This window comes from Micromonospora sp. SD19 (assembly GCF_054462275.1).
Genome location: NZ_JBTLMN010000011.1, coordinates 110184 through 166346, shown reverse-complemented (window position 1 = coordinate 166346; position 56163 = coordinate 110184). Strand labels below are relative to the sequence as shown.

Annotated in this window: 51 protein-coding genes and 1 riboswitch (2 of these 52 running past the window's edge); of the genes, 23 read left to right on the top strand and 28 right to left on the bottom strand. The window is 72.7% G+C overall.

Going from position 1 to position 56163, the window contains the following annotated elements; all coding sequences use genetic code 11:
• Positions 1-326, bottom strand: the 5' portion of a protein-coding gene (locus ACX27O_RS28485) for a GNAT family N-acetyltransferase (protein WP_458940383.1). It extends 142 nt beyond the left edge of the window; only the first 326 of its 468 coding nucleotides appear in the window; it begins with the start codon at positions 324-326; the stop codon falls past the left edge of the window.
• Positions 327-498: 172 nt separating this feature from the next.
• Here ACX27O_RS28485 and ACX27O_RS28480 point away from each other — a divergent pair, with 172 nt between their 5' ends.
• Positions 499-1518: an aldo/keto reductase gene (locus ACX27O_RS28480; RefSeq protein WP_030330352.1), complete on the top strand. Its 1020-nt coding sequence runs from the start codon at positions 499-501 to the stop codon at positions 1516-1518.
• Between the two features lie 231 nt (positions 1519-1749).
• Here ACX27O_RS28480 and ACX27O_RS28475 read toward each other — a convergent pair whose 3' ends face one another.
• Both ACX27O_RS28475 and ACX27O_RS28470 read right to left on the bottom strand, forming a co-directional pair.
• Positions 1750-3189, bottom strand: a complete 1440-nt coding sequence (locus ACX27O_RS28475) for an MFS transporter (protein ID WP_210858023.1) — start codon at positions 3187-3189, stop codon at positions 1750-1752.
• 46 nt (positions 3190-3235) lie between these two features.
• Positions 3236-4660, bottom strand: coding sequence for an aldehyde dehydrogenase (locus ACX27O_RS28470; RefSeq protein ID WP_210858022.1), 1425 nt, complete (start codon positions 4658-4660; stop codon positions 3236-3238).
• A 223-nt stretch (positions 4661-4883) separates the two neighbouring features.
• Here ACX27O_RS28470 and ACX27O_RS28465 point away from each other — a divergent pair, with 223 nt between their 5' ends.
• Entirely contained in the window at positions 4884-5432 is a 549-nt protein-coding gene (locus ACX27O_RS28465; RefSeq protein WP_030330349.1) for a TetR/AcrR family transcriptional regulator, read from the top strand.
• 145 nt (positions 5433-5577) lie between these two features.
• Here ACX27O_RS28465 and ACX27O_RS28460 read toward each other — a convergent pair whose 3' ends face one another.
• Positions 5578-6009 carry a carboxymuconolactone decarboxylase family protein gene (locus ACX27O_RS28460; protein ID WP_051708279.1) on the bottom strand — a complete coding sequence of 144 codons (432 nt, stop codon included), beginning with the start codon at positions 6007-6009 and terminating at the stop codon, positions 5578-5580.
• A gap of 536 nt (positions 6010-6545) precedes the next feature.
• Here ACX27O_RS28460 and ACX27O_RS28455 point away from each other — a divergent pair.
• The 3 genes from ACX27O_RS28455 to ACX27O_RS28445 all read left to right on the top strand — a co-directional run bounded on the left by ACX27O_RS28455 (position 6546) and on the right by ACX27O_RS28445 (position 8848).
• Positions 6546-6815: a hypothetical protein gene (locus ACX27O_RS28455; RefSeq protein WP_030330347.1), complete on the top strand. Its 270-nt coding sequence runs from the start codon at positions 6546-6548 to the stop codon at positions 6813-6815.
• Positions 6815-7852, top strand: coding sequence for a hypothetical protein (locus ACX27O_RS28450; RefSeq protein ID WP_458940382.1), 1038 nt, complete (start codon positions 6815-6817; stop codon positions 7850-7852). Before ACX27O_RS28455 ends, ACX27O_RS28450 begins: the two co-directional genes overlap by 1 nt.
• A gap of 66 nt (positions 7853-7918) precedes the next feature.
• Entirely contained in the window at positions 7919-8848 is a 930-nt protein-coding gene (locus tag ACX27O_RS28445; RefSeq protein ID WP_458940381.1) for an LLM class F420-dependent oxidoreductase, read from the top strand.
• A 32-nt stretch (positions 8849-8880) separates the two neighbouring features.
• Here ACX27O_RS28445 and ACX27O_RS28440 read toward each other — a convergent pair whose 3' ends face one another.
• Positions 8881-9303 carry a hypothetical protein gene (locus ACX27O_RS28440; protein WP_210858020.1) on the bottom strand — a complete coding sequence of 141 codons (423 nt, stop codon included), beginning with the start codon at positions 9301-9303 and terminating at the stop codon, positions 8881-8883.
• Between the two features lie 119 nt (positions 9304-9422).
• On the opposite strand from ACX27O_RS28440, the gene ACX27O_RS28435 reads away from it, so the two are divergent.
• On the top strand, positions 9423-10175 hold the full coding sequence (locus ACX27O_RS28435; protein WP_458940380.1) for a hypothetical protein: 753 nt from the start codon (positions 9423-9425) through the stop codon (positions 10173-10175).
• Positions 10172-11443 (top strand): FAD-binding protein, encoded by a 1272-nt coding sequence (locus ACX27O_RS28430; protein WP_458940379.1) that lies wholly within the window; start codon positions 10172-10174, stop codon positions 11441-11443. Before ACX27O_RS28435 ends, ACX27O_RS28430 begins: the two co-directional genes overlap by 4 nt.
• 62 nt (positions 11444-11505) lie before the next feature.
• On the opposite strand, the gene ACX27O_RS28425 is transcribed toward ACX27O_RS28430, so the two are convergent.
• Both ACX27O_RS28425 and ACX27O_RS28420 read right to left on the bottom strand, forming a co-directional pair.
• Positions 11506-12636, bottom strand: coding sequence for a site-2 protease family protein (locus ACX27O_RS28425; protein WP_458940378.1), 1131 nt, complete (start codon positions 12634-12636; stop codon positions 11506-11508).
• Between the two features lie 55 nt (positions 12637-12691).
• Positions 12692-13546 carry an alpha/beta hydrolase gene (locus ACX27O_RS28420; protein WP_030330340.1) on the bottom strand — a complete coding sequence of 285 codons (855 nt, stop codon included), beginning with the start codon at positions 13544-13546 and terminating at the stop codon, positions 12692-12694.
• A 283-nt stretch (positions 13547-13829) separates the two neighbouring features.
• On the opposite strand from ACX27O_RS28420, the gene ACX27O_RS28415 reads away from it, so the two are divergent.
• The 4 genes from ACX27O_RS28415 to ACX27O_RS28400 are packed head-to-tail and all read left to right on the top strand — an operon-like array spanning position 13830 to position 17317.
• On the top strand, positions 13830-14729 hold the full coding sequence (locus tag ACX27O_RS28415) for an ABC transporter ATP-binding protein (protein ID WP_210865422.1): 900 nt from the start codon (positions 13830-13832) through the stop codon (positions 14727-14729).
• 1 nt (position 14730) lies between these two features.
• The gene (locus ACX27O_RS28410; protein ID WP_030330338.1) at positions 14731-15531 is read left to right on the top strand and encodes an ABC transporter permease; all 801 of its coding nucleotides are present in this window, start codon (positions 14731-14733) and stop codon (positions 15529-15531) included.
• 26 nt (positions 15532-15557) lie between these two features.
• Positions 15558-16688, top strand: a complete 1131-nt coding sequence (locus ACX27O_RS28405; RefSeq protein ID WP_210865423.1) for a sensor histidine kinase — start codon at positions 15558-15560, stop codon at positions 16686-16688.
• Positions 16685-17317 carry a response regulator transcription factor gene (locus ACX27O_RS28400; protein WP_210860621.1) on the top strand — a complete coding sequence of 211 codons (633 nt, stop codon included), beginning with the start codon at positions 16685-16687 and terminating at the stop codon, positions 17315-17317. The genes ACX27O_RS28405 and ACX27O_RS28400 overlap by 4 nt, the downstream gene beginning before the upstream one ends.
• A 16-nt stretch (positions 17318-17333) precedes the next feature.
• Here ACX27O_RS28400 and ACX27O_RS28395 read toward each other — a convergent pair whose 3' ends face one another.
• Positions 17334-18245, bottom strand: coding sequence for a L,D-transpeptidase (locus ACX27O_RS28395; RefSeq protein ID WP_458940377.1), 912 nt, complete (start codon positions 18243-18245; stop codon positions 17334-17336).
• Between the two features lie 75 nt (positions 18246-18320).
• Entirely contained in the window at positions 18321-19766 is a 1446-nt protein-coding gene (locus ACX27O_RS28390) for an alpha-amylase (RefSeq protein WP_210865424.1), read from the bottom strand.
• A gap of 279 nt (positions 19767-20045) precedes the next feature.
• Here ACX27O_RS28390 and ACX27O_RS28385 point away from each other — a divergent pair, with 279 nt between their 5' ends.
• The 5 genes from ACX27O_RS28385 to ACX27O_RS28365 all read left to right on the top strand — a co-directional run bounded on the left by ACX27O_RS28385 (position 20046) and on the right by ACX27O_RS28365 (position 27939).
• Entirely contained in the window at positions 20046-21686 is a 1641-nt protein-coding gene (locus ACX27O_RS28385; protein ID WP_358129465.1) for a hypothetical protein, read from the top strand.
• Positions 21686-23149 (top strand): NADH-ubiquinone oxidoreductase-F iron-sulfur binding region domain-containing protein, encoded by a 1464-nt coding sequence (locus ACX27O_RS28380; protein WP_357845275.1) that lies wholly within the window; start codon positions 21686-21688, stop codon positions 23147-23149. The genes ACX27O_RS28385 and ACX27O_RS28380 overlap by 1 nt, the downstream gene beginning before the upstream one ends.
• 52 nt (positions 23150-23201) lie before the next feature.
• Entirely contained in the window at positions 23202-23882 is a 681-nt protein-coding gene (locus ACX27O_RS28375; RefSeq protein ID WP_458940376.1) for a TlpA family protein disulfide reductase, read from the top strand.
• Entirely contained in the window at positions 23879-24721 is an 843-nt protein-coding gene (locus ACX27O_RS28370; protein ID WP_458940375.1) for a cytochrome c biogenesis CcdA family protein, read from the top strand. Before ACX27O_RS28375 ends, ACX27O_RS28370 begins: the two co-directional genes overlap by 4 nt.
• A gap of 77 nt (positions 24722-24798) precedes the next feature.
• Complete coding sequence (locus tag ACX27O_RS28365) at positions 24799-27939, top strand: discoidin domain-containing protein (RefSeq protein WP_458940374.1); 3141 nt, start codon at positions 24799-24801, stop codon at positions 27937-27939.
• A gap of 91 nt (positions 27940-28030) precedes the next feature.
• Here ACX27O_RS28365 and serS read toward each other — a convergent pair whose 3' ends face one another.
• The 5 genes from serS to ACX27O_RS28340 all read right to left on the bottom strand — a co-directional run bounded on the left by serS (position 28031) and on the right by ACX27O_RS28340 (position 33317).
• Positions 28031-29317, bottom strand: coding sequence for a serine--tRNA ligase (gene serS / locus ACX27O_RS28360; RefSeq protein WP_210865463.1), 1287 nt, complete (start codon positions 29315-29317; stop codon positions 28031-28033).
• 85 nt (positions 29318-29402) lie between these two features.
• A complete protein-coding gene (locus ACX27O_RS28355; protein WP_210865426.1) occupies positions 29403-30485 on the bottom strand; it encodes a DNA polymerase III subunit beta family protein in 1083 nt (360 codons plus the stop codon).
• A 25-nt stretch (positions 30486-30510) separates the two neighbouring features.
• Positions 30511-31692, bottom strand: a complete 1182-nt coding sequence (locus ACX27O_RS28350; protein WP_210865427.1) for a saccharopine dehydrogenase family protein — start codon at positions 31690-31692, stop codon at positions 30511-30513.
• 39 nt (positions 31693-31731) lie between these two features.
• Positions 31732-32880, bottom strand: a complete 1149-nt coding sequence (locus tag ACX27O_RS28345; protein WP_210865428.1) for an alcohol dehydrogenase catalytic domain-containing protein — start codon at positions 32878-32880, stop codon at positions 31732-31734.
• On the bottom strand, positions 32877-33317 hold the full coding sequence (locus ACX27O_RS28340; protein WP_458940373.1) for a hypothetical protein: 441 nt from the start codon (positions 33315-33317) through the stop codon (positions 32877-32879). The genes ACX27O_RS28345 and ACX27O_RS28340 overlap by 4 nt, the downstream gene beginning before the upstream one ends.
• 144 nt (positions 33318-33461) lie before the next feature.
• Here ACX27O_RS28340 and ACX27O_RS28335 point away from each other — a divergent pair, with 144 nt between their 5' ends.
• Complete coding sequence (locus ACX27O_RS28335; protein ID WP_458940372.1) at positions 33462-36320, top strand: LuxR C-terminal-related transcriptional regulator; 2859 nt, start codon at positions 33462-33464, stop codon at positions 36318-36320.
• An 11-nt stretch (positions 36321-36331) separates the two neighbouring features.
• Here the strand turns inward: ACX27O_RS28335 and ACX27O_RS28330 are convergent, their stop codons facing one another.
• The 3 genes from ACX27O_RS28330 to ACX27O_RS28320 form a co-directional block, all read right to left on the bottom strand.
• The gene (locus ACX27O_RS28330; protein WP_030330312.1) at positions 36332-36880 is read right to left on the bottom strand and encodes a DsbA family protein; all 549 of its coding nucleotides are present in this window, start codon (positions 36878-36880) and stop codon (positions 36332-36334) included.
• Positions 36877-37377 (bottom strand): redoxin domain-containing protein, encoded by a 501-nt coding sequence (locus ACX27O_RS28325; RefSeq protein ID WP_210861600.1) that lies wholly within the window; start codon positions 37375-37377, stop codon positions 36877-36879. The genes ACX27O_RS28330 and ACX27O_RS28325 overlap by 4 nt, the downstream gene beginning before the upstream one ends.
• 79 nt (positions 37378-37456) lie before the next feature.
• Positions 37457-38143, bottom strand: coding sequence for a BON domain-containing protein (locus tag ACX27O_RS28320; protein ID WP_030330308.1), 687 nt, complete (start codon positions 38141-38143; stop codon positions 37457-37459).
• Between the two features lie 354 nt (positions 38144-38497).
• Here ACX27O_RS28320 and ACX27O_RS28315 point away from each other — a divergent pair, with 354 nt between their 5' ends.
• Positions 38498-41203 (top strand): cellulose binding domain-containing protein, encoded by a 2706-nt coding sequence (locus tag ACX27O_RS28315; RefSeq protein WP_458940371.1) that lies wholly within the window; start codon positions 38498-38500, stop codon positions 41201-41203.
• A gap of 153 nt (positions 41204-41356) precedes the next feature.
• Here the strand turns inward: ACX27O_RS28315 and ACX27O_RS28310 are convergent, their stop codons facing one another.
• Together ACX27O_RS28310 and ACX27O_RS28305 are read right to left on the bottom strand one after the other, a co-directional pair.
• On the bottom strand, positions 41357-41755 hold the full coding sequence (locus tag ACX27O_RS28310; RefSeq protein ID WP_030330304.1) for a hypothetical protein: 399 nt from the start codon (positions 41753-41755) through the stop codon (positions 41357-41359).
• Between the two features lie 170 nt (positions 41756-41925).
• Positions 41926-42066 carry a hypothetical protein gene (locus ACX27O_RS28305; RefSeq protein ID WP_156057395.1) on the bottom strand — a complete coding sequence of 47 codons (141 nt, stop codon included), beginning with the start codon at positions 42064-42066 and terminating at the stop codon, positions 41926-41928.
• 387 nt (positions 42067-42453) lie between these two features.
• Here ACX27O_RS28305 and ACX27O_RS28300 point away from each other — a divergent pair, with 387 nt between their 5' ends.
• Complete coding sequence (locus ACX27O_RS28300; protein ID WP_030330302.1) at positions 42454-42816, top strand: STAS domain-containing protein; 363 nt, start codon at positions 42454-42456, stop codon at positions 42814-42816.
• Positions 42817-42823: 7 nt separating this feature from the next.
• On the opposite strand, the gene surE is transcribed toward ACX27O_RS28300, so the two are convergent.
• Entirely contained in the window at positions 42824-43651 is an 828-nt protein-coding gene (gene surE, locus ACX27O_RS28295) for a 5'/3'-nucleotidase SurE (RefSeq protein ID WP_030330301.1), read from the bottom strand.
• Positions 43648-44625 carry a 1-phosphofructokinase family hexose kinase gene (locus ACX27O_RS28290; protein WP_209444515.1) on the bottom strand — a complete coding sequence of 326 codons (978 nt, stop codon included), beginning with the start codon at positions 44623-44625 and terminating at the stop codon, positions 43648-43650. The genes surE and ACX27O_RS28290 overlap by 4 nt, the downstream gene beginning before the upstream one ends.
• Positions 44626-44813: 188 nt before the next feature.
• On the opposite strand from ACX27O_RS28290, the gene ACX27O_RS28285 reads away from it, so the two are divergent.
• Entirely contained in the window at positions 44814-45284 is a 471-nt protein-coding gene (locus ACX27O_RS28285) for an SRPBCC family protein (protein ID WP_210860913.1), read from the top strand.
• A 165-nt stretch (positions 45285-45449) separates the two neighbouring features.
• Here ACX27O_RS28285 and ACX27O_RS28280 read toward each other — a convergent pair whose 3' ends face one another.
• The 5 genes from ACX27O_RS28280 to ACX27O_RS28260 form a co-directional block, all read right to left on the bottom strand.
• Positions 45450-45959 carry a hypothetical protein gene (locus ACX27O_RS28280; protein WP_036411067.1) on the bottom strand — a complete coding sequence of 170 codons (510 nt, stop codon included), beginning with the start codon at positions 45957-45959 and terminating at the stop codon, positions 45450-45452.
• Between the two features lie 141 nt (positions 45960-46100).
• A complete protein-coding gene (locus ACX27O_RS28275; RefSeq protein ID WP_030330294.1) occupies positions 46101-47165 on the bottom strand; it encodes a coiled-coil domain-containing protein in 1065 nt (354 codons plus the stop codon).
• Positions 47166-47170: 5 nt separating this feature from the next.
• A riboswitch (cyclic di-AMP (ydaO/yuaA leader) is annotated at positions 47171-47302 on the bottom strand.
• A 141-nt stretch (positions 47303-47443) separates the two neighbouring features.
• A complete protein-coding gene (locus ACX27O_RS28270) occupies positions 47444-48361 on the bottom strand; it encodes a cation diffusion facilitator family transporter (protein ID WP_210860912.1) in 918 nt (305 codons plus the stop codon).
• A gap of 106 nt (positions 48362-48467) precedes the next feature.
• Complete coding sequence (locus tag ACX27O_RS28265) at positions 48468-50585, bottom strand: HelD family protein (RefSeq protein WP_030330291.1); 2118 nt, start codon at positions 50583-50585, stop codon at positions 48468-48470.
• A gap of 108 nt (positions 50586-50693) precedes the next feature.
• On the bottom strand, positions 50694-51641 hold the full coding sequence (locus ACX27O_RS28260) for an alpha/beta fold hydrolase (protein WP_458940369.1): 948 nt from the start codon (positions 51639-51641) through the stop codon (positions 50694-50696).
• A gap of 169 nt (positions 51642-51810) precedes the next feature.
• On the opposite strand from ACX27O_RS28260, the gene ACX27O_RS28255 reads away from it, so the two are divergent.
• A complete protein-coding gene (locus tag ACX27O_RS28255; protein WP_458940368.1) occupies positions 51811-52434 on the top strand; it encodes a carbonic anhydrase in 624 nt (207 codons plus the stop codon).
• A 128-nt stretch (positions 52435-52562) separates the two neighbouring features.
• Here ACX27O_RS28255 and ACX27O_RS28250 read toward each other — a convergent pair whose 3' ends face one another.
• A complete protein-coding gene (locus tag ACX27O_RS28250; protein WP_030330285.1) occupies positions 52563-52892 on the bottom strand; it encodes a hypothetical protein in 330 nt (109 codons plus the stop codon).
• A 309-nt stretch (positions 52893-53201) separates the two neighbouring features.
• Between ACX27O_RS28250 and ACX27O_RS28245 the strand changes: the two genes are divergently transcribed.
• Positions 53202-53693 carry a DUF3145 domain-containing protein gene (locus ACX27O_RS28245; protein ID WP_030330284.1) on the top strand — a complete coding sequence of 164 codons (492 nt, stop codon included), beginning with the start codon at positions 53202-53204 and terminating at the stop codon, positions 53691-53693.
• A gap of 96 nt (positions 53694-53789) precedes the next feature.
• Positions 53790-55523 (top strand): glycoside hydrolase family 3 protein, encoded by a 1734-nt coding sequence (locus tag ACX27O_RS28240; protein ID WP_458940366.1) that lies wholly within the window; start codon positions 53790-53792, stop codon positions 55521-55523.
• Between the two features lie 26 nt (positions 55524-55549).
• Here ACX27O_RS28240 and ACX27O_RS28235 read toward each other — a convergent pair whose 3' ends face one another.
• Positions 55550-56163, bottom strand: the 3' portion of a protein-coding gene (locus tag ACX27O_RS28235) for a lipoprotein (RefSeq protein WP_458940365.1). Its footprint extends 49 nt past the window's final position; 614 of the gene's 663 nt are visible here — the last part of the coding sequence; the start codon falls outside the window, past its right edge; it ends in the stop codon at positions 55550-55552.

Sequence of the window (56163 nt, the reverse complement as noted above, 5' to 3'; positions counted from 1 at the left end):
GGGGTGCCGTCGCGATCGCAGCGCTCCAGCAACTCGCGCAGCACGGCCGTGCCGATGCCACCGCCCTGTAACCGTGGGGCCAGGTAGAAGTGCTCCAGCCAGTGGGCGTCCCCGTCCGGTCGCAGCGCCACGCAGCCGGCGAACGCGCCGTCCACCTCGACAACCCAGGTGTACGCCGGCGCGAAGCCGTCCCGCAGGCGCTGCCGCACCCGCTGGTCGTCGTACCGCCCCAGCCGCTCCAGATCGGCACGCAGCACCACCGCCCGCAACTCGGCCACCGCCTCGACGTCCGCCGCCGAAGCCGGCCGAAGCTCCCAGTTCACCATGATCAATAAGTTATCGCGGCCCGGCGCCCTCGCCGGCCACCCCGCCGTTGCCTCCGTCACTTGTCAAACGGAACAGCGTTCCGTATCGTTCGTAGCGGAACGTGGTTCCACTTGCTCAGGATGTCAGAGCCGGTGGGCCAGTGTCACCTCACCCTTCCGTGGAGGAACAGTCATGCAGTACCGCACCCTCGGGCGCACCGGCGTCCAGGTCAGCACCCTCGTGCTCGGCGCAATGAACTTCGGCAAACTGGGGCACACCACCCAGGGCGAGGCGACGGCGATCGTCGACGCCGCGTTGGAGGCCGGGATCAACCTGATCGACACCGCCGACATGTACAGCCAGGGGGAGTCGGAGGAACTGGTCGGCAAAGCCATCGCCGGCCGTCGCGACGACATCGTGCTGGCCACGAAGGCCGGCATGCCGATGGGCGACGAGCGCAATCAGCGGGGCAGCTCGCGCCGCTGGCTCGTCACCGAGTTGGACAACAGCCTGCGCCGCCTCGGCGTCGACCACGTCGACCTCTACCAGATCCACCGGTGGGACCCGACCACCAGCGACGAGGAAACCCTGTCGGCGCTGACCGACCTGCAACGGGCGGGAAAGATCCGCTACTTCGGCTCCTCGACCTTCCCCGCGTACCGCATCGTGCAGGCCGAATGGGCTGCAAGGGAGCACCACCTGGGCCGGTACGTCACGGAGCAGCCCAGCTACTCGATCCTGCAACGGGGGATCGAGGCCCACGTCCTGCCCGTGACCGAGCAGTACGGGCTCGGCGTGCTCGCCTGGAGCCCGCTCGCCTCGGGCTGGCTCTCCGGCGCGATCCGCGCCGGCCGGGAGATCACCACCAGCCGCTCGGCGATCCTGCCCGCCCGCTTCGACCTCAGCATCCCGGCCAACCAGGCCCGGCTCCACGCCGTCGAGCAGCTGGCCACCGTCGCCGACGAGGCGGGGCTCACCCTGATCCAGCTCGCACTCGGGTTCGTCACCGCGCACCCGGCCGTGACCAGCGCGATCATCGGCCCCCGCACCATCGACCACCTGCACGCCCAACTCGCCGCCGCGGACACCGTGCTCCCGGCCGACGTGCTCGACGCGATCGACGCGATCGTCGCACCCGGGGTCGACCTCGCCGCAGGCGAGAAGTTCGACACCCCGCCCGCCCTGCTCGACCCGGCGCTGCGGCGTCGCTGAGCCAACGGGTGCGGTGGGCGGCGCCGTTGGTCCCGCCGCTGGTCTGGCTGCTCCAGACCGCCCCCGCCGACCATCTCGACTGAACGCCAGCACCGACGGCCCCTGGCCTGTCGTATCGGTCCGAGATGGTGCAGCCGGTGTGGGCGAACGGTGACACGTACGAGGCGTACGTGGGTCGGTGGAGCCGCCTGGTCGCTGTGTCCGCCGCCCGCTGGTCGGACGCGCCCTCGCCTACGGGCGCCGCGCGACCAGCGGGGCCGGTGCCACACCGCTCTCGCCCGTGCGGGACGCTCGGCGGACGGCGGGCACGACAAGCGCCGCCACCACTGCCGCGAGCGAGGTGACGGTCAGCATCTCGAACCCGTGGGTGAACCCGGACTCGTACGGCAGACCGTCCGGACGCAGGTGGCCGGTGACGATGCTGCTCATCACGGCCGCCCCGATCGATCCACCGATGGTCCGGATGTTCGCGTTCATCCCCGCCGCCACACCGGTCTGCGCGGCCGAGACGTTCTGCACGATCAGGTTCGTCATGGACGCGTACGCCAGGCCGATGCCGACCCCGAACACGGACGAGGCGACCACGATCTGCCAGCGTGCGTCGTGGGCCACGGCGAGCAGGGCGCACGAGACCACGCTGAAGGCGGAGCCCGCGGCGAGTTGTGCCTTACCGCTGAGAATCCGCTCCATCCGGCCGCTGACGATGCCGGTCAGGAACATGGCGACGAGCATCGGCACCAGCAACAGCCCCGCCTCGGTGACGCTGGCCCCGAACCCATAGCCCGCGACCGTCGGGGTCTGCACGAACTGCGGCAGGAACGCGAGGATGGCGAACATGCCCGCGCCGAAGAGCAGCGCGACCAGGTTGGTGGTCCACACCGTCGGCAGGCGCATCACCCGCATGTCGATGAGCGGGTTGGTCGAACGGGTCTCGGTGATCACCCAGGAGGCGAGGACGAGCACCGCGACGAGCAGGAGACCGAGTACCCTACCCGAGGTCCAACCCCACGCCGGGGCCTTGCTGACCGCCAGCATCAGCGCGACGAGCCACCCGGACAGCAGTACGGTGGCGAGCCAGTTGATCCGGCCCGGCGTCCGTACGGGCGACTTCGGTATGAGGAAGTGCGCCGCCACGGCCGTCGCGATCAGCACGACCATGGGGATCCAGAAGAGCCCCCGATAGCCGAAGGCGCCGACGATCGGCCCGGCGAGCACGGTGCCCAGTCCCCCGCCGGCGGCGAGCAGGGCCGACATCGCCCCGATCGCCGCCGTGCTCCGGGCCGCCGGGAACTCGTCCCGGATGATCCCGAACGACAGCGGGAAGACGGCACCACCGACACCCTGCACGATCCTGGCCACGATGAGCACGCCGATGTTCGGTGCGATGACGGCCAGCAGGCAGCCGGCGATGAGCGCGACCAGGGAGACGACGAACATCCGCTCCTTGCCGACCATGTCACCGATCCGTCCGAGGATCGGCGTGAAGACCGACGCGGAGAGCAGGTACGCCGTCAGCACCCAGGTCACGGTGTTCTGCGAGGTGTGCAGGTCGTGCTGGATCGTCGACAGCACCGGGCTGACGAGCGACTGCAGCATCGCGAAGAAACCGGCGCCGGCCGCGAGGACGGCGAATGTGATCCGGTAGGGGGTACGGGTGGTGGTCCGAGCCACGAAAAGACTCCAGTTCTCGGTGGTCGGGAGCAGACAGCGGTCCTGCTCAGACCGCGATGGTCTTGTGCTCCACGTACTGGGCCAGGCCGACGGCTCCGAACTCGCGGCCGATACCGCTGCCCTTGTAGCCGCCGAAGGGCGCGTCGAAGCCCGGGTCGGCGCCGTTGACGGTGAAGAAGCCGGTACGGATCCGGCGGGCGAGCGCCAGGCCACGCTCGACGTCGGCCGTCCACACCCCACCGCCGAGCCCGTACGGGGAGTCGTTGGCGATGCGTACCGCGTCGTCCTCGTCCTCGTACGCGATGACGACGAGGACCGGTCCGAAGATCTCCTCCTGGGCGATGCGCATGCCGTTGTCGACGTCGGCGAAGACCGTCGGCCGTACGTAGTAACCGCCCTCGAGCCCCTCCGGCACCTCGGGACCGCCGGTGACGAGACGCGCCCCCTCGGAGATGCCGAGTTCGATGTAGCTCCGGACCCGCTGCTGCTGGTCGGCGCGGACCATCGGGCCGATCCACGTACCCGGGTCGGCGGGGTCTCCCACGACGAGGCTCTCCGTCATGGTCTTCACGGCCTCGACGACCTCCTCGTAGCGGCTGCGCGGGGCCAGGATGCGGGTGTGCGCGACGCAGGATTCGCCGTTGTTGCCGAACGACAGGAACTTGAGTCCCTCGACCACGGCCGAGAGGTCCGCGTCCGGCAGGATGACCGTCGCGGACTTGCCGCCCAGCTCCAGGCTCACCCGCTTGAGCTGCTGGCCCGCCACGGACGCGATCGTGCGCCCGGCGGCGGTCGATCCGGTGAAGGCGACCTTGTCCACGTCGGGGTGCGCGACGAGATACGCGCTCGTCTCCCGGCCCGCCGGCAGGATGCTGACCACGCCCTCCGGCAGCCCAGCCTGCTCGAAGATCTCGCCCAGCACCAGCGCGTCCAGCGCGGTCTCGGGCGACGCCTTCAGGATGACCGTGCAGCCCGCCAGCAGCGCCGGAATCATCTTCACCAGTGCCGACTGGTGCGGGGCGTTCCACGGGATGACCGCGGCGACCACACCGACCGGCTCGCGTCGGATCAGCGGGCCGGATTCGGTTGCCCGTTCCTCCCACCCGAAGGCCTCGGCGGCCCTCAGGTAGGCGCCGGTCTGCTCCGCCAGTGCGTGCAGCGTCCACCGGGTGAACCACGACGCGGAGCCGTTCTCCGAAGTGATCAATGCGGCCAGTTCGTCGGCCCGCGCCGCGTGTAGTTCGTTGAATCGGGCGATGGTCGCCTGGCGTTCCCGCGGCGTCATCCGGGGCCACGGCCCGTCGTCGAAGGCCTTCCGCGCGGCGGCGACCGCCCGCTCGACGTCGGCCGGTGAGGCCTCGGCGGCCCGCCCCACCAGCGACTTGTCGTGTGGCGAGTGGACGTCGAGCAGGCCGCCCTCGGCGGGCGCTACCCACTGGCCACCAACGTAGAGCTTGTCGTGAACGATCACAGTGACTACTCCCTTATTGCAGGTTTTGGGCCGATTCGTAATCGGCGTCCGGACTGCGGCCCCCCGCCGCGTACGCGTTCCGCGCCGCGATCATCAGGGGCACAACAATGTGGCGCCTCGTACGTCTAGCTGCCACAAAACCGTAGCGCTTATCTCTGGTTTCGCCACCGACGTGTGCAACTAGCTGCGTGACCTGCCACACAGGGGTAGAATTGACGGCACTATGAGAGCCGACGCAGCCCGTAACCTCGACACGGTCCTCCACGTGGGTGCTCGGCTGCTCGCGCAGGATCCGGCCACGAGCATCGCCACGATCGCTGCCACGGCCGGCGTCGACCGGCGCACCGTCTACCGCCGATTCGCCACCCGGGAGGCCCTGCTCGCCGGGGTCTACCAGGCCAAGCTCGACGCCTCCGAGCGCGCGCTCGACGACGCCCGGCTGACGGAGGCACCGGTCGCGGTGGCCCTGCACCGCTATGTGGAGGGCATCATCCCGGTCATCCGGCGGTGGTCGATCCAGGTCCTCAAGCCAATGATGAACATGGACGTCGAGGCCGCGGCCCGGAGCAAGCAACTCGGCGAGCGGCTCGACCGGTTCATCCAGCGCGCCACCGACGAGGGGCTACTCCGCGCCGACCTGCCACCGGGCTGGGTCAGGACGCTGCTGGACCAACTTGTGAACGCCACCGCGGAAAACTTTCCCGACCTGGCCGCCGCACCCGCCGCCGACCTGGTCGTCGACGCGCTGTTGCGCGGCGTCGGGCGAAGCTGACGGGCAGGCACTGAGCGTCTGCACGGATGGGTCGCTGGGGTCCGTCCCCGCACGGCGTGGGCTCGCTCACCTCGCCGTTCAGCCGCCCAATGAGCCTTTCCGCGTAACGGTCCTGGCGGTGGGTGATCAGGTCCTGCGGGGGACCTTACTTACCAGGGCCTGAGGGCTCGGGGTTCTCGGCGAAGACCTGGGCGGCGACCTGGTAGCCGTCGAACGCGCGTGCTACGCCAGCGTAGGCCGCGACCTGAAGAAAGACTTCGGCGATCTCTTCCTTGGTGGCGCCGGCGTTGAGCGCGATGCGCAGCTGACCACGGAGGGGCTCCAGGACACCGAGCGTCGCCGCGATGGTGACGGACACCAGTGCCCGCGTCCGTGTATCCAGGTGCTCGGTGCGCGGCCAGACGTCGCCGAAGGCGTGCATCGTCGCGATCCGTTTGAAGTCTGCGCCGTTGGCTGGCTCACCAGGGGTGGCGCCAAGAAAGCGCTCCAAGCGGAAGCCCAGCAGACGCTCAGCCGTGTCCAGCGCGGCGGCGTACCCCGGGTCTGTCGCCGCAGATGCCGGATGATTCGTCGTCATGGTGCTCACTCTTCCATGCACAAGGACGAAGTAGACGATATCTGGCATTTCGAAACGTGACTGAAGGGCCGTACGCGGCACGCCGCCCGAGTAACCGTCACGCCGAGCCCCACCGGAGCCTTGTCGCAATTCGGACAAGACGGTAAAGCCCCTGGTAGAGCACTCTTGGGGCAGGTGGAGGTAGACGGGTGGCGGGCCACATCCCGATCCTCCGGCCCGGTTCGGACAAGATCGTCTGTACCGGTGCCGCCCTCACCCAGCCCGGCCTCGAAGCCGCGCCGGTCACGGCACAGCTGCCGCTCCGATCGCGCGTACGACAGGCCAAGGCTGCCACCGACACCCCTGCGGGCGCCCGCAGCGGTGCCTCCGCCCACCGGGACAGGGACGTCAGCACCGTCGGCTGTCAGGCAACGCCGTCCGCCGGCCGTGCCGCCGCCCCCGTGCCCCGCCGGCCTTTCGCACCGTGGACCCCGCCGGGGTCCGGCGTCGCTCGACCGCGCGCCGAGCCCTGGCGACCGAGCCAGAAAGGGCCCGACATGGCCGCTCCCACCGCGACCGCAGCCTTGAACGCATCCGTCTTCGCGCCGGGTGACCAGATGCTGCTGACCGTTACCTACTCGGACGCCGACACCAAACCGCTGACCGTCACCATCGTGGTCACCGACGCGCAGGGCAACAGCAGCGCGCCGGTCAAGGTCACGGCGGTCATCGACCCACTCACCGTGACCGTCTCCGACAACTCCGGGCGTACCTGGACCCGGGTTTCTGACAACGGCTCCGTGGCCGTGTATCGGTCGGTGGCGTGATGCCCCGGGTCACCGTCCAGGTCCGTGACGCCGCCGGCAACACCGCGACGGCCGCCGCCGACTACAGCCTGGGACAACCGGTGCTCGGCGGCTACTACCTCTCCGGGGGCGCCGACCCGACCGCCGACATGGCCGGCGGCAACTTCCGGTCACTCACCCAGTACCGCAGCTTCGCGGACGGCTACATCTTCCCCGGCTACAACCGGCCCTGGCTGGTCAACCTGGGCAAGGCCGGTGTGCAGATGAACATGGTCCTGGAGTTGAAGCACTACGGCGCCGCGAACTACGGAACGCAGAGCTTCTCGGTGGACGGCACCAGCTACACGGTGCCGGCGCCGACGATGACCATCCAGCAGCGACCCGGCACGACCTGGCCGAGGGCGTACGGGTACGGGCAGGTGATCAAGGGGCAGTGCGACGGGTTGCTGGCCCGCGCGCTGTCGCAGTACCGCACGCTCGGCTTCGGGGTGAACATCCAGCTCGCCTCGGAACTGGACACCGACCACGAGTTCGGCACCACCGAGGACGGCAAGGCGTACAGCTGGGCCGAGTCGGACGCGCGGGCGGTGCAGGCGATGAACTACATCCTCACGTGGTTCAAGGCGCGGACGCTGCCGGCCGGCACGACCTTCTCGGTGGGGCTCGGCGGTTTCGACAGGGCCTGCTTCCAGCGCACCCACCCGGAGTCGCTGATGTCCCGCCTCGACTATCTCCAGTGGAACGCGTACGCCACCAACGCCAGCCACACCGCGCTGGCCCGGTTCCGTCGCACCAAGGACTGGGCGGTGGCCGATCTCGGCCCGGTGGCGCTGTCCCGACCGGTGATCATCGCCGAGTGGGGGGTGCGGGTGGCCGAGATCCCGAACCAGGCCGCCTGGATCGCCACCGTGCCGGCGGCGATCGCCCAGCTCAACGCCGAGCGTGGACCACGGATCGTGCGGACCAACTACTTCAACTCCGGTTGGGGCACCCTGACGCCGAAGGCGCCCGGGTTGGCGGCGCTCCGCGAGGCGTACGCCAAACGGCCGTACGTCTGAGCTGACGCCGGAGGTCCGGTCGGCATAGCGCCGGCCGGGCCGACCGGGGAACCCTATGCTCGGATCATGGAACTTCGGATCTTCACCGAGCCCCAGCAGGGCGCCAGTTACGACCAGTTGCTCGCCGTCGCCCGGTGCGCCGAGGACGCTGGCTACGGCGCGTTCTTCCGCTCCGACCACTACCTGATGATGGGTGACGTGAGCGGCGAACCCGGCCCCACCGACGCGTGGACCACGCTCGCCGGCCTGGCCCGGGAGACCAGCCGCATCCGGCTCGGCACGTTGATGACCGCTGCCACCTTCCGGCTGCCCGGCCCGCTGGCGATCACCGTGGCGCAGGTCGACCAGATGAGCGGCGGCCGGGTGGAGCTGGGCATCGGCACCGGCTGGTACGCCGAGGAACACAGCGCGTACGGCATGCCGTTCCCGCCGCTCGCCGAGCGGTTCGACCGGCTGGAGGAGCAGCTCGCCGTCATCACCGGGCTGTGGTCCACCCCGGCGGGGGAGCGGTTCGACCATGACGGCCGGTACTACCCGGTCCGCGACTCGCCCGCCCTGCCCAAGCCGGTGCAGCAGCCGCGCCCACCGATCCTGCTCGGCGGGACGGGTCCGAAGCGCACCCCTCGGCTGGCCGCCCGCTACGCCGACGAGTTCAACCTGCCGTTCGCCTCGGTGCCGGACACGGCGGCGCAGTTCGACCGGGTCCGCGCGGCCTGCGCCGAGATCGGCCGGGACCCGGCCGACATGGTCTGGTCCAACGCGCTGGTGCTCTGCTGTGGACGCGACGACGCCGAGGTGGCCCGCCGCGCCGCCGCCATCGGCCGCGAACCGGACGAGCTGCGGGCCAACGGTCTGGCCGGGACTCCCGCCGAGGTGCTCAACACCATCGGCCGGTACGCGGAGATCGGCAGTGAGCGGCTCTACCTCCAGGTGTTGGACCTCAGCGACCTGGAGCACCTGGAGCTGGTCGCCAGCGAGGTGATGGCGAAGCTCTGAGCCGGGCGGATGGTGGGGAGCGACGCTGCCGGTCAGGCCCGGTGGGCGCCGCTCCCGACCGCGTCCGGGTCGCCCAGCACGGTGTCCAGCCGCCCGTCACGATCACTGTCGACGTAGGTGATGTCCGGGACACCGTCACCGTCCACGTCGATCTGGACGACGTCGGCCACGCCGTCACCGTCGAGGTCGGTGACCACCTCCACCGAGCCGTCCAGGTGACGGGTCACGATCGTCTGGGCGCCGGGGGCGCGCGGTGGCGGACCGGGCGTCGGCACCGGTGTCGGGGCGGGCGCGGGCGCCGGAGTGGGCCGGGGGCCGGGTGTGGGCGACGGGTGACTCGGCAACCCGCCGGACGGCGGTGCGCTGGCCTGCTCGACCCCGGTGCCGGTGGGGTCCAGCTCCTCCTCGGACGGGAAGACGTCGCCCCGTGGGGCCGGATCACGGTAGCTGCTCATGAGCGTAGGGTTCCCCGACGATGACGAGAACAACCGTGCCCGATCGTCCGGTGTCCCCGGTGCCCGGTTTGGCGGAAGATGCGGGGACCGACGCCACGGTCATGAACGGGGGTCCGAGCGTGGAACTGCGCCGGAGTCGGGGCGCCCGGGTGCTCGCCCTGGTCTGCGTACTCGGCGGGGTGCTCTTGTTGGTCTATCCCAGCGACGGCGCCCTGCTACGGACGATCATCGCGGTGGGGGCGATCGCGCTCGGCGCGGTGGCGCTGGTCAGCGCGTTGCGCCCGTTCCGTTTCGGGATCCACGCGGACGGGCTCACCATCCGACGGCCCGGCCTGCGCCGGGACATCCGGTGGGCCGACGTCGGCGCGCTGGTCCTCGACGAGCCGCCCCGACGCGACGGTCGTCCCGAACCGCCGCGACTGCTGCTGGTTCCCGCGCCGGGAGTGCGGCTTGAGCCGGTGACCGCCCGTCACCCGATCGACGGCCGACCCGCCATCGAACTGCTCGTTCTCGACCAGGTCCGGGAGCAGCCCGACCAGGTGTCCGCCGCGCTCACCCGCTACGCCGGAGGTCGTTTCGTCGACCTGCTCGCGCTGCGACGCGCCGCCTTCGACACCCCGGATCTCCCGGTCGGCCTGCGCGGGTACCACATGGACCGGGTCGACCGGTTGATCCGACGCGGCCAGGACGCCCTGATGTCCGGGGACGCGGCGACCCGACAGGCGGCCCGGGGTGAGATCGAACGCGCCAGCGCGGCCGGCCTGCCGATCGCCCAGCGTGGCTACCACACGTTCCAGACGGATACCGTTCTGGACGCCCTCGTCGCCGCGTTGGCCGACCAGCAGAGCACCGATCGGGAGACCGCCACATGACCGCGCAGGCACCGCACGCCGCGTCGAGCACCGACGTTCCGCGCCGCAACTGGGCCGGCAACGTACGGTACGCCGCGAAGGCGTTCCACCGGCCCACCTCCGTCGACGACCTGCGCCGGCTCGTCGCCGGCAGCAGCCGGATCCGGGCGGTGGGCAGCGGGCACTCCTTCAACAGCCTCGGCGACACCGACGGCGACCTCGTCAGCCTCGCCGGGCTGCCCCCGGTCGTCGAGGTGGACCACGAGCGCGGGCAGGTCACCGTGAGCGCCGCGATGCGCTACGGCGACCTCGCCCGACAGCTGCACACCCAGGGGTACGCGCTGGCGAACCTCGCCTCGCTGCCGCACATCTCGGTGGCCGGCGCGGTGGCCACCGCCACCCACGGGTCCGGTCAGAGCCATGGCAACCTGGCCAGCGCCGTCGCCGGTCTGGAGCTGGTCACCGCCGACGGCGACCTGCTGCGGGTCGACCGCGACACCGACAGGTTCGCCGGCATGGTGGTCGGGCTCGGCGCGCTCGGTCTGGTCACCCGGGTCACGCTGGATTTGGTGCCAACCTTCGCGCTGCGCCAGTACGTACGCCTCGACCTCGACCGGGCGGCGCTCGACGAGGCGCTCGGCTCGGCGTACAGCGTGAGTGTCTTCGCCGACTTCCGTACGCCCCGACTGCGCGAGGTGTGGCGCAAACAGTTGGCGGACCAGCCGCCACCCCCGGCGGACTGGCTCGGCACCACAGCGGCCGACCAGCCCCGGCACCCGGTGCTCGGGATGCCGCCGGAGAACTGCACCCCGCAGCTCGGCGAGGCGGGCCCGTGGCAGGAGCGGCTGCCGCACTTCAAGCTCGGCTTCACCCCCAGCAGCGGCGACGAACTGCAGTCCGAGTACCACGTCGCACGGGCGGTGGCGGCTGACGCGCTCGCCGCGCTGGACGACGTGGCGGAGCTGATCGCCCCGGTGCTGCTGGTGTCCGAGCTGCGCACCGTGGCGGCCGACGAGCTGTGGCTCAGCCCGAACTACCGGCGGGACAGCTTCGTGCTGCACTTCACCTGGGTCGACGACACCAGGGCGGTGCTGCCGGTGGTGGCCGCCGTGGAGGAGCGCCTGGCGCCCTTCGCGCCCCGCCCGCACTGGGGCAAGGTCTTCGTCACCGATCCGGCCGAGCTGGCCGCCCGCTACCCACGCCACCCCGACTTCGCCACCCTCCTGACCGACCTGGACCCCAAGGCCAAGTTCCACACCGAGGCCCTGGCCCACTACTTCCCCCGCTGACCTCGGTTGATCATGGGGTTAGCGATACCGATGTCGGCGTGTCGTGCCCGCTAACCTCATGATCACCGAGAGCTGGCGAGGGTGCTGCGTTGGACGGCTCGGCTGATGTCACTGGGGGAGATGATGCCGGTCAGGCGGCCGTCTTCGGTCACCACCAGGGCGCGGCCGTCGGCGCACTCGGTGAGGCGGGGGAGCAGATCGTTGAGCTGTTCACCGGGCTTCGCCAGCACCAACTGGTCGGCGCGGCAGGCCACCTCGGCCAGCGTGGTCGACGCCCGCCGCTCCGGCGGTACGCCCCGCACCCGGTCGACGGTGACCAGGCCGGTCGGCCGGCCGTCCTCGGTCAGCGGCAGCGCCGAATGCCGGTACGCGAACAGGTAGTGGTCGACGAAGTCCGCGACAGTCATCTCCGCCGAGGCGGTCTGCGGCTGCGAGGTCATCACATCGCCCACCCGGATCCCGCGCAGCGCGGTGCCGGTGCGGGCCTGCCGTTCCTCCATCCCGGCCGCGCCGATCAGGAACCAGCCGATCAGCGCCAGCCACAGCCCGCCGAAACCGAACCCGGCCAGGAACTGCCACAGCCCCAGGCCGATCAGCAGCACCCCCAGCACCCAGCCGGCCCGGGCGGCGACCACCGACGCCCGGGTTCGGTCACCGGTGGCCTTCCAGACCGCCGCGCGCAGCAACCGTCCACCGTCCAGTGGCGCGGCCGGCAGCACGTTGAAGATGGCCAGCAGCACGTTGATTCCCGCCAGCCAGGCCACCGCCCCGAACAGCAGCCCGGTCTGCCCGGCCAGTGCGAGCACCGCCGCGATGGCACCGAAGAACGCCCCGATCAGCAGACTGACCAGCGGGCCGACGCCCGCGATCCGTAACTCCGCGCCCGGGTCACGCGGTTCGCCCCGCAACTCGGCGACGCCGCCGAACAGCCACAGCGTGATGCCGTCGACAGTCAGCCCGTTGCGCTTGGCCACCACCGCGTGCGACACCTCGTGGGCGAGCAGGCCGACGAAGAAGACCACCGCCGCGGCCAGCCCGGCCAGTGTGTACGCCACCGGCGAGTGATCGGGGTACGAGCGGGGGAACTGGTTCGCGGCCAACCCCCACGCGATCAGCGCGAAGATGACCAGCACGCTCCAGTTGACGCCGACCGGCACTCCCGCGACCCGGCCAAGCCGGAAACTGGCCCTCATCCGAGCGGGGTACCCCGCCAGGCCGTGGGCATGCGAGGGCACTTCGCCTGATCGGTCAGCGGCGGGGGGCTTCGCTGGCGATGGTGGCCTCCCGGGGCAGGGCCGCCGCCCGCAGCGCCCAGTCGAGCGCGTAGTCGGCGATCTTCTCCCAGCCGTCCTGCCCGACGGTGAAGTGCGAGCGGCCGGCGAACTGCTCGTACGCGGTGAGCGCCCGCGACTTCTGGTAGAGCCCCGCGTTGGCGCGGACCACCGACGCCGGCACGACGTGGTCGACCTCGCCGGCCATCAGCAGCAGCGGCGCCCGGTCGTTACGCCCGACGTCGACCCGGGCTGGCGAGCGCGGGTCGAGGTTGGCGAACGCGCCCTCGAAGTAGACCCGCCCGGCACCGGGGACGGCGTAGCGTTGCCAGGCCCGGTCGGAGTCCTCCCGGCTCATGGCGTTGCCGAAGGTGTAGGCGAAGTCGTCCGGGGTGAACGGGACGGCCTTGTTCCGGTTGGCGGGGCTGCGCAGGATCGGGAAGCCCGAGCGCAGCTGACTCAGCGGCACCTTGAGCACGCCCTTCACCTGCGCGGGGTGCACGCCGACCGCCGCGGCGCCGAGGCCCCGGTCGACGAGGATCTGGGTGAACAGGCCGCCGAACGAGTGCCCCATGATGATCGGTGGTCGCGGCAGCGCCCGGATGATCTTGTCGTAGTGCGCGACGATCGTGGCGATGCTCTGCTCGGCGATCGGGCTGGGATCGTCCCGCAACTGCTCCACCGACCGGTCCATGCCGGGCCAGGCGGGGGCGATGACCTGCATGCCACGCTCGGTGTACCGCTGCGCCCACCCCTCCCAGCTGCGCGGCGTCATCCAGAGCCCGTGGATCAGCACGACCGTGTCGACCTGGCCCTGCGGCGTGGCACCCATCTCGTCCCCCCGGTGTCGCGGCATCCGGGGCAGCGGTTACCCGCTGCCGTGCCGGGAATTCCTCCGCCGGTTGCTCGCCTCGGCGGGTCGCGTTCGGGAGGCGGACGTGGCAGTGAGCGTGATGACACAGGGGCATCGTGATGACTCAGGGGCATCACGCTCGTCGCGATGTTTGCTCGCACGGAGGTCACTCTCCGTGGCGTCCGGCCCCTGACAAATGTCACGGCCGGGAGGTGACGACCGCTCCGGGCACCGGGGTACGCCCCGCCGGAGTATCAGTGCCATGACCAGTACGCATCCGGCTGTCGAGTTGGACGGCCTCAGCAAGAGCTTCGGCGCGGTCACCGCTGTCGACGGGTTGAGCCTGCGGGTGCAGCCCGGCGAGGTGGTGGCGTTCCTCGGCCCGAACGGGGCGGGCAAGACCACCACCATCGACATGCTGCTCGGGCTGTCCCGCCCGGACGCCGGCACCGTCCGCGTCCTCGGCGGCACCCCGGACGACGCGGTGGCCCGGGGGCGGGTCGCCGCCGTCCTGCAGACCGGCGGGCTGCTCAAGGACCTCACGGTGGGCGAGACGGTGCGGATGACCGCCCACTTCTACCGGCACACCCGCCCGGCGGCGGAGGTGTTGGAGCGGGCCGGTATCACCGACATCGCCGACCGGGTGGTCGGGCGCTGCTCGGGTGGTCAGCAGCAGCGACTGCGCTTCGCGTTGGCCCTGCTGCCCGACCCGGACCTGATGGTGCTCGACGAGCCGACCACCGGCATGGACGTCGAGGGCCGGCGGGACTTCTGGCAGGCCCTGCGCCGCGACGCCCGACGTGGACGGACCGTCATCTTCGCCACCCACTACCTGGACGAGGCGGACGCGTACGCCGACCGGATCGTGCTGGTCCGGCAGGGGCGCATCGTCGCCGACGGCACCACCGCCGAGATCAAGAACCTGGCCGCCGGTCGTACCGTGCGGGCCACCCTGCCCGGCGCGGACCAGGCCGCGCTCGCCGCACTGCCCGGCGTGGACGCCGTGGAGGTGCGCGGCGACAGCGTGCTGGTGCGGACCGGCGACTCGGACGCTGTCGCCCGACACCTGCTGACCCGGACCGCGGCCCGGGATGTCGAGATCACCTCCCGCAACCTCGAGGACGCCTTCCTCGCCCTGACCACCACGCAGACCGGAGCCTGAGATGACCACCTCCACCTCCACGCGCGCCGCTGTCACGACGCCGGACCGTCGGCTGCCCGCACTGGGCGGGTTCGCCCCGGGTGCCCTGGGTATCGAGCTGCGCCGGGTGCTGCGCAACCGCCGCACCCTCGCCTTCACGCTGATCATGCCGGGCGTCTTCTTCCTCATCTTCGGTCTGCCGCAGGGCGGGCAGTCACTGGACAACGGCCGTCCGGTGACGGCGTACGTCATGATCAGCCTGGCCGTGTACGCGGCCATGGTGGCGACCACCAGCGTCGGTGGTGCGGTGGCCACCGAACGGGCGCTGGGCTGGAGCCGACAGTTGCGGCTCACCCCGCTGCGCCCGGCGGCGTACGTGGCGACCAAGCTGATCACCGCGATGAGCCTGGGCCTGCTCGCGGTCGTCATCGAGTTCCTGGTGGGCGCCGTGGCCGGCGTTCGCGTCCCGGCGTACGTCTGGCTGCTGTCCGGGCTCGCCGCCTGGGTCGGCTCGCTGGTCTTCGCCGCGTTCGGTCTGTTCATCGGGTACCTGGCGCCGGCCGAGAACGTCATGCAGATCATCGGCCCGGTGCTGGCGGTGCTGGCCATGTTCGGCGGGCTGTTCGTCCCGGTCGAGGTGCTGCCGGACGTGCTCCAGCAGGTCGCGACGTTCACCCCGGTGTACGGCATGGGTGTGCTGGCTCGCGCCCCCCTCACCGGCGACGGGGTGAGCATGGCGGCGGTGGTCAACCTCGTCGTCTGGGCACTGGTCTTCGGCGTCGGCGCGGCCCGGCTGTTCCGCCGGGACACCGCGCGGGTCTGACCGGCCGGGCGGTTAGCGTGATCCCGATGGACCTCTCGACGGGGCAGCCCTGGCAGGTGAGCCGCCACTGGCGGTACACCGGCTGGCTGCTGGCCGCCGTCTGGTTGTTCTTCCTCAACGTGCCGCTCGCCACCGCGCTGCACCAACCGGAGCTGTGGCGGCGGATCCTCGGTGTGTCGACCCTGGTCGCCTTCAGCGTCGGTTACGTGCTGCTGTTCCAGTGGGCCCGCAAGCTGCGCCAGTCCCTGCGGCCGATCCCGGCGGGCCGGGCGCGGGCCGGGCTGGCGCTGCTGCTCGCTGTGGGTCTGGCCAGCCTCCCGGGCACCGGCGGGGACTGGCTGGCCACTCTGGTCTACGTGGCCGCGGCGGCGGTCTTCCTGCTGCCGCAGTGGGAGGCGTTGGCCGTCGTGGCGCTCTGCGCGGTGACCCCCGTGCTGGCGTCGTGGCTGGTGCCGGGGTGGGAGGCGGAGCACGGCATCGTCTTCGCGGTGCTGCTCGCCTCGTTCGCCATGTTCGGGGTGTCCCAGTTGGCCCAGCGCAACAGCGAACTGCGGGCCGCCCAGCAGGAGATCGGTCGGCTCGCGGTCGCCGAGGAGCGGGCCCGCACCGCCCGCGACCTGCACGACATTCTTGGGCACTCGCTGACCGTGGTGGCGATCAAGGCCGAGTTGGCCGGGCGGCTGCTCGATGTCGACCGGGAGCGGGCCGCCGCCGAGATCGCCGAGGTGGAGGCGTTGGCTCGGGCCGCGTTGGCCGACGTACGGCAGACGGTCGGGGCGTACCGCGAGGTCAGCCTCGCCGCCGAGGTGGCCGGCGCCCGCTCGGCGCTGGCCGCGGCGGGCATCGCGGCGGACGTGCCGACCGAGGTGCCGGACCTGCCGCGGGAGTGGGACCGGTTGTTCGGCTGGGCGGTACGGGAAGGGGTGACCAACGTGGTCCGGCACAGTGGGGCGCGGTGCTGCGTGATCCGGGTGCACCCGGATCGGGTCGAGATCAGTGACGACGGGCGTGGTCCGTCCACTCCCGACGCGAGCGGGCACGGGCTGGTCGGCCTGCGGGAGCGGGCGCGTCGACTGGACGCGGTGGTGACCGTCGGTCGCCGGCCGACGGGCGACGGTTTTCTGCTGCGTGTGCACACCCCGGAGGAGGCCCGGTGAGCGGCGGTTCGACGCCGATTCGGCTGTTGCTCGCCGACGACCAGGCGCTGGTCCGGGGTGCGCTGGCCGCCCTGCTCTCGCTGGAGGAGGACCTGACAGTGGTCGCCGAGGTCGGTCGGGGCGACCAGGTGGTGCCCGAGGCGCGACGCAGCGCCCCGGACGTCGCCCTGCTGGACGTGGAGATGCCCGGCCTGGACGGGATCGCCGCCACCTCGGCGTTGCGGGTGGCGCTGCCGACCTGCCGGGTGCTGGTGGTGACCACCTTCGGTCGACCCGGCTACCTGCGTCGGGCGATGGAGGCCGGTGCGAGCGGGTTCGTGGTCAAGGACACCCCGGCCCGGCAGCTCGCCGACGCGGTCCGTCGGGTGCACGCCGGCCTGCGGGTGGTCGACCCGACGCTGGCCGCGGAGACCCTGGCCACCGGCGCGAGCCCACTGACCGAGCGGGAGACCGAGGTGCTGCGGACCGCTCGGGGCGGCGGCACCGTCGCCGACCTGGCCCGGGCCCTGCACCTGTCCGAGGGGACGGTCCGCAACCACCTGTCGGCGGCGATCGGCAAGACCGGTGCCCGCAACCGGGCCGACGCGATCCGGGTCGCCGAGCGGAACGGCTGGCTGCTCGGCGAGTGACCGGCTGTGCCGGCGCTCAGGCGGTCGGCGGCGGAGCGGCCAGTTGGTCGACCACCACCACGCTGCTGCCGGGGCGGACCTCGGCGAGCAGCTCCCGCTGCCCGGAGCGGGTCAGCCGGATGCAGCCGTTCGTGGTGTTCTCGCCGAGCTCGTCGTCGTTGTGCCAGGTGTGCACGCCGATGTGCGCGCCGCGCAGCCCGTCCGGCACCGACTCCGGATCGTCCGGCACCGAACCGAGGGCGTAGATGTCCACCCCGCCGTAGACCGACTCCGGCGGTGGGGTGCGGCCCAGGATGAAGGTCCGCCCGAGTGGAGTCTCCTGGCCGGACTGGCCGAGGCTGACCTCCCAGGAACGCACCGCCTTGCCGGCCCGGTACCAGGTGAGCCGGTGCGCCTTGCGTTCGACGACGATCTGGTCGCGCAGCGGCACCGTCTCGAACCCGCCGGGTGGCAGCCAGGCGAGCCGCCGGTTGGCCGAGGGCAGCAGGACGGCGGTCCAGCCGGCCCGCCGCTGGGCGATCGGCATGGTCAGCTCCACACCGCGGATCGTCGGTTCGAGGAACGCGCGCGGACGACCACCGGGCGCGTCGTACGCGGCGATCCGTCTGGTCGGGTGCGCGCCGTCGGTCAGCGGCGTGACGTCCATGGTGGCCGGATCGGCGGGGAACCCGCCGGGTGCGGGGTCGTAGTCGACCACCGGCAGCCCGTCCGGGGCGGGCGCGGCCGGGGGGACCGACTCGTCCGGGCTCTGCTCCACACTGCTCGGGGTCGGGTCGGCCACCACCACGCTGCTGTCGTCGGGGGCCGTCGAGCTGGGGGTGAGGGCCTGGCCGACCAGCAGCGCGGTCACCAGCAGCGCGGGTACGCCGATGGCGGCGGTCACCCAGACGCCGCGACGGCGGGACGGAGTCTTTCGGTCAAACGACACGAAATCACTCTATGGTGGCGATTGCGCCGGGGCCCCCGGTTCGGCGAAATCCGCCGCCCGGAGGCCCCGACCGAATCAGATTCGTGCGCCGATGTGGATGGCCACGGCGTCGTGCGCGGGCACGTTGGCCGCGAACCAGCCGTTACCGTCCACCGTGATCACTGGTCCGCTGCACGTGCCGCCCGCGTACGTGCCGTGGATGACGTCGCAGTACCGGCCGGCGGGCAACCCCGTGTAGTACGAGCGACCGTTCACCGCGGCGTCCTCGTCGTTGACGGTGATGAAGCCCTTGCCACTGCGGCTGAACGCGATGTGGTTGTTGCCGTTGTCGTACCAGTTGGCCACCCCGGCGCCCTCGGTGGCGTTGCGGAAGCCGACCATGTTGGCGATCACCGGCCAACGGTGCTCGCACTCCCAGCCGGAGTAGCAGGTGGTGTTGAGTGTCTTGTTGGCCCCGTCCGACGGCGGGCCGGCGTCGCGGCTGCTGAAGGTGTAGCTGGACATGACGGTGGGGGAGCCGTACGGCCAGGCCAGCATGAAGGCGTTCGCCAGGGCGTAGATCCCCCGGTCCTTGTAGGTCAACACTCCGCCGGAGTCGCGCTGGGTGTCGTGGTTGTCGACGAACACCGACGCCGGGCCGGTGGGCAGGTGCCCCCAGCCCTCGCCGAAGTTGCGCAGGTACGCCAACCGCTCGGACCGGAAAACCCGGGCCAGGTCCTTGCCGTAGCGGAACTCGTGCACGTCACCGTTGCCGGTGTACTCGGTCGGCTGGACCGGCTCGCCGGCACCGTAGATGACCTCCTGCACGATGTACGCGGAGCGGGACAGCTTGCCCCTGATCGCGGCGATGTCGGCGGCCGGCATGTGCTTGCTGGCGTCCATCCGGAAGCCGTCGACGCCGAGGGAGAGCAGGTCGTTGAGGTACGAGGCGATCTTCGTGCGGACGTAGTCCGACTCGGTCTTCAGGTCCGAGAGGTTGACCAGCTCGCAGTTCTGCACCTCGTACCGGTCGTTGTAGTTGGCGATGTCGTCGCCGCCGTTGCGCCCGCAGTGGTGGAAGTCCTGGGTCTGGTAGATGCCCGGGTAGTCGTAGTGCGAGTAGGACGAGCCGGCCCAGCCGGTGCCGCCGTTGTCCTGACCGGACATGTGGTTGACCACCGCGTCGACGATCACCTTGACCCCGGCCGCGTGGCAGGTGTTCACCATCGACTGGAACTGGGCCCGGGTGCCCTTGCGGGACTCGATCCGGTAGCTGACCGGCTGGTACGCCAGCCACCACTGGTTGCCCCGCACGTGCTCCTGCGGGGGTGAGACCTGCACGTAGCCGTAGCCCTTCGGGCCGAGGGTGCTCTGGCACTCGTTGGCCACCGAGGGCCAGTTCCACTCGAAGAGCTGGACGATGACCTTCTTGCCGCCGGACGGGGCGGCGACGGCCGGGGGTGCCGTCACTGTGGTGGGGACGAGCAGGCTGGCGATCAGGCCGAGGGCGAGGAGCGCCGAGCCGCGTCGACGTCGGTGCATGGGGACTCCTGACGGGAGCGGGAGCGGGGGTGGTGGTGCGGTGGGGGAACGCCGGGTTGCCGGAATCTTGCAACCCGGGCTGAAATTTGCTGAAAGGTTACAAGCGTGTTGCACGGAGTGTCAATGCATGCACGTTCGTCACTGTCCGATCTGGTGGGTGGGAGCGGGGTGCAACGCACGGCCGTGCCCCTCGGTTCGATCTCGGCCCAGAAATTTTTCGCGGCGGGTGATCCGCGCGCCCCGCCGGTCCGTACTGGATGGGGGAGCAGGGGTCGGCCGGTGGTACGCCGCCGCGAGACGATCGAGGAGCAGATGGCCCGGGCACAGCAGGACAAGAAGGCGACGATCCGGACCACCGCCAGCAGTCGGGGGGTGCGCACCCCGTCCCGGTCGGCGAGCGCCCTGCTGATCGCTTCGGTGCTCGCCGCGCTCTGGGCGGCGATCATGCTGACCGGCACCGGTCAGACGGCGTACGCGTACGGCTTCTTCTTCACCGAGTTCTTCGCCGGGGTGGTCTCCCTGGTGTCGTTGAGTCTCACCGTCATGCTCGGTCTGCTCGCCACCGACCGGCTGGTGCTGCGTATCCCGCACCGGGTGCTGATGCAGTCGGCGCACCGGGCCACCGGTGTGCTGGGGGTGGCCGGGCTCGGCTTCCACGTCCTCACCAAGATCGGCACGGGGCGGGCGGCGGCGACCGACGCGCTGGTGCCGTTCGTCGGCGGCGGGGGTTTCTACGTCGGGCTCGGCACCGTCGCCGCGCTGCTGATGGTCAGCGTGATCTGGACCGGCATCATCCGCGCCCGCTTCGCGGGCGTCGGTCCGAGGTGGCTCTGGCGCGCGCTGCACTCGACCGCGTACCTGGCCTGGCCCTTCGCCATCCTGCACGGCCTCAACGCCGGTCGGGCCGCAGCGCCCTGGGTGATGTTCAGCTACCTGGGCTGCGTCTTGCTGGTGGTGCTGGCCCTGCTGGTGCGGTTCTCGGTCACCATCGGTCGGCGCAGCCGCGAGCAGCACCAGGCAGCGGTGCGCAACGCGGTGATGGTCGGCCGGGCCGAAGAGGCGAAGACCGCCCGATCGCTGCTGGCCGGGTTGGGTCGGCGCCCGAAGGCCACCGACAAGCGTCCCGCCTGGGCGGACACCGCCACCGCCACCTGGACCGCCCCGCCCGCCCGCCGCGACCCGGAACGGTTCACCGTCCCGGTGGTGCCCGAGCCCGGCTCGCTCGTCGAACCGACCCGGCCCAGCCGACGCCGACGGGAGGAGGAGCCGGCGGCCTACCGCGACACCGAACGGTCCTCGCGCGGCCGGCGCGCCGAGGAGGAGCCGACGACCCGCCGGTCGGCCCGCCGCGGCGTGGACGACACCGACACCCGTCGACGCGACGAGGAGGAGGTCGAGCCGGTGACCCGGCGGCGCGCCTCGCGTACCCGCGACGAGGTGGCACCAGCCGGCCGGCGGCGCGTCGACGAGCCGGCCGCCGAGCGGTCCCGTCGCCGGTCCCGCAGCGAGGACGACGGCAGCCGCTACTCGGCGCCGCCGCGGCCGACCCTCGACGAGGCCGAGGAGCCGTGGGACAGTCCACGCCGGTGGCAGGCCGACGAGCCCATCTCCGCCGGCCCGGTCTCCGTCGAGCCGATCTCGGCCGGCCCGATCTCCAGCAGCCCGATCTCGTCGGCGCCGCGCAGCGGCAGCGGCCGGCACAGCGCCGAGGACGACCTGCCCGAGGAGCCGGACTACTGGCGTCCGCCGGCCCGGTACGTGCCGGACGAGGTGCCCGTCGACGACACCCCCACCCTTGTCGACCTGGCGTCACGGCGGGCCAAGCGGGCAGCCGGCGAGGGCCGGTCCAAGCGGCGCAAGGCCAGCGCCGACGCGGTGGACGGGGCGTACTGGGCCGGGCTGCGGGGTGAGGCGAAGTGATGCGCACCGCCGTGCCACCGGTCGCCTGTGTGGGCGAGCCCCGGCTCACCGCCGGCTTCGCCGAGTACGGCCGACTCGACCTGATCGCGCACGAGGAGGTGCACGGACCGATCGGCCCGATGGAGCCGGCGCAACTGCTCCGGCTCGCCGAGGGCATGCAACTCAAGGGCAAGGGCGGGGCAGGGTTCCCGTTCGCCCGCAAACTGCGCGCGGTGCTGGAGTCCTGCGAGCGGCAGGACCTCGCCGCCGTGGTGGTGGTCAACGCCACCGAGGGGGAGCCGGCCAGCTGGAAGGACAAGGTGCTGCTGACCCGCGCCCCGCACCTGATCCTGGACGGCGCGGCGCTGGCCGCGTACGCCCTGGACGCCGACGAGATCGTGATCGGCGTGGCGGACGACGGGGTCGGCCGGGACTCGCTGATGGACGCCCTCGACGAGCGCCGGATGCCGGTGCAGACAACGATCGTCACAGTGCCGCACCGGTTCATCTCCGGCGAGGGCGGCGCACTTGTCAACGGGATCAACGGGCTGCCGCACATCCCGCCGGGCACCAAGAAGCGCTCCAGCGACTCCGGGGTCAGCGGCCTGCCCACCCTGCTGTCCAACGCCGAGACGTACGCCCAGCTCGCCGTCGGCGCCCGACTGGGCCCGTACGAGTACGCGGCGCTCGGTACCGACGACGAGCCGGGCACCGTGCTGCTCACCGTGACCGGGGCGGCCGGCCGACCGGCCGTTGTGGAGTGCACCGCCGGCATGCCGCTGCGCGACGTCCTCGACCTGTGCGAGGTGCCGGACGTCCAGGGCATCCTGATGGGCGGCTACCACGGCAAGTGGATCACCCCGGAGGCGGCGGAGAAGGCCGAGGTCTCCCGCAAGGGCCTGGCAGCGGTCGGCGGCACGCTCGGCGCGGGCATCATCGTCCCGCTCGGTGTCGACACCTGCCCGCTCGGGGAGGCCGCCCAGGTGGTGCGCTACCTGGCCGGTGAGTCCGCCGGGCAGTGCGGACCGTGCAAGATGGGCCTGCCGGACCTGGCCCGCGCGGTGGACCTGGCCGTCGCCGGCAGCCAACCGGCCGACGTGGTGCGGGCCGCGGCCGGCGAGGTGAAGGGCCGGGGCGCGTGCAGCCACCCCGACGGCACCGCCCGGTTCGCGCTCTCCGCGATCGAGGTCTTCGCCGAGGACCTGCGGCTGCACAGCACCGGCGACGGCTGCGGCCGGCGGGTCAAGGGCGTGATGGGGCTGCCGGGCGCACCCGACGCGAACCCGCAGAAGCTCACCCTGGACTGGTCGCGCTGTGACGGGCACGGCCTGTGCGCGCACGTCGTCCCGGACTTCATCCGCCTCGACGCGAACGGATATCCCGCCTTCCCGGCCACCCCCGTGCCGACCTGGCTGCGGGAGGGGGCGCTGAAGGCGGTCAAGGTCTGCCCCGAGTTGGCCCTCCGACTCGCCAAGGCCGAGTAGGTAAGCCTCAGGTCCAGCAAGGGTCCCTTCCGGACCGGAGACGGAGGAACGGATGCGGATCAGCAGGACGTGGACGGCGGCCGGGCAGCTGAGCCGCTGGGCAGCGGCCGGGCAGCTGAGCCGCTGGGCAGCGGCCGGGCAGCTACGCCGTGGTGCCACCGCTGGGGCACTCGTGGTGGCCCTGCTCGGCGTCGCCGCCTGCACCGGCACCGCGCCGGGCGGATCCACCGCCGCCGGATCGGCCCCGGTCGTTGCCGCGCCGACCGCGACACCGCCCTCGCCGACCGCCTCGCCCACCGGCGGACCGCAGGCCGCTCCGGTGCAGGTCCCGGACGTGCTGCGCTTCACCGGGACGACCCTCGGCGGGGCCGCGTTCGACGCGGCGCAGCTCGCCGGCAGACCGGTGGTGTTGTGGTTCTGGGCGCCGTGGTGCGCCACCTGCGCCAGTCAGGCCTGGACGGTGGCCGAGATCGCCCCGAAGTACCGGGACACCGTGCCGATCGTCGGCGTGGCCGGGCTGGGTGAACGGAAGGCCATGAAGGAGTTCGTCACCGAGTTCGAGCTCGACGGCACACCGCAGATCGAGGACAGCAAGGGAGTGCTCTGGAAGCGGTTCAAGGTGACCGAGCAGAGCATCTTCGTGGTCATCGACCGCAGCGGCACGGTCGTCCACCAGGGATTCCTGGACGGTGAGGCGCTCACCGCCAGGGTCGCCGTACTGGCCGGGGCGTGACCGGCGCACTGCTGCTCGCGCTGACCGCCGGCATGCTCGGCGCGGTCAACCCGTGCGGCTTCGCGTTGCTGCCCGCGTACCTCTCGCTGTTGGTCGCCGGGACGTCGGACACCCGCGGCGCGGTCGGCCGCGCGCTCACCGCGGCGGCCGGGCTGACAGTGGGGTACGTGCTGGTGTTCGGCGCGTTCGGCCTCGCGCTCGCGCCGCTGGCCGGCTGGTTGCGGCCCCGGCTGCCGTGGTTGACAGTGGCGCTCGGCGTGCTGCTGCTGGTGGCCGGCTGCTGGTTGCTCGCCGGTCGGCGGCTGCCCACCCCCGGCTGGTCCGCCCGGGCGCCCCGACTGACCCGGTCCTGGCCGTCGATGGCGCTGTTCGGCGCGGCGTACGCGCTGGCGTCGCTCGGCTGCGCCATCGCTCCGTTCCTGGCCATCGTGGTGACCAGCCTCCAGGCCGGCTCGACCGGTCAGGGGTTGGCGCTGTTCGGCGCGTACGCCCTCGGGATGGGTCTGGTGGTCGCTGTCGCCGCGCTCGGGGTGGCGCTGCTGCGCGACGGCCTGGTGGCCCGGCTGCGCGTCGCCGGGGCGTTGGTGCCCCGCCTCAGCGGCCTGGTGCTGCTGCTCGCCGGCGGTTACGTCGCCTGGTACGGCTGGTACGAGCTACGGCTGGCCGCCGGTCGCCGCGACGCGCTGCACGACCCGGTCATCCGGGTGGCCGCCCAGGTCCAGCGAGCCCTGGCCGACGCCCTCGACCGGATCGGCCCGGCGGTGTTGCTGGCCGCCCTGGCCGCCCTGCTCCTGGCTGCGCTCGTGGCGAAGCGCGCCCACCGCCCTCGTCGTCCCTGAGGCGACGGCGTCGGTCTTGACATCGGGAAACGATCACCGGAGGCTGTCTGACAACGTTGTCACACCGAAGGACCACCATGCGCATATCCGAACTCGAGTTGAGCCGGCGGCGGTTGCTCATCCTTGGCAGCGCCATCGGCGCTGGACTCGCCATCGCCCGACCCGCCGCCGCCCAGGCCGCGCCATCCGCCACCTGGTCACCGGCCGCGGCCATCGGCCCGGTTGCGAACACCTACCACGCGCTGCTGCTCGCCCACACCCGATGGGCCGAGGAGCAGTGGGATCCGGCGATCAACGCGTACCGCCTCGCGGACTTCAGGTTCGCGGTCGTCCTCGGTAACGCGGTCCTGCTCACCTCACCCGGGTACGACGCGGCAGCGGCAGGCGTCGACCGGGACACGCTGCACGCCCGTACCGTCGCCACCATCCGCCGCTTCGCGGCCACCAACCGGCTCACCGGCGGCACCGAGTGGGGCCGACAGCTGTTCTGGGACAGCACCTTCGAGCTGTACTTCGTCCTGGCCGCCCGACTGCTCTGGTCCGACCTGGACGAGGTGACCCGCACCAACGTCGACCGCATCGCCCGCGGGCAGGCCGCGTACGCCCACTCCCTCGGCACCGGTAACGACCCGCTCAGTGGCGGTTGGACGCCGAACGGCCTCACCGGTGGCTGGATCGGGGACACCAAGCTCGAGGAGATGGGGGTCTACGCCCAGGCGATCGCGCCCGGTCTGGCCTGGGCGCCGGACGACCCCGCAGCCGCGGCGTGGCGCGAGCGGTTCTCGATGTGGACGCTCAACGCGACCGGACTACCGGCAGCCGACCGTGCCAACCCCGCCGTCGTCGACGGGCGGGCGGTCGCGGACTGGAACACCGCCCACAACATCCACGACACGTTCCTGGTCGAGAACCACGGCTCCTTCGGCCCGCACTACCAGGAGGAACTGTGGCGCACCGCGGGTCGTACCGCGGCGCACTTCCTGACCGCCGGCCAACCGCTCCCCGAGGCACTCACCAGGCAACCCAGCGGTGCCGAGCTGTGGCGGACCATGCGGCTGCTGGCCAGCGACGCCGGCGAACCCTTCATGCCGATGGTCGCGGACCGCTACCACCTGTACGGCCGTGACGTCCTGCCGCTCGCCTTCCTCGCGCAGGTCCAGGGCGACCGGCACGCCGCCCGGGCCGAGGCGGACCTCGCCGACCGGCTCATGCCCTACCTGAACTACCCGCCCGAGAATCGGCTCACCAAGTTCAGCGGCGAGCCGAAGTACGAGCCCGAGGCCCGGGCCGAGGTCGCCATCAGCTATCTCTTCCATGCCTGGCGGGCAGCCAACGGCGGCGTGGTCCAGCCGGTCGCCAGCACCGCGTTCTTCGCGGCGGCGGCGGGCACCAGGGACTTCGGGGAGCAGGCCGGGCTGACCGCCCACCAGAGCGCGACCGCCTTCGCCGCGGCGGTCAGCAAGACCGGATTCGTCTCGTTCCAGTGGGCCCCCGCCCACGACAACTGGTTGTTCGACACCCGGGCCGCCTCGCTGCTGCCGAGGCAGTCCGCGCCGGTCCTCGGCCGCGCCTCCGCCGCGTACACAGTGGCCCGGGACGGTGTCGACGCCACGGCGACCGTTCTCCGCGTCGCCGGCGGCACCGCCGGATACGTCACGCTGCCCACCGGAACGGTCGTGTACGCCACCACCGGCATCGGTGCCGACGAGGGCGCGCTCACCCTGTTCAACCTGGACATGCCCGGCGTACCCGGGCTCACCGGCACCCGTACCTTCACCGGCGAACAGGGGTCCGTCACCCTGGCCGGACAATCGGGCGTCGGCGACGGCGGAACCGACCAGATCAGCTTCGCGCCTCGTCCAGCCCGGTACGTGCGGATGCTCGGCCGATCCCCCGTCAACCAGTACGGCTACTCGCTGTTCGCCTTCGCCGTGCTCGACGCCGGCGGGGTCGACCGCGCCATCGGGCGGCCCACCACGGCCTCGTCCGCCGACCCCGCCTACCCCGCGGCGCGCGCGACCGACGGCAACCCCGGCACCCGCTGGGCGGTCGCCCGCGAGGAACGCGCCCGCGCGGACAGTTGGCTCGCCGTCGACCTCGGTGAGCCCATCGACATCAGCGGCGTACGCCTGGACTGGGAGGCCGCGTACGGCACCCGCTACGTCATCCAGACCTCACTCGACGGCACCGACTGGAGCGACGCGGCGGTGGTGCCGGACAGCCCGACCATCACCGGCTCCTGGCTCGACGTCGACGGACGAGCGGGTCTGGTGGTCCACAACGCCCAGAATCCGATCACCGTGACCGCCACCACCGTCACCCTGTCCAGCGGGCCGGCCACCGGCAGCACCCGGCTGATCATCGAGGGGTACGCGGGCGCGGACAGGTCGGCCCTGGCCGCTGCGGCGTCGCGAACCCTGCCCAGCGGCGGTCCGGAGGCGTTGCGGGTGAGTGACGCCGACGGATACCTCAGCCTGTTCAACCTGTCCGACGACGACATCACGGCGGCCGTCACGCTTGCGCAGCGCGCCACGCTGCGGCTGTACCACGGAAGCCAGGTCACCGGATCGGGGACCAGCACGTACCAGGTCGACCTCGCCGCATCGACCGCACGCGTCGAGCCGCCCCGGTTCACCGTGACCGCGGCACAGCCGGAGAAGACGATCCCCGCCGGTACCCGGTTCGACGTCACCGACTCGCACCACCTCCGAGTCACCGCGCCCGCCGGGCAGATCGTGAAGGTGCAGGTGGAGTCCGCGGCCGGCGGCGCCCGACAGCGAGTGACGGTTCCCGCCGGACACCGCAAGGACGTCGCGTTCGCGGGTGGGACGGTGACGCCGACACGTGACCTGGCCCGGTCCCGGACGACCTACCCGACGTCACCGCTCCCGGCCGGCATGACCGACCCGTCGGCCGCCGTCGACGGCGACCCGGGGACCGCCTGGCAACCCGGCCCGAACGGCCGACTGGTGATCGACCTCGGATCGCTCCGGGATCTGGCATCGGTCCGCCTGACCTGGACCCCCGGTCGGCGGCGGCCGATCACCGTGGCCACCTCGGCCGACGGACTCGGCTACGTGACGGTCGCCTCGGTCCCGAAGCCGAAACCCGAGACCACGGTCACGACCAGGTCCTCCGGACGGTACCTGGCGATCGCGGTCGCCGACTGGCAGCCCGGTGACGCCCGGCTGACCCACGCGGAGGTGTTCGGTGCCTGAACCGGCGGGATCGACCACGGTCTGACACCCGTGGCCCGAAACGACGACTGCGGGGCTGGTGCGGATCGCACCAGCCCCGCCGCCGACTGATTCAGCGCAGGGGGGTCAGCCGGTCGGTGCCCAGGCGCTCCTGGAGGACCTTCGGGACCAGGACGCTGCCGTCGGCCTGCTGGTACTGCTCCAGGATGGCCGGGAAGAGCCGGCTCGTCGCCAGCGCCGAGCCGTTGAGCGTGTGCACGAAACGGGTCTGCTTGCCGCCCGGCTCGCGGTAGCGGATGGCCGCCCGACGAGCCTGGTAGTCGCCGGCCCAGGACACCGACGACACCTCCTTGTACTTGCCGGTGCTCGGCATCCACACCTCGATGTCGAGCGTCTTCTTCATCGAGGCGCTGGCGTCACCGGCCGAGAGCAGCGTGCGCTGGTAGTGCAGACCCAGCCCCTCGACCAGGCTCTCGGCGTGGGCGAGCATCTCCTCCAACGCCGCGTCGGCCTGCTCCGGCAGGGTGAACTGGAAGATCTCCACCTTGTTGAACTGGTGCCCCCGCACCGTGCCGCGCTCGTCCGAGTGCGAACCGGCCGACTCCCGCCGGTAACACGGGGTGTACGCGAACGCCTTCAGCGGCAGCTTCGGGGTCTCCAGGATCTCGTCCTGGTACGCGCCGAGGATCGCCGTCTCCGACGTGGGCAGCAGGAACTGGCCGCGCGGGGCGGACGCCGCATCCAGGTGGTAGACGTCGTCGTAGAACTTGGGGAACTGCCCGGCGGCGAAGCCGGCCGAATCCAGCAGCAGGTGCGGCGGGAGCAGGAACTCGTAACCGGCCCTGATGTGCTGGTCGACGAAGTAGTTGAGCAGCGCCCACTCCAGCCGGGCGCCGATGCCCGTGTAGATCCAGAAACCGGACCCGCCGAGCTTGACGCCGCGCTCGTAGTCGACAAGGCCCAACGCCCGGCTCAGCTCCACGTGGTCGCGGACCTTCTCGATCACCGGAGGCTCACCGAAGGTCTTCACCACCCGGTTGGCTTCCTTGCCGCCGGCCACCACGTCGTCGCTGGGCAGGTTGGGCAGCTCGCTCATCGCGTCGCGCAGCCGGACCTGCACCTCGTCGAGCTGGGACTCCAGCTCGGCGAGCTGCCGACGCTCCGCCTCCGGCGCGGCGACCTGCGGCTCCTCGCCGGCCCGCTTCGCCTGCGCGTACGCCCGGGCCTCGGCCTTGCGGCGCTGCCGCTCGGCGTCGATCTCCGTGATCAGGGCGCGGCGTTCCTGGTCGAGCCGCTGGATCTCGTCCAGGGCACGGGTGACCTCGGCGGGATCCAGACGCTTCGCCAGCGCGGTCGCCACCGCCTCGCGATCCTTCCGGATCAACTCCATGTCGAGCATGCTGCTCCGTACGCCTCCGTCCGGGGTCACAGGTGAACCACCAGATGCTACCGTCGCGGGCTTTTCCGCCCGGGACGGGGAGGTTCTAGAGCCGGATCGGCATCAGTACCGAGTAGGTGTCCGCGTCGTCCGGTCGGCGTACGGCCAGCGGGGCGATCGGCCCGTCCAGCTCCAGCACCAGTTGCGGCCCACCGGCCGCGTTCAACGCGTCCAGCAGGTAGCCACCGTCCACCCCGACCCGCAGCGCGTCGGTGCCCAGGTCAGCGGCGGGGAGCAGCCGCAGCTCGCCCCGGTCGTCGACGCCGAGCACGGTGACCGCACGTGTCGTGCCGTCATGGTCGCGGTCGACGGTGGGGGCCGCCGGGTCGGCCAGCGCGGCGCGCAGGGTGGCCACGTCGACCGGGATCCGGCGCGCGGTGGACCGCTCGCCGACCGCCTTGCGCAGCAGCCGGTGGTAGTCCGGGAAGTCGTACGGCAGGGCGGTGCCGGTCACCGTGCCCTCGGCCACCCGCACCCGCAGGTCCGCGCCCGCCACTGTCAGCCGGACCGGCCAGGTGTCGGCGGCGTCGAGCAGTGGCCGGAGCTGGTCGACGAGGGCCACCGGCACGAACACCCGCACCGGCGGGCCGTCGACGTCGGCAGCGGCCCGAGCCAGCGCCAGTCGGTACCGGTCGGTGGCGACGAGTCGGACGCCGTCGGTCTCCACGTCGAACAGCACGCCGGCGAGCATCGGCATCTCCGGGTCGACGGTGACGGCGAAGCGCACCGCGTCGAGCGCGGCGGCCAGGGCGGCGGGGGAGACCAGCAGCGTGGTGGCGGTCGGCGGGGTCGGGTCCAGCAGGGCCCGGAGCCGGTCGACCTCACGGCGGGCGTCGTCGAGCCCGTCGGCGAGCCGGCGCAGGTGCGTGTCGAGCAGCTGGTGCACCACTGCCGGCTCGGCGCGTACCGCGGTGGCGATCTGCGGCACCGGCATGCCGATCCGGCGCAGCCCGGCCACCAGCCGGGCCGGCGCGACCTGCTCGTCGGTGTACCAGCGGTAGCCGGTCACCGGGTCGACCAGGGCCGGCTCCAGCACGCCGGCCGAGTCGTAGAAGCGCAGGGCGCTGACCGTCAGGCCGCTGGCCCGGGCCAGCTCGCCGATGCTGTGCAGGTGACTCACGCTGGGCATCCTGCCCCCTCGACCCGGTTGAGGGTCAAGCCGAGCGTTCCAGCACCCGGAAGGTGAGGCCGGCCCGGACCAGCCGGTCGAGCAGCGCGTCACCCATCGCGGCCACCGGGGTGAGCTGCCCGGCGGTCGGCGGCAGCTCGTCGAGCGCCAGGCACAGCGCCGACTCGCCGAGCATCTTCGCCGTCTCGTCGTAGCCGGGGTCACCGCCGGCGACCTCGGTGACCACCCGCTGCCCGCCGCCGGTGCCGACGAACCGCACCCGGAACCACGACGACGCCCGCTGCTGCGCCGTGGGCCCCTGCCCGGACGCGAGCCGGCCGAGCAGCCAGCGCCGACTGGGCGGCAGCTTCACCAGCCCGACCAGCGCGCCGAGCCCGGCGGCACCGACAAGCACTGTGGGCAGCCGCTTCACCGCGGCGAAGTGCCGGTAGCGGAAGTCCGGGCCGTACTCCGGGCGGGCCGCCGCCGAACGGCGCACCACCTGCGGGTCGATGGTCGGCAGCGGCACCGTCCAGATGCCCAGCTCCGCCGAGCGGGCCAGCCGGCCCGGCACCGCCCGGACCCGACGGTCGGTGGGGCGCGGCTCGACCGCCCGGCGCTCCCGGGCGGCCCGGCTGGCCTGCCCGCTACGGGAGAACGCGGTGAGCGCCGAATGGTAGGTGCCGGCGGAGAACCGGCCGCCGGCGCGCACGTACCCGTCCACGGTGATCGGGACGTCGGCGGGCAGCTGCTTGACGGTGAACCAGACGCCCAGGTCGTGCGGGACGGAGTCGAACCCGCAGGCGTGCACCAGCCGCGCGCCGGTGCGTGCCGCCTCGGCGTGGTGGCGCACGTACATCAGGTCGACGAACTCCGGCTCGCCGGTGATGTCCAGGTAGTCGGTGCCGGCCCGGGCGCAGGCGGCGACCAGCGGCTCCCCGTGGTGGATGTACGGGCCGACGGTGCTGGCCACCACCCGGGCGTTCTCCGCCACCACCCGCAGCGAGTCGGCGTCGGTCACGTCGGCGGTGAGCAACGGCAGGTCGGCCAGGCCCGGGTCGATGGCGGCGAGCCGGTCGCGGACGGCGGCGAGGCGTTGCGGGTTGCGCCCGGCCAGCGCCCAGCGCAGCCCGGCCGGTGCGTGTCGGGCCAGGTACTCGGCGGTCAGGCCGCCGGTGAACCCGGTCGCGCCGAACAACACCACGTCGTACGTTCGCTCCACGGCCATCCCCGGAGTCTGCCATTCGCCCCCGCCGATCGACACTCGTCACGGCGTGAACACGGCCCGTACGCAACCGTCGGCCCGGTCCCGGAACAGCGCGTACCCCTCGGGGCCCCGCGCCAACGGCAGTCGGTGGGTGGCCAGGTGCTCGGTCCGCAGCTCGTCGCGGGCCATCCGGTCCAGCAGCGTCGGCACGTCGCGCAGGTCGGGCCGGCCCGCACCGTGCAGCGTGAGCCGCCGTTCGGTCAGCGCACCCAGCGGGAACGCGTCGACGAACCCGGCCGTCCCGCCGAGCACCACCACCATGCCGCTCTTGCGGCAGGCGTGCACCGCCTCCCGCAGCGCGTCCGGCCGGTCGGCGTGCTGGCCGCCGAAGCGGTCGGCCACCGACCGGGTCGGCGGCGCGCCGACCGCCACCACGCACACGTCCGGCCCGCGCCCACCGCTGCGGTCGCGCAGCTCGGCGGCGATGTCGTCACGGCGGTAGTCGAGCGGCTCGGCGGCGCAGTGCCGCTCGGCCATCCGCAACCGCTCCTCGTACCGGTCCACGATCAGCACCCGGGTGGCACCGCGCCGCACCGCCGCCCACGCGGTCAACTGGCCCACCGCCCCGGCGCCCCAGATCGCCACCACGTCGCCGGGGCGCACCGCACCCACCTCGGCGGCGAGCCACCCACTCGGCGCGGCGTCGGCGGCGAACACCGCCCGGTCGTCGTCGACGCCGTCCGGGACCCGGAACGCGCTCACGTCGGCGTACGGCACCCGCACGTACTCGGCGTGACCGCCGGCGAAACCGCCGGCCGCCCTCGGCCGGCCGAAGCACCCGACGTCCGAGCGGGCCCAGTCGGGGTCGGCGCTGGCCAGGTCGGCATGGGCGTTGTCGCAGCAGGAGTGCCGGCCCTGGCGGCAGTACCAGCAGCCGCCGCAGGCCACGCTCGCGCCGACCACCACCCGGTCGCCGACCCGGTGTCGGCGAACCCCGGGGCCGACCTCGACCACCTCGCCCAGGAACTCCGCGCCGAGCACGTCGCCGGCGCGCAGCAGCGGGTGCCGGCCGGACAGCAGCGGCAGATCACCCCCGCTGGTGGCGCTGCGCCGCACCCGCACGATGACGTCCCGCTCGTTGCGCAGCTCCGGGTCGGGCACCTCGCGTACCCCCAGCTCACCGGCGGCCACCCAGCACAGCGCCCTCACCCGGGAACCTCGGGGCGGTCCAGCGCGGAGCGGTCCGCGCGGAGCACCTCACCGGTCTCCACCCGCTGCTTGACCTGGCGCAGCGTCCGGCGGACCAGCAGAGCAGGGTCGTCGCCGACCAGGTGCGCGGCCAGCCCGGTGGGCGGGGTGACGCCGGCCAGCGGCCGGGCGGCCAGCTCGGTGCCCCGATCGCCGGGCGCCGGCCGCACCCGTACCTCGATCGCCCCGTCCAGGCGGCGTAGCGGCTCCGGCCAGCGGCCGTCCGGAAGCACCTGCCCCGGGGGCCGGTCGACGGTCACCACCTCCCACCGGGCCGGCGCGGCGGCGTCGCCGTCCGCGCCCGGCCGGCCACCCCCACGGGGTACGCGCAGCAACCGTGCCGCCCTGGCCAGCGCCGCGCCGCCGAGGGCGGGTCCCGCCCGTGCCAGCCGTCCCATCGGCACCACCCGTCCTCCCGGTTCACGTCCCCCGATCGTCGGTCGCGGCCGGGTGAAGCGCGCTCGCCCGGAAGGGGTGAACCGGCCCGGGTCGGGTAACCGCTCGCCGACCGGGGGCGGAGCGTGTGGTGGGGGTGGGGCTGGGTGCCGGAACAGAATCAGGTACGGGTCGAACCGGCACCGGGGCCACCGCTGTTGGCGTCCCGGCTGACACCGGCCGTGCCGCCGGAACCGGTGGTGGCCCGGCCCCGCCTGCTGCGCCGGCTGGACGAGGGCAGTGCGGGACCGGTGACGGTGGTGGCCGCCCCCGCCGGCTGGGGCAAGACGACACTGCTGGCCTCCTGGGTGCGGCTGGGCGGCGCCGCACCCGACGTCCAGCCCGGCGAGGTCGTGCCCGACTCCGGCGACCTGTCGGTGTCGCCCGCGGACACCCCCGTCTCGGCCTGGATGTCGGTCGAGGCCGGCGACGACTCCGACCGGCTCTGGGCGTACCTCGCCGCGGCGCTGCGCTCGGCGATCGGGTCGACCGACGACGGCCCGGTGCCCGACCGGCCACCGCGCCCCGACCAACTGGAGGCGTTGGCCGCCAGGCTCGCCGCCGCCGACCGGCCGGTGCTGCTGATCCTTGACGATCTGCACCGGGTCACCGACCCGGCGGCGTTGACCGGCCTGGAGTTCCTGCTGCGGCACGCCGGCCGGCGGCTCCGGCTGGTGATCGGCGCGCGCGCCGGGCTGCACCTGCCACTGCACCGGCTGCGCCTCGCCGGTGAGCTGACCGAGATCGGCCCGGACGAGCTGGCGTTCACCGACGACGAGGTGGCCGATCTGCTCACCTCCCACGCCGCCGCGCTGCCGGCGAGCGCCGTGCACCGGCTTCGGGAGCGCACCGGCGGCTGGCCGGCCGCGCTGCGCATCGCGGCCCTGGCGGTCCGCGGACAACCCGACCCGGAGCGCTGGGTGGGGCAGTTCGGCGGGGACCAACCGGAGATCGCCGGCTACCTGCACGAGGAGGTGCTGGCGACGCTCGACCCGGCCGAGGTGGACCTGCTGCGGCGTACCGCCCTGGTCGACACCGTCTGCGCCGACCTGGCCGAGGCCCTCACCGGCCGCGCCGACGCCGGGCAGGCGCTGGCCGACCTGGCCGGGACCGGTGGTCTGCTGCACCGGGAGGACACCCGGCCACCCTGGTACCGGTGTGAGCCGCTGCTCGCCGACCTGCTCCGTGCCGACCTGGCCCGGTTGCCCGCCGACGAGCTGCGCGAGCTGCACGTGCGGGCCGCCGACTGGTACGCGGGCGACGGCCGGCCCGCCGACGGACTACGGCACGCCCTGGCCGCCGGCCGCTGGGACCTGGCCGGTGACCTGTTCGTCGCGCACTGGCCGGAGCTGACCCGCTACGACAGTGGCCCGGTGCACGCGCCGGCACCCGCGCCGCCGCCAGCGGAGGTGATCCGCGCCGACCCGGAGGTGGCGCTGGCCTGCGCCGCCGAGCGGGCGTACGCCGGTGACCTGCCGGCGGCCGACGGTCACCTGCGCGCCGCCGCCGGGCACGCCGCGGGCCTTCCGGTGCCGCGCCGGGACCGGTTCCTGCGGTTGGTCACCGCGCTGGAGCTGACCGTGGCCCGGCTCGCCGACGACCGCGGTGAGGTGCGGGCCGCCGCCGCTCGCCTGCTGCGTACCCGCCCGTCGGACGCCATGCCGACCCGGGTGCCGGACAGCCCGCCGACCGGTGTGGTCAGCTCCGCCCCGACGGCCGGTGGCGGCGGCGCTGCGGACGACCTGGACCTGCGGGCGTTCACCGGCACCGCCCTGGGGCTGGTCGAGATGGCCGACGGCGAGCTGCCCACCGCCCGGTTCGTCCGGGCCCGGGCGGCAGCTCGGGAGGCTGAGCGACCGCGCACCGAGCTGGTCGGTGCCAGCCGCGCCGCGCTGCTGCTCGCGGTGCGCGGCGAACTGCGGTCGGCCGAGCAGGCGGCCCGGGACGCGCTCGGCATGCCGCCCTGCCGGGGCTGGTCCTGTCGGCTCGACTGCGGCTACGCGTACCTGGCTCTCGCGGTGGTGGCGCTGCTGCGCGACCAGCCCGACGAGGCCGCCGCGAACCTCGCCCTCGCCCTCGCGGCGCTCGACGTGGCGGGCGGCTGGTCCGGCGACGCGGAGGTGGGCGACGAGTGGCTGGCCGCCGCGGCCGGGGAACCGGTGGCGACGGCGGTGGCCGCGTTGTGCGGGGCCCAGCTGCGCCGCGACTCCGGCGACCCGGCGGCCGGCCAGCGGCTGCTCGTCCGGGCCCGGGAGGCGTTGGCCGACCGGCCGTCCGCCGCCAGGTTGACCGGTCTGCTGCTGGCCGCCGAAGCCGAACTGCGTGCCGCGCGGGGCGACCTGGACTCCGCCCGCGACCTGCTGACCGACGCCGCCGAGGAGGGGACGGACCCGGTGCTCGCGGTGACGTTGGCGAAGATGCAACTGCTGGCCGGCGACACCGCCGCCGCCGCGCGCACCCTGCCGGCGTGGCAGGCGCCGGCCGCCACCGCCTGGCCGTTACCGGTACGGCTGGACGCGGGCCTGCTGGACGCGGTGCTGGCCGAGCGGGCCGGGGACGGGCGTCGGGCCGGCCGGATCCTGGAGCAGACGCTGGACCTGGCCGGCCCGCAGGGCTGCCGGAGGGTCTTCACCCGGGCGGAGCCGCCCGTGCGGGACCTGCTCGCCGCGCACCTGGACGCCGGCACCGCGCACTTCGCGCTCGTCAGTGACCTCGTCCGGGGTGCGGGGCAGAGCACCGCCGGGCCGGCCACCGGGATGCGGGGCGCACTCGACGAGCCGCTGACCGAGCGGGAGCTGACCATCCTGCGCTATCTGCAGAGCATCCTGTCCAACGTGGAGATCGCCAGCGAGTTGTCCCTCTCGGTCAACACGGTGAAGACCCACGTCCGCAACATCTACCGCAAGCTCGACGCGACCCGCCGGCGTGAGGCGGTCCGGCGGGCGCGCGAGCTGCGGCTGATCTGAACGGACACGGGTCAGGCGTTGGCGGCGGCGTCCACGGCCGTCAGCAGGTCGGGCAGGTCGTACCCGCCGTCGTGCCGGACGCCGTTGACGAACAGGGTGGGGGTGCCGTTCACCCCGCTGCGGATGCCACCGACGAAGTCCCGGCGCACCCGGTCCGCGTGCGTCCGGTTCTCCACCTCGGCGTTCAACTCGTCCGGCGGCAGGCCGACCTGCTCGACACCGAGCGAGAGGTGCACCGGGTCGAGCTGGTCCTGGTGCTCGTAGAGCCAGTCGTGCATCTCCCAGAACCGGCCGCGGACACCGGCGGCCTCGGCCGTCTCGGCGGCGCGTTCGGCGTACGGGTGCACGTTGGCGATCGGGAAGTAGCGGTAGACCAGCCGGACGGTGTCGGCCCGCTGCCGCAGCAACTCGTGCAGGTTCGGGTACGCGGCACCGCAGAACGGGCACTGGAAGTCGCCGTACTCGACGATGGTCACCGCCGCGTCGGCCGGTCCCCGGATGTGGTCCTCGGTGGTCACCGGGTCGCGAAGGCGGGCGGTGACCTGCAGTGGCGTGCTCATCCGGCCATCACCTTCCGATCGGCGGCGAGTTGGTCCAGCGCGTCGAAGATGCCGTCGGCGCCGGGGTTCACGTCGGGCGGTGACAGGTAGCTCCAGGTCACCGTCCCGGCCGGGTCGAGCACGACCAGCGCGCGGGCCGCCTCGCCCCGCTGCGGCAGGTATGCGCCGTAGCGGCGGGCCACCTCGCCCTTCGGCTCGAAGTCGGACAGCAGGGGGAACTCGATGCCCTTGCTCTCCGCGAACGCCCGGTGCGACCAGATGCTGTCCACCGACACGCCGAGCACCACCGCCTGGTACTGAGCGAAGACGGGTGCCGCCGACTGGTAGAGCGACATCTGGTCCCCGCAGACCGGGCTCCAGTCGGCGGGGTAGAAGGCGAGCACGACGGGCCGGCCACGGAACTGCTCAGGCCCGACGAGAGCCCCGTCCGGGGTGGCCGGCAATGTGAAACCAGGCGCGGTACGTCCCGGTTGGATCAGCCCGTTCGGATCACTCATGCCACCAGCCTGCTCCCGGGGCGGGTGAGGCGGGCTCACCCACCCCGGGTGGTTCGGCGCCCGCTCGGCGCTGGCGGGCTCAGCGCAGCACCGGGGCGACCGCGATGTGGTTCTGCACCTCCCGGATGCCCGGCGCGGACCACGCCACCTGCTCGACCTCGGCCCGTTCGGGCATCGAGTGCACCAACCCGGCGAGGATCGCCGTGTCACCGTGCACCCGGACGCTGATCCGTTCGGCCTCGGTCGCTCCGGCCCGGGCCAGCGCGTCGACGATCCGCTCGGCCAGGTTGTGGCCGTCCGGCGCGCTGGCCGGTCGGACGGTGATGCCGTTGCTGACCCCGCGTACGCCGGTCAGTCGGGCGACCGCGCGTTCGGCGGCTCGGCGCTGGTACTCCCACTCGACGTCGCCGTGCAACGTCACCCAGCCAGCCGAGACGGTCACCTGGAGTTTCTCGATGGGCACGAACGCGTCCCACTCCAGCCCGTGGCTGGCTGCGGCGGCCAGGTCGCTGTCGGCGCGCTCGGTGCTGTCGGTGAGCTGCACGGCCACGTCGTTGGCGACCGCCCGGACCGAGGTGACCCGGTGCGCGGCCCGTTCGGCGGCCCACTTCTTGGCGTAACTGTCCACGCGGCCGGTCAGGGTGACGACGCCCTCGGCGACGGTCACGCCGATCTCGTGCGGCTGCACCCGCGGTTCCCAGGTCAGCTCGTCGAGGACGGCGGACTGGATGTCCTGATCGGTGCGGTTGATCTCCGCGATGGCCATCTGTCCTCCTCCGCTGTGGCGATGGCGGACCTGGCGCTGGTCGCGGCCGGAGGTCCGCCGTGCCGCCAGCCTGCCGCCGCCCGGGGTGAGCCGCCCTCGCCCGGACCGGGTGAGGGCGTGGCCCGACCTGGGCGGCCGGCCGTGGAGGCGAGGACCAACATCGATGATGGGAGCGCTTCCAAAGCGAGCGGCTTTCGGTTACGGTAATCGCGTTCCTCGATCGCGGGAGCCGTCGCGTCGGGTGATGGAGCCAGGGCAGCTCCGTCCGTCCCCGTCGTCGTGCTCGTCCCCCGGGCCACGGCGTCACCAGGCGATCGACCCCGTCCCCCGGGGCTCCATCGAGAGGAACCGCAGATGCGGAGAAGTCTCGCCGGCACCGTCGTGTCCGTGCTGGCCGCCGCCACCGCCGTCGTGGTGGTCCCGTTCACCGCCGCCGGGTCGGCCCCCGCCCCGGCCGCGGCGGAGGCGTACACCTGGCGGAACGTCCCGGTCGGCGGCGGCGGCTTCGTCCCCGGCATCGTCTTCAACCCCACCGAGAAGAACCTCATCTACGCGCGCACCGACATCGGCGGGGCGTACCGCTGGGAACAGGGCAGCCAGTCCTGGACGCCGCTGCTCGACTGGGTCGGCGCCGACCGGTGGGGCTACAACGGCGTGGTCAGCATCGCCACCGACCCGGTGCAGACCAACCGGGTGTACGCCGCGGTCGGCATGTACACCAACGGCTGGGACCCGAACAACGGCGCGATCCTGCGTTCGACCGACAAGGGCGCCAGCTGGCAGGCCACCGAGCTGCCGTTCAAGAACGGCGGGAACATGCCGGGCCGGGGAATGGGGGAGCGGCTCGCCGTCGACCCCAACCGGAACAGCATCGTGTACTACGGCGCAGAGGGCGGCAACGGGCTCTGGCGCAGCACCGACCACGGCGCGACCTGGGCCCGCGTCACCTCCTTCCCCAACGTCGGCAACTACCGGGCCGACCCCAGCGACCCGAACGGCTACAACGGGCAGAACCAGGGCCTGACCTGGGTCAGCTTCGACAAGAGCACCGGCACCGCCGGCTCCACCACACAGACCATCTACGTGGGCGTGGCGGACAAGGACAACCCGGTCTACCGCAGCACCGACGGCGGCGTCACCTGGGCGCGCATCCCCGGTCAGCCCACCGGCTACCTCGCCCACAAGGGCGTCGTCGACCCGGTCGGCGGTCACCTCTACATCGCCACCAGCGACACCGGCGGCCCGTACGACGGCGGCAAGGGCGACGTCTGGAAGTTCACCAGGTCGACCGGGGCCTGGGCGCGGATCAGCCCGGTGCCGTCCACCAGTGCCGACGCCTACTTCGGCTACAGCGGGCTGACCATCGACCGGCAACGGCCGAACACCCTGGTGGTCGCCACCCAGGTGTCCTGGTGGCCGGACGCCATCTTCTTCCGCAGCACCGACGGCGGGGCGAGCTGGACGCGGATCTGGGAGTTCAGCAACTACCCGGAGAGGTCCCGCCGCTACACCATGGACATCAGCTCGGTGCCCTGGTTGACCTTCGGTGTCAACCCGGCGCCCCCTGAGGAAAGCCCCAAGCTCGGCTGGATGAACGAGTCGGTGGAGATCGACCCGCACGACTCCAACCGGATGATGTACGGCACCGGCGCCACCATCTACGGCACCACCGACCTGACCAAGTGGGACACCGGTGGTCAGTTCACGCTCCGGCCGATGGTCCGAGGGCTGGAGGAGACCGCCGTCCTCGACCTGGCCAGCCCGCCCAGCGGCGCACCGCTGATCAGCGCGCTCGGCGACGTCGGCGGGTTCCGACACACCGACCTGGACACCATCCCGTCGATGCTGTTCACCCAGCCGGTCTTCACGAGCACCACCAGCCTGGACTACGCGGAGAACAAGCCCGCGGTGCTGGTACGCGCCGGCAACTTCACCGACGCCGACCGCCCCAACGACAGTCACGTCGCCTTCTCCACCGACGGCGGCGCCACCTGGTTCCAGGGCACCGAACCGTCCGGGGTCAACCTGGGTGGCACGGTGGCCGCCGCCGCGGACGGCAGCCGGTTCGTCTGGGCCCCTGGTGACGCCGGTCAGCGCGTGGTCCACGCGGTCGGTTTCGGCAACTCCTGGGCGCCGTCGACCGGCATTCCGGCGAACGCGACGATCGAGTCCGACCGGGTCGACCCCGCCCGGTTCTACGGCTTCAGCGGCGGGCGCTTCTACCTCAGCACCGACGGCGGGGCCAGCTTCACCCCGACCGCGGCGACCGGTCTGCCCACCACCGACGTCCGGTTCAAGGCCCTGCCGGGGCGGGCCGGCGAGGTGTGGCTGGCCGGACCGGGTGGCCTGTGGCGCTCCACCGACGCGGGTGCGAGCTTCACCAGGCTGAGCGGCGTCAGCGCCAGCGGCAACGTCGGCTTCGGCAAGGCGGCACCCGGGCGGACCAACCCCGCAGTGTTTCTCTACGGCACGGTGAACGGTCAACCCGGCGTGCACCGCTCCGACGACACCGGCGCGACCTGGGTACGCGTCAACGACGACCGCCACCAGTACGGCAACCCGACCGAGGCGTTGACCGGCGACCCGCGTGTCTACGGTCGGGTCTACCTCGGCACCAACGGTCGCGGGATCCTGGTCGCCGAGCCCAGCGGCGAGCCCCCGACCACGCCCCCGCCGACCACCCCGCCCCCGACCACGCCGCCCCCGACCACCCCGCCGCCGACGACGCCCCCGCCGACCACCCCGCCGCCGGCCGCCGGTTGTGCGGCGACCTACCGGGTGACCGGCTCCTGGTCAGGCGGCTTCCAGGCCGAGTTGACGGTCAGCAACACTGGCAGCGCCCCCATCGCCGGGTGGACGCTGGGCTGGATCTTCACCGACGGCCAGCAGGTCAACCAACTCTGGGGCGGCACCCACACCCAGACCGGGGCCGCGGTAACGGTCCGGGACAGCGGCTGGAACGGCGCGCTCGCCGCCGGGGCCAGCACCACCGCCGGTTTCCTCGGCTCCTGGACCGGCAGCAACACGCCCCCGACGGCCATCACCTGCACGAGTCGCTGAGCGGGTGATCCGGGTCGGGACCCCGGATCACCACCAGACACCGGTCCGCCGGGCCGCCTGAGGGGTCCGGCACCCGGCGGACCGGTTCCACCCCAGCACCACGACGGGCCCCACCCGACCCAGGTCGGGTGGGGCCCGTCGTGGTGCTGTCGTTCAGACGGCGGGGGAGTTGGGGCGGTCGACGTCGACGAACTCCACGTCGTCGACGGCACGGTCGTCGCGGCTGCCGGCGGCCCGCGCGGCGGAACCGACGGCCCAACCGACCGCCGCGCCGGCGAGCGCGGCGCCGATCAGCAGCGTCCAGGGCAGTGCCGGCTGGCGGCCGGCGAGCGCGTCGAAGGCCAGCGAGGCGCGGCGTCGCGCCTCCTCGGCGGCGGATCCCACCAGGTCACCCGCACCGTCGGCGAGATCACTGCTGTTGCGACGGGCCGAGCGGGCGGTGTCCAGCACACTGTCTCCGGCGGAGCTGACCGCCGAGAGCAGGTGCTCCCAGGCCTGCTCAGCGATCCGCTCCGGCTTGCTGCGGCGGTCCAGCAGGTTGGTTCCGAACATCGTGGTTACCTCCTCGGGTGCCGAAGCCGCCGGCCACTTCGGACTTCGGCGTCTTTCCAGCGCGTCACGGTGTCGTCCACCCCGCAGTGCCCCGCGTCAGCCGGGCGCAAACCCCGACCGCCGCGGAGCACCGCCAGCTCGGCGCGCCGGCAACCCGGCGCGCCACCGACTCAGCGCACCGCTGACACGGTGACGCCGCGGGCGAAGTCGTCGTCATCGTCGTCATCGTCGTCTCCGCCACCGAAACCGCAGGCCAGGACGAGGGCGAGCAGAACGCCGACGCCGGCCAACCCGGCAAGTCGCTTGATCATCGAAGATCCTCTCCGTCACGGCGGGTGTCCCGGCCGATGCTAGGGCGCGTGGGCAACCGGCGGCGCGGATCACACCCGCCGACCGGGTGCGACACGCCGACGGCGCACGGGGCTGGCGTACGTCGGGGGCCGGTTGTCGGGCGTGCCGCGTCCGGACCGCTACCCTGGTTCGGCGGCGCGTCGGTCCCGACTGATCGTCGATGTTCAGATAACAAAAACTCTTGAGTAATCAAATACTGAAAAGTGCGGATATGGGCAGCTTTTTGGGCCCGGATCCGCGAATTGCTCATCCCGAGGGGTGGCGACCGAGGCCATCGGAGGAATACTCTCGGTCGCGGCCCGCGTACTGATGAGGCGCCCGGGGGACGGGCGGGTGGAGGTGCTCGCGTGAGCCTGTCGATCGTGAAGTCGGTTCTGTCCGGTGGTGTCGTGGAGATCGCCCCACGGGGCGAAATCGACGTCGACACCGCGTACGAGGTGCGCGAAGCGATCGCGGAGGTGCTGGCCAAGGGCCGGCCGCTGCGCATCGAACTCAACATGAGGCTGGTCACCTTCATCGACTCGGTCGGCATCAGCGCCATGGTGGCCGGCTTCCAGACGGCCGAGGTCAGCGACGTCAAGCTGGTCGTCACCGAGCCGAGCCGGTTCGTGCACCGGCAGCTCTGGGTGACGGGCCTGCTCGGCCTCTTCGGCGCCCCGGAGCCCTACTTCGCCGGCGCCGCCACCCCCGAGGTGCTGCCCGGCGCCTGAGCGCCCGTCAGGGCTGCTCGTCCAGGCCGGTCAGGTCGATGTCGGTCGCCTCGGTGACCGCTCGGACGGCCGTCACCGACGCGTACCCGGCGGCCAGCAACGCCACGTCCGTGCCGGGCTGTGCGGCCTGCCCCGGTTCCTCCAGCGAGGTACGGACGAAGCCGTGGCCGGATTCGGCCACCGTCATCTGCACCTGGCCGAAGCTGGCCAGGCTGCCTCGCCGCACCCCGCGAAGCTGCCCGTGCGGCAGGTCCGGGGCGTTCACGTTGAGCACGCTCTCCGACGGCGCGGAGGTCAACCGGGGGAGCAGGTCCAGGGCGACCCGCGCGGCGGTGCTCCAGTGCCGCTCGGCGTCGCGTACGCGGGCGGCGGCGTCCACCGCGGCGCCACCGCTCGCGGCCGTCGCCTCGCCGGCCGAGAGCACGTCGAGGGAGACCGCCATCGCCCGGCACCCGTTCGTGGCGGCGGTGAACGCGGCGCCCACGGTCCCGGAGTGCAGCACCGCCCGGCCGGCGTTGGCACCCCGGTTGACCCCGGAGAGCACCACCGACGGCGGTGGACCGAACGCCCCGTGCAGGGCGATCAGCGTGATGAAGCCGGGGGACCCGGCGACCCCGTACGCCGGCACACCGGCCAGGTCCGGCAGCGGGTGGTCGTTCACGACGACCCGCCCGTCGCGTTCCATGGCGCTCATCGCGGCGCTGGTGCCGCTCGCCTCCTCCATCGGCGCGGCGACCACCACGTCCAGGCCCCGCTGTCGGGCCGCCCAGGCCAGCGCCTGGATGCCCGGCGCCGCGATCCCGTCGTCGTTGGTGATCAACACTCGCAGTGTCATCGCTCGGCCACCCGGTCGGCCAACTCGTCCGGGGTGGTCCGCTCCTGTTGCCGGCTGTCCGCCGGCACCAGTCGGACCCGGTCCACCAGGCCGGTGATTGAGTCCAGTCGTCCGGTGCCCAGGCCGTGCCGGGTCACGTTCAGCGCGCCGGCGGCGGCGCCGGTGCGGATGGCGGTGCGGATGTCCCCGCCCCGGGCCACGACGGCCGCCACTCCGGCGGTCATCGAGTCGCCCGCGCCGCGCGGGTCGGCGGCCTCCAGCCGGGGCATCTCGACCTGGAACAACTCCCCGTCGATGAGCGCCAACGCCGGCTGGTCGGCGCGACTCACCACCACGGTCTCGGCGCCGCCCGCGTGCAACTCGTACATGGCCTGGGTCAGTTCCACGGTGTCGTCGCTGCGGGCGCGGCCGTCGCGGATCAACTCCTCGTGACTCACCTTGAGGAAGAACACCCCGCTCTCCAGCACCGAACCGAGGTGATCGCCGGAGAGGTCGACCACCACCCGGCCGCCGTTCGCGCCGAGGTCGGCGGCGAAGCGTCGGTACAGGTCGGCCGGTACGAGCCAGGGCTCGTTGGGTCCACTGAGGATGCTCACCGAGGCCCGCAGGCCCTCACCGAGGGCGAGGTTGTACAACTCGTCGATCTCATGCCGGCTCAGTGGCTGCCCGGGTACGTCGACGATCTCCTGCCGGGAGCCGTCCCGGCGATCGTGCACGTACCCGCCGCTGCCGGAGTCGCGGACCACCACCTTGAGGTCCACGCCCTCGCTGACCAGCAGCGGCTCCAGCACCTGGCCGATCTCACCACCGAGGGCGGTGCAGAGCACCACGTCGACACCGAGGGAGATCACCATCCGGGACTGCCAGACGCCCTGCCCGCCGGGGTGCAGGTGCAGCTCGGGGTGGTCGTTGGGCTGGTCAACGGTCACCGTCAGCTGTGGAGTGGGCGCGAAGACCATCACGTGCCCGCTCATCGGTTGTCGCCGTACAGGTCGTCGCGCTCCGGCATCTTCGGAAGATTTCGCACTAACTGAGCTTAATGGGGCAGATGGTGGCGGCTCGCCGCATCGGCCCGGCCCGGCGCGGCGTCGGGTGCGATCGGGCGTTGCCAGCCGGACATCGGTACGGGACGATCGGGCGACCAACGGCGGCGGGAGACGGTGTGCTCAGCAGCGATACCTTCAGCTACACCGTCCAGGCCCGGAGTTCACCAGCCGAGGCCGCGGCGCTGCTCAGCGACCTGACCCGGCAGGGCGAGCTGCATCCGCTGATCGTCCAGGTCCGCCGGGTGCCGCCCCGGCCCGGGGCGCGGGCCAGCTACACGATCAACGACCGGTTGGTGGCCGGCCCGCTGCGCTTCCGGACTACGTACCACGCGGACGTGCTGATCAGCGAGACCGACGAGATCGTCATGATGGCCCGCCAGTGGCCGGCGACCACGGTGCGCAACCACACCCGACTGCGCGCCGAGCCCGACGGCCTGGTCCGCATCGACGTGGAGATCACCCTGACGGCGCCGACGCCGCTGTTCCGGTACGCGTTCCGCCAGGCCCGAGCCGCCCACCTCGCCCTCGCCACCCGGCTGGGCGCAGCCCTCGACCGCACCGGCGAACCCCCACCGCCCCCGGGCTGACCCTCCGCCCCGCCCTGCGCCCCCGCCCCGGCCCGCCACCCCGCTTCATGATCGTGCTCAATCCAGGATGTAGTGGCCTCCTGTCGCATCGAGGCCACTACATCCTGGTTCGAGCGCGAGCATGGGTGGGCGCCGGCCACGAGCGTCATGGGTGGGCGGGGGTCGTTAGGGCCGGGCGGTGGCGCGGCCGCGGCCGGCGACGGTGGCTGCGGCGGTGCGTCGGCGGCCCCACGGCTTGTAGGTGGAGAGCACCGTCGCGATGATCATCAGGCTGGTGGACACGGCCGGCGCGATGACCAGGTCGGCGCGATCCCGGGCGGGCAGGGCGGCGCCGACCGCTCCGGCGTGGCGCAGGTTCGGGGTGAGCAGGAACAGCACCAGCCCGACCATCACGGTGGTGAGCACGAGCTTGACCAGCACCCAGCGGTGCCGCAGCAGGCCCCACGGGGTGAGCAGCGAACTGGCCACTCCGATCAGCCAGACCAGGACGCTCAGCGGCGCGAACAGCACCGTGCCGATCAGGGCCGTGACCGGGTAGACCACCGCCGGGTCGGCGCCCCGCTGCACGGCGATGCCGAGGGTGAGCAGCACCAGGTCGGTGCCGAGCCAGCCGAGCGAGGTGACGAGGTGCAGGGTGAGCAGCGCCTTGCGGGTGGTGGGTCGGATCCGAGGCATACCGCGATGCTGCCCGCCGGCCCCGGCCGGGTCGTCCGCCGAGCGACGACATCAGGGGTACGCCCGGCGACGTAGCCGGCCCCGGACGCGGGTGATGCCTGTGAGTCATCGTGATGACTCACAGGCATCACCACGGGTGGGTCAGTAGACCGACAGGTGTACGTGGTTGGTGTGGTCGGTGGACGGGGTCCCGTGCGCCCCGCTGTACGACTTCCATCCGCTGCTGGGCAGCCAGATCTGCTTGTACCAGATCACGTAGAGCACGGCGAGCCGGTCCGCGTTGCGGATGAAGTACGCGGCCAGGTTGTTGCCGTAGGTCTTGTCGCCGCCGGTCGCGGCTCCGCCGAAGCCGCCCTTCTGTGCGGCGAAGTCGCAGGCCCGGCCCTTCGGGTGCTCACCGGAGCCGCTGGGGCGGTGGCACGAGACGTACCGGGTGAAGCCCGCCGCCTTGGCCTGGTTGAGCGCGTGCAGGGTACGCGGGGTGATGCAGCCGCTGGCCGGCGTGGGGTCGTTCACGCTGCACGACTCGGAAGGCCAGGAGCCGTCGGAGTTGCGCGGCGCGGCCGTCGCGTTGGCGGTGGAGGTGCCCCGGTTGGAGCCGGTGTCGGCGGTGCTCTGTGTCTTGGGTGTGGTGGCCACGGTCAGGGCCCGTTCGGCCTGTTCCTTGCGCTTGGCCATCACCGCGACCTGCTTGCGCTGTTCAATGATCTCGCCGTCCAGTGCGACCCGGGTGCGGGTGGCCTGGTCCTTGCTCTTCAGCAGATCGCGCAGCACCCGGTCCTCGTTGGCGGCCACCGCGTCCAGGGCGGCTGCCCGGTCCATGAAGCCTTCCGGGGTGCTGCTGTTGAGCAGCGCCGACATCGCGCCGAGTCGTCCGGTCCGGTACGCCACCTCGGCGATCTCGCCGACCTTGCCGTTGCGCTGGTCGATCTCGACCTCGATGGTCTTCAGCTGGGTGGTGAGCTGCTTCTGCCGTTGTACCGAGGTGTCCAGGGCTCGCTTGGCGTCCAGGTAGCCCTTGCTGGCCGCCTCGAGTTGGGCGCGCAACGCCGGGGTGCCGCCCTCCTCGTCGGAGTCGGGTGCGGCGGCCCGCAGGCCGGTCGGGGGAGCGGCCGAGGCGGTGCCGGCCGGAAGCGCGACGCCGAGGGCGAACATCGCGACGATCAGGGCCGCCAGTCGGGCGGCGGGTGGTCGTGCTGGTGCCACTGCGCATGTCCTTCCGTCAGCCGCCGACCGGGTTAGCTGACGGGTTCGGGACGGAAGATCCCTACCGCTGACGCGGATGCACCCCAGGAACATGGTTCCCCGGTTCGCCCGGTTGGGCGATTAGGCGGCGACCGCCACCGGCGCCGGGAGGCGCCGCCTGGTGGAGGCCGGGACCGAGCCTACCGGTGCCGGTGGGGCCGCTGCAGCCAATGTGACGGACGGTGCGTGCGTCACCACGGAAAATTACCTTAAAAGTGAGCAATGCTCCGAAAAGGTCGTCACCACTCGATGGAGCCACACGCGCCGGAGGCGGCGCCCGGCTCGATCTGCAACGTCGCGTGTTCGATGCGGAAGTCGTCGTGCAGGGCCGTACGCGCCGCGGTGAGCACCGCGCCGACCTCCGCCCCGGGCGCCATGGTCAGGTGTGCGGAGGCCACCTCCATGCCCGAGGTGAGCGTCCAGACGTGCAGGTCGTGCACCTCGACGACGCCGGGCACCGCGGCCAGCCGATCGTGCACGGCGGTGACCTGGAGGTGCTCCGGGGCGGCCTGCACCAGGATGCGGATAGCGGCGCGGGCCAGCCGCCAGGTGCGCGGCAGGATGAACACGCCGATGGCGACCGCGACCAGGGGGTCCGCCCACCACCAGTCGGTGACGGTGATGAGCAGCGCCGCCCCGATGACGCCGACCGAGCCGAGCAGGTCACCGAGCACCTCCAGGTAGGCGCCCTGGAGGTTGATGCTCTCCCGGGCCCCGGCGCGCAGCAGGGCGAAGGCGGCGATGTTCGCGAGCAGACCGAGCACGGCCACCGCGAGCATCGGGCCGGCGATGACCTGGTGCGGGTCGCCGAACCGACGGATCGCCTCGATCACCACGTAGATCGCCACGCCGGAGAGCAGGACGGCGTTGGCCAGCGCGGCGAGCACCTCGAGCCGGTAGAGCCCGAAGGTGCGCTGCGGGTCGTTGGTGGCCCGCCGGGTCGCCGTGATCGCGGCGAGCGCCATCCCGATGCCGAGCACGTCGGTGAACATGTGCCCGGCGTCGGAGAGCAGGGCGAGTGAGCCGGTGTGCAGGGCGGTCGCCGCCTCGACCACCATCAGGGTGGCGAGCAGCCCGAACGCCGCCCAGAGTCGACCCCGGTGCTGGTGTGCGGCATTGGCGACGGACCCATGGTGGTGGTCATGACCTGCGCCCACGAGATTCACCTTCCGCCGCCGGCCGGGACCCGGTCAAATGTATGCTCACATCGCTATGTGTGCAAGTGTACGGGTGATGCCTCGCGCTGGCGGCGGTCCGCGCAGGTCAGCCGGTCGGGTCGATGGTGGTGAGCCGCTGGGTGGCCCGGGAGAGCGCCACGTACAGGGTGCGTACCCCGGCGCCCGGATCCGCCCGGATCTCGCTCGGGGCGACCAGCACCACCGCGTCGTACTCCATGCCCTTGGCCTCCAGGCTGGTCACCACCTGCAACCTGGGCGCGCCGAGCGCGCCGAGCCAACCGGCGACCTCGTCACGGCGGGGGACCGGCGTGATCACCCCGACCGTGCCCTCCACCTCGGCCAGCAGGCCGGCGGCGGCCTCGACAGTCGCGGTCTCCAACCCGGCGGCCGGCACCACCAGCTCGACCGGTTCGACCCCGGTGGAGCGGACGGCGGTCGGCAGCGGCAGGTCGGGGTAGAGCCGGCGGATCTCCGCCGCCGCCACCGCGAAGATCTCCGACGAGTTGCGGTAGTTCGTGGTCAGCGTGAACTCGTGTCGCTTACGCCGGCCCAGCGCCTGGTCCCGGGCTCGGGTCAGCTCCTCCGGGTCGCCGGTCCACGCGGTCTGCGCAGGGTCGCCCACCACCGTCCAGGAGGCCAGCCGGCCACGGCGACCGACCATCCGCCACTGCATCGGCGAGACGTCCTGCGCCTCGTCCACCACCACGTGCGCGTAGTCCCGGTAGTCCTCCGGCCGCTCCCGGGCCGCCGCGCGGGCCGCCCGCTGCCGTTCGCCGAGGGTGCTCAGCTCGCGGACACCACCGGCGAGCTGGAACGGATCGCGTCGCGCCTTGGCCGGCTGCGCGGGCTTACCGAGCAGCGCGTCCAACTCGTCCAGCAACGCCACGTCGGCGATGGTCAGCCCGGCCGAGTCCAGGTTCCGGTACGCGGCGGTGAGCAGCCGGATCTCCGCCGAGGAGAGGATTCCCGCGGCGTACCGGCGCAGCCGGTCCGGCTGCGCCAGCCAGCCCAGCACGTGTCGGGGGTGCAGTCGGGGCCACCACGCCTTGAGGAACTCCCGGAACTCCGACCGCTCGGCGATCTCCGCCTCGAAGGCCGGCTGCTCCGGCAGTCGACCGCTGCTCAGCTCACGGGCCTGCGCCCAGAGCGCGGCGAACACCCCGTCGAAACCGGCCCGGCGCACCTCGTTGCGTCGTGCGCCGCGGTGCAGCGCCCGGTCCCGGATGCGGTCCAGCGCGGCCCGGTCCAACCGCAGCAGCGTGCCCCGGTAGAGCAGCCGCAGCTCACCCGGGCCGCCCGGCACCGCGTCGCGGGCCGCACGCTCCAGCACCCGGCGCATCCGCAGCGAGCCCTTCACCGCCGCCACCTCGGGCGGATCGGTGCGGGTGGCGGTCATCCCCGGAAAGAGGGTGCCCAGCGAGTGCAGGGTCGCGGTGTCCTCACCGAGCGACGGCAGCACCGAGCCGATGTACTCGACGAAGACCGACGACGGGCCGACCACCAGGATGCCGCCGCCCGCGTAGCGGCTGCGGTCGGAGTACAGCAGGAACGCGGCCCGGTGCAGAGCGACAGCGGTCTTGCCGGTGCCGGGGCCGCCCGCGACGATCGTCACCCCGGAGCCGGGCGAGCGGATCGCCTCGTCCTGTTCCCGCTGGATGGTCGCCACGATGTCGCGCATGCCCCGACCAGTGGCCTTGGAGAGGGTGGCCAGCAACGCGCCGTCACCGACCACCGTCATCCCCTCCGGGGCGGCGGTCGGGTCCAGCAGGTCGTCCTCGATCCGGGTGACCCGCTCGGCGCGGGACTGGATGGTGCGGCGCCGCACCACGTCCAGCGGCTGCGCCGGGGTCGCCTGGTAGAAGGCGGCGGCGGCCGGCGCACGCCAGTCGACGACAAGTGTGACGGCGTCCTCGTCGCGGATCCCGAGTCGCCCGACGTGCAGCACCTGACGGTCGCGCAGGTCCAACCGGCCGAAGACCAGCCCCTCGTGCTCGGCGTCCAGGGTGTGCCGCCGTTGCGCCGCGTGGAAGACCATCGCGTCGCGCTCGACGAGGGCACCGTGCGTGCCCACCCGTGCCATCCGGTAGCCGTCGCGTTCGGCACGGACGGCCGACTGCCGCAGCTCGGCCAGTCGGGCGTACACCCGGTCGAGGTGTCGTTGCTCGACGGCGATCTCCTGCTCAAGGCCGTTCTGGTCGGTCAACGCACGCTCCTTCAAAGGTCGCCGGCAGGCGGCGGGAACCGCGCGGGCCAACCGCAGAAGGGTACGGCCCCGGGCTCGACCCGCCGCGCCCGAGGTGCGCGAACGTGCTCAGGCACCCGTCTCGGCCGGGGTCAGGTCGCAGCTGGCCGACGGCGATTCGGCGAGCACCCGCCGCACCACGCCGGTGAGCGCGGCGTTGACCTCGTCCGGGCGTTCCATCATCAACATGTGCCCGGCACCCGGGCAGACGGTCAGCTCGGTGGCCGGCAGGGCCGCCGCGATCGACTCGGCGCACGGCGGTGGGGTCAGCCGGTCCCGGTCGCCGACCAGGGCGGCGGCCGGCAGGTGGGCCAGCGCGGCGAGGGTGTCCAGTCGGTGCTGGGTGCCGATCGAGGCGCGGAACCCGCCGATCGAGCGCAGCGAGGCACGAGCCACCGCCGACGTCACCAGGCGGATGTCGGCCGGCTCGCAGCGGTCGCCGAAGAGCATCCACCGGATGCTCGGTTGCAGCGCGTTCAGCAGTGCCCGGGGCGCCCGCCACGAGCCACACCGGGCCAGTACGCCGGCGCCGGTCGTCTCGGCCAGCCGGATCAACCGGGCGATCCGCGGCGAGAGCCCGTAGACGGTGTGCGTGTGCCCCTCGGCGGTGGTCGAGACGAAGACCAGGCCGGCCGCGCGGGCGGCGAAGTGCGCGGGGTGGCGGTGGGCGTACTCCATGATCGTCATGCCGCCCATCGAGTGCCCGACCAGCACCACCGGGCCGGCCGGCGCCACCGCGTCGATCACCGCGGCCAGGTCGTCACCCAACTGGGCCAGGGTGGCCGTGGGCAACGCCATGCAGCTGGATCGGCCGTGCCCGCGCGCGTCGTAGGAGACCACCCGCACCGCACCCCCGAACGGCGCCGCGGTGAGCGCGTCGACCTGCCGGTGCCAGGCGCGTCCGTCCAGCGTCCAGCCGTGCAGCAGGATGGCGGTGATCTGGGCGTCTGTCGGCCCTGTCGCCTCGACGTTGAGCCGTACGCCGTCCGGCAGACCGACCTCGAACCGCTCCGGCATCGCCACCTCCCCAGGGCCGCCCAGTACCACGAGCACCGGGATACCCGGCGGTAACACCGGCTACCCGCCATCACAGCACGCCAATCGCGCCCTGGCGAACATTCCCGACCGCACCCGCGATGGACGGCGGCGGGCCAAGCTGAACGGCATGGGGTCGTCGGGAGCGCCCATGGGCGCGACGTCGGGGCAGGGGCGGCAGGCCGGCGGTACGCCCCGCGCCGCGCTGGCCGACCTGCTCGCCGGCAACCGGCGGTTCGTCAGCGGCCAGCCGGTGCACGGTCACGACGTCACGGCCGCCGCCGCTGCCTCCGGCGACCAGCAGCCGTACGCCGTGGTGCTGGGCTGCATCGACTCCCGGGTGCCGCTGGAGGCGATCTTCGACCAGACCTTCGGCGCGATCTGTGTGATCCGTACCGGCGGGCACGTGCTCGATCGCGCGGTCCGCGGCTCGATCGAGTACGTGGTCGGCCAGCTCGGCGTACCGCTGGTGATGGTCCTCGGCCACGAGCGGTGCGGCGCGGTGGAGGCCACCGTGCGGGCGCTGCGCGCCGGACAGCGTCCCGGGGGGTCGTTGGCGCACCTGGTGAACGAGATCGCCCCGGCGGTGACCGAGGTGGGGATCGACGACCCGGCGGTGCAGCCGCTGGCGATCCGCCGGCACGTCCGGCGCACGGTGCGCATCCTGCGCGCGGACGACCTGCTGGCCGGGCCGGTGGCCGCCGGCCGGGTGGCAGTGGTCGGCGGGCTCTACGACCTGGCCACCGGCGAGGTCGCCCTGATCGATCCAGGCTGACCCGCACCCTGCTCGACAGGCTGACCTGCCCCCTGCTCGACGGGCTGGCCCGACCCGACCCCGGACACGCGAAACCGCCCGCCGGACTGTCCCGGCGGGCGGTTTCGGTTGGTGCGGTGGGGGAGGGCTCAGCCCTCGAAGACGCCGGCCGCGACCAGGCGCTTCTCGGTGGCCTCCCAGCCGTCACCCGGGTGGGTGGCAGCCAGGTTGTTGATCTCCGCCCGGATCTTGGCGGCGTGGCCGGCGGCGGCCAGCACGCGGATCTCCTCGACGAACGCGTCGGAGTCCGTGCGCAGGTGCGCGGTCTTGCCGTTGGTCAGGTTCCGCACGTAGGCGTGCTTGCCGCCGTTGAGCGGGATGAGGTACTTGAACTCGCCCAGCACGCTGAGGGCGCCACCCTGGCCAGCCTGGCCGGCCCGGACGGACGCGCGCGCGGTCTTAGAGGTGTTGCTCGCCACGGAGGTACTCCTTGCAAGACGTACGGGAGGACTGGACGTCCGGGGGCTGTGTGCGGGCCGTACGTGAACTCGACCCGCGAAGGTGTAACGCGGCATAAGCCGCCGGTGGAACTGTACAGGACCACGACATCATGCTGGTCGTCGCGGTGTCTTGAGAGGCAACGGCGACCACCCGTCCGGCTATTCCGACCGGCGATTTTTCCGATTCCCTGGCGCACCACGCGTCACACAGGTCATCATGTGTTGCAGCAGCCACCTGGGTGGACGAGGTCGTAGGGGAAGACGCACCTCGCTCTCCGGGAGGTCACCGTGCCAACGCGTGGCGTCGTATACGTCCACTCGACCCCGCTCGCCGTGTGCTCGCACGTCGAGTGGGCGATCGCGCGCGTCCTAGCCGCGCCGGTCAACCTGCAGTGGACGGCTCAGCCCGTCGACCCCGGCGCACGCCGGGCCGAGTGCGGGTGGACCGGTCGTCCGGGGACGGGCGCCGAGCTGGCCGCTGCCCTACGGCAGTGGCCCATGATCCGTTTCGAGGTCACCGAGGAACCGAGTCCCGGGGCCGACGGCGAGCGCTTCATGTACGTGCCGGCCCGTGGCCTCTTCCGGGCGACGGTCGGCGTGGCCGGCGACATCCAACTCGGCGAGGACCGGCTTCGGACGCTGATGGCGGCCTCGCGGGCCCCGGAGGCGCTGGCGCACGCCCTCGACAAGGCGCTCGGCACGGCGTGGGACGCTGACCTGGAGCCCTACCGGTACGCGGGCGACGGCGCCCCGGTGACCTTGCTCACCCGGGTGGGCTGACCCGACGGTCCGCGAGTCGGCGACGTGCACGCCCGTCCGCCCAGGCACGCACGGGCGGTAAGGTCAAGTTGCCCCGATAAGGGAGAAGCTGGTGGGATGGGCGGCGTGTCGAATCGCCCGTGGCGCGCTCCTGTCGCTGTCGCCGCCCTGACCGCCCTGCTCGTCGCCGGCTGCTCGGGCGGCTCGCCCCGCCCCGCCCCGACGCCCAGCCCCACCGCCCCGTCCGGTGGTCCGAGCGCCCCGGCCGCGCCGCCGGCCGCCGATCCCGCCGGCCGGGCGGCCGCGCTGGTGGCGACGCTGTCCGACGAAGACCTGGTCGGCCAGGTGCTGATGCCCTACGCCTACGGCGACTCGGCGACAAAGGTCTCCGCCGGCTCGGCGGCTGGTAACCAGGCCCTCGCCGGGGTCGACACCCCCGCCGACATGATCGCCAAGTACCGGCTGGGTGGCCTGATCCTGGTCGGCTTCAGCGCCGACGACCCCACCAAGGGCAACCAGGAAACCACCAACGTCGACAACCCCCAGCAGGTGCACGAGCTCACCGCCGGCCTGCGTGCCACCGCCGGTCGGCTCGCCACCGGCCCCGCACCGCTGCTGATCGGCACCGACCAGGAGTACGGCGTCGTCACCCGCGTGACCGACGGGGTCACCGTGCTGCCCAGCGCCCTCGCGGCCGGCGCGGCCGGTGACCCGAAGCTCACCGAGGCGGCCTGGCGGGCCGCCGGCACCGAGCTGGCCGCGATGGGCATCAACATCGACTTCGCCCCGGTGGCCGACGTGCTGGCCACCCGCAGCACCGTGATCGGCTCCCGGTCCTACGGCGCCGACCCGAAGCAGGCCGCCGCGCAGGTGGGTGGAGCGGTCCGGGGCCTCCAGGCGAGCGGGGTCGCGGCCACCCTGAAGCACTTCCCCGGGCACGGCCACAGCGCCGACGACTCGCACCAGGATCTGCCGGTGCTCACCCAGTCCGCGGCGGCGTTGCAGAGCGGCGCGTGGCCACCGTTCACCGCCGGGATGGACGCGGGCGCGATGGCAGTGATGTCCGGTCACCTGGACGCGCGCGCGATCGACCCGGGGACCCCGGCGACGTTCTCGCACAAGCTGCTCACCGACGTACTGCGCGGCCAACTCGGCTTCAAGGGCGTGGTGATCACCGACGGGATGAACATGCCGCCCGCGAAGCGCTGGGCTCCCGGCGAGGCGGCGGTCCGGGCGCTCAACGCCGGCAACGACCTCATCCTGATGACCCCGAACGTCGCTCAGGCGTACGACGGGTTGCTCGCCGCGCTGCGCGGCGGATCACTGCCCCGGACCCGACTGGTCGAGGCGGTCACCCGGGTGCTGACCATGAAGTTCCAGCTCGCGGAGCTGCCGGCGGCGCAGATGTCCACGCTCAACACCCCGGCGCACCGGGCGGCGGCCGAGGCGCTGGCCGCCGCCGCCGTCACCGTGCTGCGGGGCACCTGCGGCGCGGAGGTACGCGGGCCGGTCACCGTCACCTCGTCCGGCGGTCGGGACGGCACCCGGGCCACGCTCACCGCCGCGCTGACCGCCGCCGGGGTGTCGGTCAAGCCCAGCGGCGGCACTGTCGTGCACCTGGTGGGCTACGGCGACGGCGCCGAGGACCTGCGCGCCGACGCGGCGGTCACTGTCGCCATGGACACCCCGTACGTGCTGGCCGGCGCCACGTCACCGACGCTGCTGGCCACGTACTCCTCCAGCCGGGCGTCGATGACCGCGCTGGCCGCCGTGCTCGCCGGCAAGGCCCGGCCGGACGGCCGGTCGCCGGTGGCCGTCCCCGGACTGCCCGCGAGCACCTGTCGCACCTGACCTGTCGACGCGTGCGCCGGGCGACCTCACTCGCCCGGCGCGAGCCCGCGCACCGCGAGCCGGTACGCCGGCAGCACGTCGGTCCGCTCGGTGATCAGCCCCTCGTTGACAGCGAAGACCAGCGTCTGCCCGGCCGGCTGGACGGCCAGCGCCCAGTTGCGCGACTCCTCCTCGACCAGCGGGTTGGTGGCGATCCAGGTCATCTCGGTGCCGTCGAAGCCGCCGGCGCGCAGGTCGCGGAACTGTGCCCCGGTGACCGTCTCGCCGGCCCCGGCCGCGAAACCCTCCAGCGCGGCGCGCGGTGTGCCGGTTGGCGAGTCCGCAGCCCAGATCCGCAGGAATCCGCCACCGGCCGAGCGGCCGTCCACCTCGCAGCGCACCGTGGTGCCGCCGCGCTTGGTGAGCGCCTCGCCGACCAGTTCGGCCAGCTCATCCTTGGGCTGCTCGATGGCCTTTGCCGTCCACCCGTCGGCCAGGGGAAACGACACCGGGACCGGGCAGGGCGAACCCGTACCGCCGGTCGTGCCGCCGGGCGACGCCGGGGCCACCTCGTCGTACCAGGGCTCACCCGTGGCCTGCGGCGCAGGGTCGCCGGCCGTGGCACCGGTGGGGGCGGCGTCGTCACCGCAGCCGGCCAGCA

Excerpts from the sequence above, each read along its gene's own strand:
- ACX27O_RS28320 (WP_030330308.1), bottom strand. The coding sequence starts at position 38,143 with ATGGCCATCGCGGAGATCAACCGCACCGATCAGGACATCCAGTCCGCC.
- ACX27O_RS28315 (WP_458940371.1), top strand. The coding sequence starts at position 38,498 with ATGCGGAGAAGTCTCGCCGGCACCGTCGTGTCCGTGCTGGCCGCCGCC.
- ACX27O_RS28290 (WP_209444515.1), bottom strand. The coding sequence starts at position 44,625 with ATGAGCGGGCACGTGATGGTCTTCGCGCCCACTCCACAGCTGACGGTG.
- ACX27O_RS28305 (WP_156057395.1), bottom strand. The coding sequence starts at position 42,066 with ATGATCAAGCGACTTGCCGGGTTGGCCGGCGTCGGCGTTCTGCTCGCC.
- ACX27O_RS28375 (WP_458940376.1), top strand. The coding sequence starts at position 23,202 with ATGCGGATCAGCAGGACGTGGACGGCGGCCGGGCAGCTGAGCCGCTGG.
- ACX27O_RS28450 (WP_458940382.1), top strand. The coding sequence starts at position 6,815 with ATGCCCCGGGTCACCGTCCAGGTCCGTGACGCCGCCGGCAACACCGCG.
- ACX27O_RS28480 (WP_030330352.1), top strand. The coding sequence starts at position 499 with ATGCAGTACCGCACCCTCGGGCGCACCGGCGTCCAGGTCAGCACCCTC.
- ACX27O_RS28350 (WP_210865427.1), bottom strand. The coding sequence starts at position 31,692 with ATGGCCGTGGAGCGAACGTACGACGTGGTGTTGTTCGGCGCGACCGGG.
- ACX27O_RS28425 (WP_458940378.1), bottom strand. The coding sequence starts at position 12,636 with ATGAGGGCCAGTTTCCGGCTTGGCCGGGTCGCGGGAGTGCCGGTCGGC.
- ACX27O_RS28405 (WP_210865423.1), top strand. The coding sequence starts at position 15,558 with ATGGACCTCTCGACGGGGCAGCCCTGGCAGGTGAGCCGCCACTGGCGG.
- ACX27O_RS28260 (WP_458940369.1), bottom strand. The coding sequence starts at position 51,641 with ATGCCGGAGCGGTTCGAGGTCGGTCTGCCGGACGGCGTACGGCTCAAC.
- ACX27O_RS28460 (WP_051708279.1), bottom strand. The coding sequence starts at position 6,009 with ATGACGACGAATCATCCGGCATCTGCGGCGACAGACCCGGGGTACGCC.
- ACX27O_RS28410 (WP_030330338.1), top strand. The coding sequence starts at position 14,731 with ATGACCACCTCCACCTCCACGCGCGCCGCTGTCACGACGCCGGACCGT.
- ACX27O_RS28355 (WP_210865426.1), bottom strand. The coding sequence starts at position 30,485 with ATGCCCAGCGTGAGTCACCTGCACAGCATCGGCGAGCTGGCCCGGGCC.
- ACX27O_RS28280 (WP_036411067.1), bottom strand. The coding sequence starts at position 45,959 with ATGCCTCGGATCCGACCCACCACCCGCAAGGCGCTGCTCACCCTGCAC.
- ACX27O_RS28455 (WP_030330347.1), top strand. The coding sequence starts at position 6,546 with ATGGCCGCTCCCACCGCGACCGCAGCCTTGAACGCATCCGTCTTCGCG.
- ACX27O_RS28420 (WP_030330340.1), bottom strand. The coding sequence starts at position 13,546 with ATGGGTGCCACGCCGCAGGGCCAGGTCGACACGGTCGTGCTGATCCAC.
- ACX27O_RS28445 (WP_458940381.1), top strand. The coding sequence starts at position 7,919 with ATGGAACTTCGGATCTTCACCGAGCCCCAGCAGGGCGCCAGTTACGAC.
- ACX27O_RS28365 (WP_458940374.1), top strand. The coding sequence starts at position 24,799 with ATGCGCATATCCGAACTCGAGTTGAGCCGGCGGCGGTTGCTCATCCTT.
- surE (WP_030330301.1), bottom strand. The coding sequence starts at position 43,651 with ATGACACTGCGAGTGTTGATCACCAACGACGACGGGATCGCGGCGCCG.
- ACX27O_RS28340 (WP_458940373.1), bottom strand. The coding sequence starts at position 33,317 with ATGGGACGGCTGGCACGGGCGGGACCCGCCCTCGGCGGCGCGGCGCTG.
- ACX27O_RS28465 (WP_030330349.1), top strand. The coding sequence starts at position 4,884 with ATGAGAGCCGACGCAGCCCGTAACCTCGACACGGTCCTCCACGTGGGT.
- ACX27O_RS28380 (WP_357845275.1), top strand. The coding sequence starts at position 21,686 with ATGCGCACCGCCGTGCCACCGGTCGCCTGTGTGGGCGAGCCCCGGCTC.
- ACX27O_RS28255 (WP_458940368.1), top strand. The coding sequence starts at position 51,811 with ATGGGCGCGACGTCGGGGCAGGGGCGGCAGGCCGGCGGTACGCCCCGC.
- ACX27O_RS28240 (WP_458940366.1), top strand. The coding sequence starts at position 53,790 with ATGGGCGGCGTGTCGAATCGCCCGTGGCGCGCTCCTGTCGCTGTCGCC.
- serS (WP_210865463.1), bottom strand. The coding sequence starts at position 29,317 with ATGCTCGACATGGAGTTGATCCGGAAGGATCGCGAGGCGGTGGCGACC.
- ACX27O_RS28390 (WP_210865424.1), bottom strand. The coding sequence starts at position 19,766 with ATGCACCGACGTCGACGCGGCTCGGCGCTCCTCGCCCTCGGCCTGATC.
- ACX27O_RS28415 (WP_210865422.1), top strand. The coding sequence starts at position 13,830 with ATGACCAGTACGCATCCGGCTGTCGAGTTGGACGGCCTCAGCAAGAGC.
- ACX27O_RS28325 (WP_210861600.1), bottom strand. The coding sequence starts at position 37,377 with ATGAGTGATCCGAACGGGCTGATCCAACCGGGACGTACCGCGCCTGGT.
- ACX27O_RS28440 (WP_210858020.1), bottom strand. The coding sequence starts at position 9,303 with ATGAGCAGCTACCGTGATCCGGCCCCACGGGGCGACGTCTTCCCGTCC.
- ACX27O_RS28430 (WP_458940379.1), top strand. The coding sequence starts at position 10,172 with ATGACCGCGCAGGCACCGCACGCCGCGTCGAGCACCGACGTTCCGCGC.
- ACX27O_RS28310 (WP_030330304.1), bottom strand. The coding sequence starts at position 41,755 with ATGTTCGGAACCAACCTGCTGGACCGCCGCAGCAAGCCGGAGCGGATC.
- ACX27O_RS28330 (WP_030330312.1), bottom strand. The coding sequence starts at position 36,880 with ATGAGCACGCCACTGCAGGTCACCGCCCGCCTTCGCGACCCGGTGACC.